The sequence below is a fragment of the Cupriavidus necator N-1 genome (assembly GCF_000219215.1).
Lineage (GTDB): Bacteria > Pseudomonadota > Gammaproteobacteria > Burkholderiales > Burkholderiaceae > Cupriavidus > Cupriavidus necator.
On the sequence record NC_015723.1, the window covers coordinates 509,420 to 565,871 of the forward strand.

54 protein-coding genes (2 of these 54 cut by a window edge) are annotated in these 56,452 nt (G+C 67.3%); 38 read left to right on the plus strand and 16 right to left on the minus strand.

Annotated features, from left to right (window positions below):
- A protein-coding gene (locus CNE_RS20425; RefSeq protein WP_013952176.1) for a GntR family transcriptional regulator crosses the window boundary here: on the plus strand, positions 1-138 show its 3' portion. The gene continues 549 nt to the left of window position 1, outside the view; the window shows 138 of its 687 coding nt (coding positions 550-687); the start codon falls outside the window, past its left edge; it ends in the stop codon at positions 136-138.
- A gap of 14 nt (positions 139-152) precedes the next feature.
- Here CNE_RS20425 and CNE_RS20430 read toward each other — a convergent pair whose 3' ends face one another.
- On the minus strand, positions 153-1,130 hold the full coding sequence (locus tag CNE_RS20430) for a Bug family tripartite tricarboxylate transporter substrate binding protein (RefSeq protein WP_013952177.1): 978 nt from the start codon (positions 1,128-1,130) through the stop codon (positions 153-155).
- Positions 1,131-1,184: 54 nt separating this feature from the next.
- Complete coding sequence (locus tag CNE_RS20435; protein ID WP_013952178.1) at positions 1,185-2,420, minus strand: CaiB/BaiF CoA transferase family protein; 1,236 nt, start codon at positions 2,418-2,420, stop codon at positions 1,185-1,187.
- Positions 2,421-2,665: 245 nt separating this feature from the next.
- Here CNE_RS20435 and CNE_RS20440 point away from each other — a divergent pair, with 245 nt between their 5' ends.
- Complete coding sequence (locus CNE_RS20440; protein ID WP_013952179.1) at positions 2,666-3,646, plus strand: quinone oxidoreductase family protein; 981 nt, start codon at positions 2,666-2,668, stop codon at positions 3,644-3,646.
- Between the two features lie 76 nt (positions 3,647-3,722).
- A complete protein-coding gene (locus CNE_RS20445; protein WP_013952180.1) occupies positions 3,723-4,481 on the plus strand; it encodes an enoyl-CoA hydratase/isomerase family protein in 759 nt (252 codons plus the stop codon).
- A 6-nt stretch (positions 4,482-4,487) separates the two neighbouring features.
- Here CNE_RS20445 and CNE_RS20450 read toward each other — a convergent pair whose 3' ends face one another.
- Positions 4,488-5,378, minus strand: a complete 891-nt coding sequence (locus tag CNE_RS20450) for a LysR family transcriptional regulator (protein ID WP_013952181.1) — start codon at positions 5,376-5,378, stop codon at positions 4,488-4,490.
- A 112-nt stretch (positions 5,379-5,490) separates the two neighbouring features.
- Between CNE_RS20450 and CNE_RS20455 the strand changes: the two genes are divergently transcribed.
- The 17 genes from CNE_RS20455 (at position 5,491) to dmpG (ending at position 21,508) form a co-directional block, all read left to right on the plus strand.
- On the plus strand, positions 5,491-6,609 hold the full coding sequence (locus CNE_RS20455; protein WP_013952182.1) for a muconate/chloromuconate family cycloisomerase: 1,119 nt from the start codon (positions 5,491-5,493) through the stop codon (positions 6,607-6,609).
- Between the two features lie 65 nt (positions 6,610-6,674).
- A complete protein-coding gene (locus tag CNE_RS20460) occupies positions 6,675-7,670 on the plus strand; it encodes a tripartite tricarboxylate transporter substrate binding protein (protein ID WP_013952183.1) in 996 nt (331 codons plus the stop codon).
- A gap of 157 nt (positions 7,671-7,827) precedes the next feature.
- A complete protein-coding gene (poxR, locus tag CNE_RS20465) occupies positions 7,828-9,555 on the plus strand; it encodes a phenol degradation transcriptional regulator PoxR (RefSeq protein ID WP_013952184.1) in 1,728 nt (575 codons plus the stop codon).
- A gap of 523 nt (positions 9,556-10,078) precedes the next feature.
- Positions 10,079-10,303 (plus strand): phenol hydroxylase subunit, encoded by a 225-nt coding sequence (locus CNE_RS20470; RefSeq protein WP_013952185.1) that lies wholly within the window; start codon positions 10,079-10,081, stop codon positions 10,301-10,303.
- Between the two features lie 50 nt (positions 10,304-10,353).
- On the plus strand, positions 10,354-11,349 hold the full coding sequence (locus CNE_RS20475) for an aromatic/alkene monooxygenase hydroxylase subunit beta (protein WP_013952186.1): 996 nt from the start codon (positions 10,354-10,356) through the stop codon (positions 11,347-11,349).
- A gap of 32 nt (positions 11,350-11,381) precedes the next feature.
- Positions 11,382-11,663 (plus strand): MmoB/DmpM family protein, encoded by a 282-nt coding sequence (locus tag CNE_RS20480; RefSeq protein WP_013952187.1) that lies wholly within the window; start codon positions 11,382-11,384, stop codon positions 11,661-11,663.
- A 35-nt stretch (positions 11,664-11,698) separates the two neighbouring features.
- Positions 11,699-13,219, plus strand: a complete 1,521-nt coding sequence (locus CNE_RS20485) for an aromatic/alkene/methane monooxygenase hydroxylase/oxygenase subunit alpha (RefSeq protein WP_013952188.1) — start codon at positions 11,699-11,701, stop codon at positions 13,217-13,219.
- A gap of 31 nt (positions 13,220-13,250) precedes the next feature.
- Entirely contained in the window at positions 13,251-13,610 is a 360-nt protein-coding gene (locus CNE_RS20490) for a phenol hydroxylase subunit P4 (protein ID WP_013952189.1), read from the plus strand.
- Between the two features lie 37 nt (positions 13,611-13,647).
- Positions 13,648-14,715, plus strand: coding sequence for an NADH:ubiquinone reductase (Na(+)-transporting) subunit F (locus CNE_RS20495; protein WP_013952190.1), 1,068 nt, complete (start codon positions 13,648-13,650; stop codon positions 14,713-14,715).
- A gap of 11 nt (positions 14,716-14,726) precedes the next feature.
- Positions 14,727-15,050: a 2Fe-2S iron-sulfur cluster binding domain-containing protein gene (locus CNE_RS20500; protein WP_013952191.1), complete on the plus strand. Its 324-nt coding sequence runs from the start codon at positions 14,727-14,729 to the stop codon at positions 15,048-15,050.
- A gap of 71 nt (positions 15,051-15,121) precedes the next feature.
- Positions 15,122-16,057 carry a catechol 2,3-dioxygenase gene (locus CNE_RS20505; RefSeq protein ID WP_013952192.1) on the plus strand — a complete coding sequence of 312 codons (936 nt, stop codon included), beginning with the start codon at positions 15,122-15,124 and terminating at the stop codon, positions 16,055-16,057.
- Between the two features lie 115 nt (positions 16,058-16,172).
- A complete protein-coding gene (locus CNE_RS20510; RefSeq protein WP_013952193.1) occupies positions 16,173-17,627 on the plus strand; it encodes a 2-hydroxymuconic semialdehyde dehydrogenase in 1,455 nt (484 codons plus the stop codon).
- Between the two features lie 9 nt (positions 17,628-17,636).
- Positions 17,637-18,416: a 2-oxopent-4-enoate hydratase gene (dmpE, locus tag CNE_RS20515; protein WP_013952194.1), complete on the plus strand. Its 780-nt coding sequence runs from the start codon at positions 17,637-17,639 to the stop codon at positions 18,414-18,416.
- Between the two features lie 36 nt (positions 18,417-18,452).
- Positions 18,453-19,241: a 2-oxo-3-hexenedioate decarboxylase gene (gene dmpH / locus CNE_RS20520; RefSeq protein WP_013952195.1), complete on the plus strand. Its 789-nt coding sequence runs from the start codon at positions 18,453-18,455 to the stop codon at positions 19,239-19,241.
- 23 nt (positions 19,242-19,264) lie between these two features.
- Positions 19,265-19,456 (plus strand): 2-hydroxymuconate tautomerase, encoded by a 192-nt coding sequence (locus CNE_RS20525; RefSeq protein WP_013952196.1) that lies wholly within the window; start codon positions 19,265-19,267, stop codon positions 19,454-19,456.
- A gap of 25 nt (positions 19,457-19,481) precedes the next feature.
- Complete coding sequence (locus tag CNE_RS20530; RefSeq protein ID WP_013952197.1) at positions 19,482-20,426, plus strand: acetaldehyde dehydrogenase (acetylating); 945 nt, start codon at positions 19,482-19,484, stop codon at positions 20,424-20,426.
- Positions 20,427-20,443: 17 nt separating this feature from the next.
- Positions 20,444-21,508 (plus strand): 4-hydroxy-2-oxovalerate aldolase, encoded by a 1,065-nt coding sequence (dmpG, locus tag CNE_RS20535; RefSeq protein WP_013952198.1) that lies wholly within the window; start codon positions 20,444-20,446, stop codon positions 21,506-21,508.
- 28 nt (positions 21,509-21,536) lie between these two features.
- On the opposite strand, the gene CNE_RS20540 is transcribed toward dmpG, so the two are convergent.
- Entirely contained in the window at positions 21,537-22,091 is a 555-nt protein-coding gene (locus tag CNE_RS20540) for a cysteine hydrolase family protein (RefSeq protein ID WP_013952199.1), read from the minus strand.
- Positions 22,092-22,132: 41 nt separating this feature from the next.
- Entirely contained in the window at positions 22,133-23,839 is a 1,707-nt protein-coding gene (locus CNE_RS20545; RefSeq protein WP_041228547.1) for a serine hydrolase, read from the minus strand.
- A gap of 397 nt (positions 23,840-24,236) precedes the next feature.
- Here CNE_RS20545 and CNE_RS20550 point away from each other — a divergent pair, with 397 nt between their 5' ends.
- The 3 genes from CNE_RS20550 (at position 24,237) to CNE_RS20560 (ending at position 28,220) form a co-directional block, all read left to right on the plus strand.
- Positions 24,237-25,871 carry a methyl-accepting chemotaxis protein gene (locus CNE_RS20550; RefSeq protein ID WP_013952201.1) on the plus strand — a complete coding sequence of 545 codons (1,635 nt, stop codon included), beginning with the start codon at positions 24,237-24,239 and terminating at the stop codon, positions 25,869-25,871.
- A gap of 78 nt (positions 25,872-25,949) precedes the next feature.
- Positions 25,950-26,915, plus strand: a complete 966-nt coding sequence (locus CNE_RS20555; RefSeq protein WP_013952202.1) for a threo-3-hydroxy-L-aspartate ammonia-lyase — start codon at positions 25,950-25,952, stop codon at positions 26,913-26,915.
- Between the two features lie 75 nt (positions 26,916-26,990).
- Positions 26,991-28,220: an RtcB family protein gene (locus CNE_RS20560; RefSeq protein ID WP_013952203.1), complete on the plus strand. Its 1,230-nt coding sequence runs from the start codon at positions 26,991-26,993 to the stop codon at positions 28,218-28,220.
- A gap of 23 nt (positions 28,221-28,243) precedes the next feature.
- Here CNE_RS20560 and CNE_RS20565 read toward each other — a convergent pair whose 3' ends face one another.
- Positions 28,244-29,236, minus strand: coding sequence for a tripartite tricarboxylate transporter substrate binding protein (locus CNE_RS20565; protein WP_013952204.1), 993 nt, complete (start codon positions 29,234-29,236; stop codon positions 28,244-28,246).
- Positions 29,237-29,279: 43 nt separating this feature from the next.
- Positions 29,280-31,085: a phosphonate metabolism protein/1,5-bisphosphokinase (PRPP-forming) PhnN gene (gene phnN / locus CNE_RS20570; protein WP_013952205.1), complete on the minus strand. Its 1,806-nt coding sequence runs from the start codon at positions 31,083-31,085 to the stop codon at positions 29,280-29,282.
- Between the two features lie 396 nt (positions 31,086-31,481).
- Here phnN and CNE_RS20575 point away from each other — a divergent pair, with 396 nt between their 5' ends.
- Positions 31,482-32,027: a MarR family winged helix-turn-helix transcriptional regulator gene (locus tag CNE_RS20575; protein ID WP_041228799.1), complete on the plus strand. Its 546-nt coding sequence runs from the start codon at positions 31,482-31,484 to the stop codon at positions 32,025-32,027.
- 108 nt (positions 32,028-32,135) lie between these two features.
- Here CNE_RS20575 and nadC read toward each other — a convergent pair whose 3' ends face one another.
- The 8 genes from nadC to fliL form a co-directional block, all read right to left on the minus strand.
- Positions 32,136-32,969: a carboxylating nicotinate-nucleotide diphosphorylase gene (gene nadC, locus CNE_RS20580; protein WP_013952207.1), complete on the minus strand. Its 834-nt coding sequence runs from the start codon at positions 32,967-32,969 to the stop codon at positions 32,136-32,138.
- Positions 32,970-33,092: 123 nt separating this feature from the next.
- Positions 33,093-33,878 (minus strand): flagellar biosynthetic protein FliR, encoded by a 786-nt coding sequence (fliR, locus tag CNE_RS20585; RefSeq protein ID WP_013952208.1) that lies wholly within the window; start codon positions 33,876-33,878, stop codon positions 33,093-33,095.
- A 58-nt stretch (positions 33,879-33,936) separates the two neighbouring features.
- Positions 33,937-34,206, minus strand: a complete 270-nt coding sequence (fliQ, locus tag CNE_RS20590) for a flagellar biosynthesis protein FliQ (RefSeq protein WP_010810398.1) — start codon at positions 34,204-34,206, stop codon at positions 33,937-33,939.
- A gap of 40 nt (positions 34,207-34,246) precedes the next feature.
- Entirely contained in the window at positions 34,247-35,032 is a 786-nt protein-coding gene (gene fliP / locus CNE_RS20595) for a flagellar type III secretion system pore protein FliP (RefSeq protein WP_013952209.1), read from the minus strand.
- On the minus strand, positions 35,029-35,484 hold the full coding sequence (gene fliO / locus CNE_RS20600) for a flagellar biosynthetic protein FliO (RefSeq protein ID WP_013952210.1): 456 nt from the start codon (positions 35,482-35,484) through the stop codon (positions 35,029-35,031). The genes fliP and fliO overlap by 4 nt, the downstream gene beginning before the upstream one ends.
- Positions 35,481-35,930: a flagellar motor switch protein FliN gene (gene fliN / locus CNE_RS20605; protein WP_013952211.1), complete on the minus strand. Its 450-nt coding sequence runs from the start codon at positions 35,928-35,930 to the stop codon at positions 35,481-35,483. The genes fliO and fliN overlap by 4 nt, the downstream gene beginning before the upstream one ends.
- A complete protein-coding gene (fliM, locus tag CNE_RS20610; protein ID WP_013952212.1) occupies positions 35,923-36,942 on the minus strand; it encodes a flagellar motor switch protein FliM in 1,020 nt (339 codons plus the stop codon). Before fliM ends, fliN begins: the two co-directional genes overlap by 8 nt.
- Before the next feature lie 59 nt (positions 36,943-37,001).
- Positions 37,002-37,493, minus strand: coding sequence for a flagellar basal body-associated protein FliL (gene fliL, locus CNE_RS20615; RefSeq protein ID WP_011616679.1), 492 nt, complete (start codon positions 37,491-37,493; stop codon positions 37,002-37,004).
- Positions 37,494-37,935: 442 nt separating this feature from the next.
- Here fliL and acnB point away from each other — a divergent pair, with 442 nt between their 5' ends.
- From acnB to CNE_RS20655, 7 genes are all read left to right on the plus strand, one after another.
- A complete protein-coding gene (gene acnB / locus CNE_RS20620) occupies positions 37,936-40,527 on the plus strand; it encodes a bifunctional aconitate hydratase 2/2-methylisocitrate dehydratase (RefSeq protein ID WP_013952213.1) in 2,592 nt (863 codons plus the stop codon).
- Positions 40,528-40,858: 331 nt separating this feature from the next.
- Positions 40,859-41,563 carry a glutathione S-transferase N-terminal domain-containing protein gene (locus CNE_RS20630; RefSeq protein ID WP_041228549.1) on the plus strand — a complete coding sequence of 235 codons (705 nt, stop codon included), beginning with the start codon at positions 40,859-40,861 and terminating at the stop codon, positions 41,561-41,563.
- Positions 41,564-41,692: 129 nt separating this feature from the next.
- A complete protein-coding gene (locus tag CNE_RS20635; protein ID WP_013952215.1) occupies positions 41,693-43,024 on the plus strand; it encodes a PQQ-dependent sugar dehydrogenase in 1,332 nt (443 codons plus the stop codon).
- Between the two features lie 71 nt (positions 43,025-43,095).
- Positions 43,096-43,944 (plus strand): EamA family transporter, encoded by an 849-nt coding sequence (locus CNE_RS20640; protein ID WP_013952216.1) that lies wholly within the window; start codon positions 43,096-43,098, stop codon positions 43,942-43,944.
- 141 nt (positions 43,945-44,085) lie between these two features.
- Entirely contained in the window at positions 44,086-44,910 is an 825-nt protein-coding gene (locus CNE_RS20645) for a class I SAM-dependent methyltransferase (RefSeq protein WP_013952217.1), read from the plus strand.
- A 232-nt stretch (positions 44,911-45,142) separates the two neighbouring features.
- Positions 45,143-45,505, plus strand: a complete 363-nt coding sequence (locus CNE_RS20650; RefSeq protein WP_013952218.1) for a hypothetical protein — start codon at positions 45,143-45,145, stop codon at positions 45,503-45,505.
- A 124-nt stretch (positions 45,506-45,629) separates the two neighbouring features.
- Positions 45,630-46,490: a LysR family transcriptional regulator gene (locus CNE_RS20655; RefSeq protein ID WP_013952219.1), complete on the plus strand. Its 861-nt coding sequence runs from the start codon at positions 45,630-45,632 to the stop codon at positions 46,488-46,490.
- Positions 46,491-46,500: 10 nt separating this feature from the next.
- Here CNE_RS20655 and CNE_RS20660 read toward each other — a convergent pair whose 3' ends face one another.
- Entirely contained in the window at positions 46,501-46,749 is a 249-nt protein-coding gene (locus CNE_RS20660) for a hypothetical protein (RefSeq protein ID WP_013952220.1), read from the minus strand.
- Between the two features lie 233 nt (positions 46,750-46,982).
- Between CNE_RS20660 and CNE_RS20665 the strand changes: the two genes are divergently transcribed.
- The 7 genes from CNE_RS20665 to CNE_RS20695 all read left to right on the plus strand — a co-directional run.
- Entirely contained in the window at positions 46,983-48,140 is a 1,158-nt protein-coding gene (locus tag CNE_RS20665) for an acyl-CoA dehydrogenase family protein (RefSeq protein WP_013952221.1), read from the plus strand.
- 355 nt (positions 48,141-48,495) lie between these two features.
- The gene (locus CNE_RS20670; protein WP_013952222.1) at positions 48,496-49,881 is read left to right on the plus strand and encodes a TolC family protein; all 1,386 of its coding nucleotides are present in this window, start codon (positions 48,496-48,498) and stop codon (positions 49,879-49,881) included.
- A gap of 54 nt (positions 49,882-49,935) precedes the next feature.
- Positions 49,936-51,126: an efflux RND transporter periplasmic adaptor subunit gene (locus CNE_RS20675; protein ID WP_041228800.1), complete on the plus strand. Its 1,191-nt coding sequence runs from the start codon at positions 49,936-49,938 to the stop codon at positions 51,124-51,126.
- A gap of 13 nt (positions 51,127-51,139) precedes the next feature.
- The gene (locus CNE_RS20680) at positions 51,140-54,262 is read left to right on the plus strand and encodes an efflux RND transporter permease subunit (protein ID WP_013952224.1); all 3,123 of its coding nucleotides are present in this window, start codon (positions 51,140-51,142) and stop codon (positions 54,260-54,262) included.
- Positions 54,263-54,565: 303 nt separating this feature from the next.
- Positions 54,566-55,174, plus strand: coding sequence for a hypothetical protein (locus tag CNE_RS20685; protein WP_013952225.1), 609 nt, complete (start codon positions 54,566-54,568; stop codon positions 55,172-55,174).
- Between the two features lie 102 nt (positions 55,175-55,276).
- Complete coding sequence (locus CNE_RS20690) at positions 55,277-55,480, plus strand: CsbD family protein (RefSeq protein WP_041228550.1); 204 nt, start codon at positions 55,277-55,279, stop codon at positions 55,478-55,480.
- Positions 55,481-55,720: 240 nt separating this feature from the next.
- A protein-coding gene (locus CNE_RS20695) for a sensor histidine kinase (RefSeq protein ID WP_013952227.1) crosses the window boundary here: on the plus strand, positions 55,721-56,452 show its 5' portion. The gene runs 687 nt beyond the window's last position; only the first 732 of its 1,419 coding nucleotides appear in the window; it begins with the start codon at positions 55,721-55,723; its stop codon lies beyond the right edge, outside the window.

Below are 56,452 nucleotides of genomic sequence, written 5' to 3' on the forward strand. Positions count from 1 at the left end.
GGCGCGATCGTGCGCGGCAACGAGGACGACGCCGCAGCGGCGATGGTCCGACATATCGCCACAGGGGGCGACGTCTACGCGGACATGATTGCTTCCATGCCCGGCGACGAGGCCGGCGGCAAGCGCGGCCGGCGTTAGCCCATGGCGCTGGCTCAGTCCAGCTTGACGCCGGCCTGCTCGATCCGCGTCACGGCCGACTTGCCGTCTGCCGCGGCCCATTTGCCGAACTCCGCGGGCGACGCCGAGGTGGAGACCTCGCTGCCATTGGAGGCGAGCTTCGCGCGCAGCTGCGGATCGGCCATCACCTTGGCAGTGGCGGCAAAGAGCTTGTCGCGGATGCCGTCGGGCAGCCCGGCCGGCCCGTACAGCCCGAACCAGAAGGTGAAATCAAAACCCGGCAGCCCCATCTCCGCCAGCGCCGGCAGGCCCGGCGCCACCGCCGACGGCTTGGGCGTGGTCACGCCGATCATCTTCACCACACCCTGCGTGCCCATCGGCAACACCGACGCCGCCGTGCCAAACGACAACTCCACCTCGCCCGCGGCCACGGCCTGCAGCGCCGGTGCGCCGCCCTTGTAGGGCACGTGTGTCATCTTGACTCCGGTGGCTTTCTCGAACTGCAGCCCGGCGAGATGCGGCGAGCCGCCGATGCCGGAGGACGAGTAGTTGAACTTGCCTTGCTGCGCGCGCGCCTTGGCCACCAGGGTCTTGATGTCGCTGACGTTCAGGTTCTTGTTGACGGCCAGGATCAGTGGCGACACGGTCAGCCGCGTCACCGGGGTGAAGTCGGTCGCCTTGTAGCGGGCCTTGTAGAGCTGCTGGTCGATGCCATACAGCGTGGACGTGGCCAGGCCCAGGGTGTAGCCGTCAGGGACCGCCTGCGCCAGTGCCGCGGAGGCCAGCGTGCTGCCGGCGCCGGGCTTGTTGTCCACCAGCACGGTCTGGCCAAGCTCCTTTGACAGAGCCTCGCCGAACACGCGCGAGACATAGTCGGCCGCGCCCGCCGGCGTGTAGCCCACCAGCAGCCGGATCGGCCGGGTCGGGTAGTCCTGCGCAGCGGCCATGCCGGGCAACGCAGCCAGGGTGGCAAGAGCGGCGCCGATCGCGGCGCGCCCGAGAGTGTGTTTCATCGCTGTCTCCTTTGTGTTCTCGTTATCGCTATTGCGTGTCCTGGCCGCTGGCGCTCAGGACGCCACCTTGGCTTTGCGCAGGGCCGCGACGCCGGCTTCGTCATAGCCAAGCCCGCGCAGGATCTCGTCGGTGTGCTCGCCGGGATCGGGTGCGGCGCGGGCAAAGCGCTCGGGGTGCGGCGCCGCCGACAGGTTGATCGGCGAGCGCAGCAGTTCCAGTGGCCCCAGCGCCGGGTGCTCGGCGGGCCGGGTCATGCGCAGGTGGCGCACCTGCGCGTCCTCAAAGGCCTGGCCGATATCGAACACCGGCCCGCACGGCACGCCGGCGGCATTCAGGCGCGAAGTCAGTTCGGCCGCGCTGAAGGCGGCGGTGCACCGGTTGATGGCCTCGTCCAGCCGGTGGCGCTCGGCGGCACGGCCCGTGGCGGTCTGGAACGCGGGATCGTCCAGCAGCCAGCCGGCCTCGACGGTGCGGCAGAAGTTGGTCCACATGCGGTCGGTGCTGGCGGCGATATTGACCACGCCGTCGCGGCAGCGGTAGGTGCCCATCGGCACCAGCGTCGGGTGCGCATTGCCCTGCTGCGTCGGCACTTCGCCGTCAACGGTGTAGCGCGTGGCCTGGAAGTCCAGCTTGTTGAGCATGCCCTCGATCAGCGAGGTATGGACCCATTGCCCGCGGCCGGTGCGCGCGCGGTGCAGCAGCGCCAGCAGGATGCCCTGGCCCAGGAACATGCCCGCGGTGGTGTCGGAGATGGCAATGCCCACGCGCAGCGGGCCTTTGCCGGGCTCGCCGGTGACCGAACTCAGCCCCGACATGCCCTGCACGATCTGGTCCAGTCCCGGGCGCTCGCAATAGGGCCCGTCCTGGCCGAAGCCCGAGATGCTGGCCAGGATCACGCGCGGATTGATCGCGCTCAGGCGCTCGTAGGTCAGCCCCAGCCGCTCCTTGACCACCGAGCGGAAGTTTTCCACCACCACATCCGACCGGCGCACCAGGCGCGCCAGCACCTCGGCGCCCTGCGGCGTCTTCAGGTCCAGGCACAGGCTGCGCTTGTTGCGATGCAGGTTCTGCTCGTCCGAGCCGCGCCGCCGCCCGGTGACGGAACCGCGGTCCTGCGGCGGGGGCGGTTCCACGCGGATCACGTCGGCGCCCCAGTCCGACAGCAGGCGCACCGCCGCCGGGCCGGCGCGGGCGATGGACAGGTCCAGCACGGTGATGCCGGACAGCGGCAGGTCCGCGGGCGGGGCGTGGGGTCCGGCGGCTTCGGTGCCGGGAGGCAAAGACGTCATGGCAGTTCCTTGGCGATGGAATGGCCTTGAGTATACAAATAACTGTAATATGAATACGTATACGGAGTTTCCACGATGCGAAGTGCGACGGGATGGCGTAGGCTGCGAGGGCATTCATACGGATTTGCGTCACATTTCTCCTATGAAAATGCTATTTGAGTCATATGGAATAGGCGGGTCGGCGTCGAGGCTGCCAGTTCCAACCGTGTTCGCGCCTGACCGGCGCCCATGTTTTGAGGGTTTGTATGCTGACTGATTCTGTCTGTATTAACAGGGTGGGCGGACCTGAGGTGCTGGAGTCCTGCCAGGTCACGGTGCCGCCGCCCGGTCCCGGCGAACTGCAGCTGTGCCAGTCGGCCATCGGCCTGAATTTCGCGGACATCTACCAGCGCAAGGGCGCGCATGGACCCTACACCGCGGCGCCGTTCCCGGTCACGCTGGGCTCGGTTGGCGCCGGCAAGGTGACCGCGGTTGGTCCCGGCGTAGAAGGGTTCGAGGTTGGCCAGCGCGTCGCCTGTATGCATCCCGGCGCCTATCAGGTGACGCGCAACGTGCCAGCCGGCCGGGTCGTGCCTTTGCCTGACGCGATCCCGGAAGAGGTGGCCGGCGCCACGCTGCTGCGCGGACTGACGGCCGAGTACCTGCTGCGCCGGCTCTATGCAGTGCAGTCGGGCGACGCCGTGCTGGTGCACGCCGCGGCCGGGGGCATGGGCGTGCTGCTGTCGCAGTGGGCGCGCGCGCTCGGCGCGACCGTGATCGGCACCGTGGGCAGCGAGGCCAAGCGCGCGGTGGCGCTGGAACATGGCTGCCACCATGTCATCAACTACCGCGAGGCGGACTTCGTGGCCGAAGTGCAGGCGCTGACCGGCGGCGAGGGCGTGGCGGTGGTCTACGACGCCGTGGGCAAGGACGTGTTCGTGCCGTCGCTGCAATGCCTGCGGCCGTGCGGCATGGCGATCAACTACGGCACCGCGTCGGGCGACGTGGAGGCCTTCGACCTGCAACTGCTGCACGCGCGCTCGCTGATCGTGTCGCGGCCGACGCTGCGCACCTATATCGCCAGCCCGCAGGCGCTGGCCAATGCCGCGGCCACGCTGTTCGCCGCGGTCGCGGGCGGGCAGCTGCGGCTGGAGGTCAACCACCGCTACCCGCTGGCCGCCGTGCGCGACGCGCACCGTGACCTGGAGGGCCGGGCCACCACGGGCTCGGCTGTGCTGATTCCCTGAACCCGGCGAGCGCAAGATGAAACGCCGTCGCGCCCCGCAGGCCGGTGCCCAATGATCCCTACCTGGAGTAATCCCGATGCAGACTGATGGTTCCCTTCCTTCGCTCGACATTGCCGGTCATGTCGCCACGATCACGCTGCGCCGCCCGGAGGTGGCCAACCGCCTCGGGCCGGATGACCTGGCCGAGCTACAACGGCATGTCGATGCCGTGAACGACAGCGACCTGCGCGTGCTGCGCCTGCGCGGCACCGGCAAGTACTTCTGCAGCGGCTTCGATATCGGCAGGCTCGCGGCCGGGCAGCGCGGTGCCGGCTTCGAGACCCTGGTCAACGCGGTGGAAGATTGCCGCGCGGTGACCATTGCCGAGATCCACGGCGGCGTCTATGGCGGCGGCACGGACCTGGCGCTGGCGTGCGATTTCCGGCTTGGCACCGCCGCGGTGGACATGTTCATGCCCGCGGCGCGGCTGGGGCTGCATTTCTACCAGCGCGGCATGGAGCGCTATATCAGCCGGCTGGGCCTGAACCACGCCAAGCACCTGTTCCTGACTGCGGAGCGCATCGACGCCGACGAGATGCTCCGCCGCGGCTTCCTGACCGAGCTGCTGCCGGCCGAGCGCCTGCGCGAGCGCGCCGACCAGCTCAGCGACACGGTGGCCGGGCTGGCACCGCTGGCGGTGCAAGGCATGAAACGGCACCTGAACGCGATCGGGCGCGGCACGCTGGATACCGAGGCGCTGGCTGGCGACATCAGCCGGGCTACCCAGTCGCAGGACATCCGCGAAGGCGCGCTGGCCTGGAAGGAAAAGCGCAGGCCGCAGTTCACCGGCACCTGATGCAGCTTACTGTCTCTGCCGCATCACCCATTCCACCACCCGCGCCAGGAACGGTGACGTGTCGCCTTCGCGATAGCTCATGATGACCGGCGACACGAAGCCCGGCGCGTCGATCGGGCAGTAGCGCACGTCGTCGCGATGCAGCCGCTGGATCGACGCTGGCACCAGCGTGATGCCTATGCCGGCCGCCACCAGCCCCAGCGCGGTCTGCAGTTCGTTGGCCTCCTGCGCCACACGCAATTGCAGGCCCTGCGCGCGGAACAGCGACAGCAGGTGGTCGGCATAGCTGGGCCGCGGCCGGGCCGGGTAAAGAATGAACGGCTGCGCCGCCAGCGCCTGTGGCGTCAGCGCCTTGCGGCGGGGCGCGGGCAGGCGTGCGGGCAGCGCTGCCACCAGTGGCTCGGCCATCACCACCTGCTGGCGGATGGCGGGATCATTCAGCGCGATGCGGCCGAAGCCCAGGTCGATGCGGCCGGCCTTGAGCGCCTCGATCTGCTCGACGGTGATCATCTCTGCCAGTCCTACCTCTACCTGCTGGTCGTGCCGGTCTGATTCACGCAGTTCGCGGATCAGTTCCGGCAGCACGCCATACAGCACCGACGGCACGAAGCCGATGCCGAACCAGCGCTTGTCCTGCCGCCCGATGCGGCGCGTGCCTTCGATGGTTTCTTCCAGCCGCTGCGTCAGCTGGGTGGACTGCTCCAGCAGGAAGCGGCCCGCCTCGGTCAGCCGCAGCCCGCGGCCGACGCGGTCGAACAGTGCCACGCCCACTTCCTCTTCCAACTGGCGGATCTGGCGCGACAGCGGCGGCTGCGCCATATGCAGCCGCTCGGCGGCGCGGGTGACGTTGAGTTCCTGGGCCACGACCTGGAAATAACGCAGGTGCCGGAGTTCCATTGGTGTCCTGCTCCCATACCTGTAGGGTATCGATTGAGACATCATCGGTCTTGGACGCCGGCAAAGTCAAGCCGCATACTTGACTTCAATTATCAATTTGCATCGACAAGGTATGACCACGACTATCACTTCAGTGGAAGCCATCCTGGTGGACCTGCCCACCATCCGGGCACACCAGCTGGCCATGGCCACCATGCAGCAGCAGACGCTGGTGATCGTGCGGCTGCGCTGCAGCGACGGCGTGGAGGGCATCGGCGAGGCCACCACCATCGGCGGCCTGTCCTATGGCGACGAAAGCCCGGAAGGCATCAAGCTGACCATCGACACCTACCTGGCGCCTGCGCTGGCTGGCCAGGATGCCACCAACGTGCATGGCGCGATGGCGCGGCTGGGCAAGGTCGCGCGCGGCAACCGCTTCGCCAAGTCCGCGCTGGAGACCGCGTTGCTGGATGCGCAGGGCAAGCGCCTGGGCGTGCCGCTGGCCACGCTGCTGGGGGGCGCGGTGCGGTCGACACTGCCGGTGCTGTGGACGCTTGCCAGCGGCGACACCGCCCGCGACATTGCCGAGGCCGAGCAACTGCTGGCCGAGCGCCGCCACCATACCTTCAAGCTGAAGATCGGCCGGCGCAGCGTGCGCGACGACGTGGCCCACGTGGCCGCGATCAAGCGCGCGCTGGGCGACCGGGCGCGCGTCACCGTCGACGTCAACCAGGCCTGGAACGAGGCCGACGCCGCCACCGGCATCGCCATGCTGGAAGCCGCGGGCATCGACCTGATCGAGCAGCCGACTCCGCGCGAGCAGCGCATGGCGCTGGCCCGGCTGGCCGCGCGCTTCGTGGTGCCGATCATGGCCGATGAAGCGGTGTGCGGCCCGGAAGACGCGATGGAACTGGCGCGCATCGGCGGCGCCGACGTGTTCGCGCTGAAGATCGCCAAGGCCGGCGGCATCTTCGGCATGCTGCGCACTGCCGCGGTGGGCGACGCCGCCGGCATCGCGCTGTACGGCGGCACCATGCTGGAGGGCAGCGTCGGCACCATTGCCGCGGCGCATGGCTTCTGCACGCTGCCGCAGCTGGCCTGGGGCACCGAGCTGTTCGGACCGCTGCTGCTCAAGGACGATATCGTGCAGCAGCGCCCCGAGTACCGCGACTTCAGCCTGCACCTGCCCGAAGGCCCCGGCCTGGGGCTGGCGCTGGACGAAGACAAGCTGGCGCACTACAGGCGCGGCTGAACTGGCAGGCAACTTCCCCGCATGACATGCCATATGCGCGGGGCGCATCAAGCAGTGAGGAGACTATGAAAACGTTATTCCAGCGGCTGGCAAGCACCGGCCGCGCAGGGGCGCTGGCACTGGCTGCCGGCCTGTCGTTCGCCGCGCCGACCGCGCACGCGGCCTATCCCGACCATCCGATCCGCTGGATCGTGCCGTTCCCCGCGGGCGGTGCCATGGACAACATCGCGCGCACGCTGGGCGAAGACATGTCGCGCACGCTGGGCCAGGCCATCGTGGTCGAGAACCGGCCGGGCGCCGGCGGCAATATCGGCGCCGAACTGGTGGCGCGCGCGCCCGCCGACGGCTACACGCTGATCATCGTCGCCAACGGCATGGCCGTGAACCCGGCGCTGTACGGCCGGCTGAGCTACGACCCGGTCAAGGACTTCGCGCCGGTGTCGCTGCTGGCGGTGGTGCCCAACGTGCTGGTGGCCAGCAAGGCGCGGCGCCAGGAAAGCACCGTCAAGGATGTGGTGGCGCACGCCAAGGCGGCGCCGGGCAAGTACACCTATGCCTCCGCGGGCAACGGCACCTCGATCCACCTGGCGGGCGAGCTGTTCACCTCGATGGCTGGCGTCGACATGCTGCATATCCCCTACAAGGGCAGCGGCCCGGCGATGACGGACCTGCTGGGCGGCCAGGTCGACTACATGTTCGACAGCATCACCTCGGCCAGGCCGCATATCGAATCGGGCAAGCTGACGGCGATCGCGGTCACCACCAGCAAGCGCTCCAGTGCGCTGCCCAATGTGCCGACGGTGGCCGAAGCCGGCCTGCCGGGCTATGAACTGTCGCCGTGGTTCGCGGCCTTCGTGCCGGCGAAGACGCCGCAGCCGGTCATCGACACGCTCAACCGCGCCATGCTCGAGGCGCTGCGCAAGCCTGCGGTGCAGAAGCGGCTGGCGCAAATCGGCGCCGAGCCGATCGGCAGTTCGCCGGCGGTGCTGCGCGAGCACCTGGCGAAGGAAACCGAGAAGTGGGGTGTGCTGATCCGCCAGCGGGGTATCCGGGCGGATTGAGCGGCCTGGACCAGCGCGGTTCATAGGGGGAGTCCCCCCGAGATGCTCCGGGGGAATGTCATTACCCTGCCCCCCGTCTCCCTGGCACATAATGTGCGTAAGATGCCAGCCGAAAGGCACACTCGAGCGGATCACCCGCCGGCACTGAGGGGAGACAATGAGCAGTTCAACCGACAAGTTCTCGGCCACCATGCGCGATGGCCTGGCCGATCTTGCCCGCCGCCTGCGCTTTGCCATGGAGGAGGGCGCGATCTGGCTGGACGAGCAGCGCATGATCCTGATCCATACCGCCGCCCTGGGCGCGCTGCGCAAGGAACTGGTGGACACCCTGGGCATGGAGCGCGCGCGCGGCCTGTTCACCCGCATGGGCTTCCATTCGGGCATGCGCGATGCGGAGGTCGCGCGCAAGCTGCGCGCCGGCCACAGCGACTTCGGCCAGCTGGAGATCGGGCCCTGCCTGCATACCATCGAGGGGGTGGTGCGGGTCACGCCGGTCAAGGTCGACATCGATATCGCCGCCGGCATCTACGATGGCGAGTTCCTGTGGGAAGACTCCTTCGAGGGCGACGTCCACCGCCAGCTGTTCGGCATCGTCGACGAGCCTGCCTGCTGGATGCAGATCGGCTACGCCACCGGCTACACCTCGGCGCTGATGGGGCGCACCATCCTGTACCGCGAGGTCGAGTGCATCGCCTGCGGGCACCCGCACTGCCGCATCATCGGCAAGCCGGTGGAAGCCTGGGAAGACGGCGCGCAGGCACTGGCGCTGTACCAGCCCGATCCCGTGATCGAAACCATCATCGCCCTGCAGAGCGAGGTCGAGCACCTGCGCGCGCTGCAGGGCACCCCGGCCACGCCGGCCGACCTGGTCGGCACCTCGCCAGGCTTTCGCGCCGCCTGGAGCCTGCTGCAACGCGCCGCGGCCAGCAACGTGACGGTGCTGCTGCTGGGCGAGACCGGCGTGGGCAAGGAGCGGTTCGCGCAGGCATTGCACAGCGTGAGCGGGCGTGCCGACAAGCCCTTCATTGCCGTGAACTGCGCGGCGATTCCCGACGAGCTGATTGAGTCCGAGCTGTTCGGCGTGGAAAAGGGCGCCTTCACCGGCGCCAGCCAGTCGCGCCCCGGGCGCTTCGAGCGCGCGCACGGCGGCACCCTGTTCCTGGACGAGCTGGGCGAACTCTCCGCCTCGGCCCAGTCCAAGCTGCTGCGCGTGCTGCAGGAAGGCGAGGTCGAGCGCGTGGGCGGCACCGGCACGCGCAAGGTGGACGTGCGGCTGGTGGCCGCCACCAATGTCGACCTGGCCGAAGCCGTGAAGCAGGGCACTTTCCGCAAGGACCTGTACTACCGCCTCAATGTCTATCCGGTCACGATCCCGCCGCTGCGCGAGCGCCTGGACGATATCCGGCCGCTGGCCGAGCGCTTCGTGGCCCGCTACGGCGCGCGCCACGGCAAGCGCATCGTCGGCATCACCGACCGCGCGCTGGCCGAGCTGCGCCACTATGACTGGCCCGGCAACGTGCGCGAACTGGAGAACGTGATCGAGCGCGGCGTGATCCTGGCCAGCCAGGGCGGCCAGATCACCGCCGACCACCTGTTCCTGCCAGGCACCGTGGCACCGGTGGTGGATACCGCGCCGCGGCTGGGGGCGGGCGGCACCTTGCCAGACCTGCGCGAAGCCGCGGTCCATGCGCTGCTGGACCAGATGTCCGAGCAGCAGCTGGCGCTGGGCGAAGTCGAGACCGTGCTGATGGAGGCGGCCATGCAGCGCGCCGACGGCAATATGAGCCAGGCGGCGCGGTTGCTGGGTATTACGCGGCCGCAGCTGGCGTATCGGTGGAAGATGCGCGGCACGCGCGGGGGTAACGGCCACGGCAACGGTAACTGAGGCCGCTTCCAGGCTTCAAATGCCGAGGGTGTGCTCCCCTCTCGCGCAAGCGGGAGAGGGGAGCACACTCGCGTAGATCAAGCGCGTTCACACGATCCCCTGCGCCACCCATCTCCTCCGCTTCTCCCGGCCCCTCGCATTTCTCCACTTGATCATTTGATGCAGCCCCTCCGGGCCGCGCATCGGCCCGAAGTTGCCCGATGCTGCACCGCGCCAACGATTTTTCCCTGTCAGATCAAGTCTTCTCAACTAGGTTGCCCACGCACGCTGCTGCGCCGCAGGGCAATCCCATCCGCATCTGCTCGCTGCCCGCAAACGCCCGCCCGGCGCGGCTTTTGATCATTTGATCAAGGCCTGCGCGCAGCTTCATCAATTCATCGATGCGTTTCGCGCGGACCTTTCCGGGTTAACGCGCACGCTCGCCACCGCCAATTCCCCGCAACCCTTGTCCCACAACGCTTCGCGCTCGCTGGCACGGTCTTCGCAATAAGGCCTGCGTCCAGCCAACGCAATGGAGCGCGCCATGAACACCCCGTCGGTTCCCCTGTTCGAAGCCACGCCGCGCTATGTGCGGGTCGAGGGCCGCACCCCAGAAGGGTTTGTGCAGTTCGCCTTCAGCGTGGCCGACCCCGAGCTCAACGTCGAACTGATCATGCCGGAGCCGATGTTCGAAGCCTTCTGCTGCGTCAACCGCGTGCGCTTCCTGCCCCCGCTGGAAGCAGCGCCGCAGCCGCAAGCCGACGACTGACGCCGCAGCCACCGCATCACAAAGAGAGAAGGGATACAGGAGACCAAACGATGCAAGTCGATATCAAGACCCAGCAGATCCAGCCGCTGCGCCAGACCTACGGCCATGTCGCGCGCCGCTTCGGCGACAAGCCGGCGTCGCGCTACCAGGAGGCGACCTACGACGTGCAGTCGGAGGTGAACTTCCACTACCGCCCCACCTGGGACCCCGGCTTCGAGCTGTATGACAAGCGCCGCACGGCGATCGTGATGCAGGACTGGTACGCGCTGAAGGACCCGCGCCAGTTCTACTACGGCGCCTACGTTACCGCGCGCGGGCGCCAGCAGGATGCAACGGAGAAGAGCTTTGCCTTTGTCGAGAAGCGCGGGCTGCTGCAGGCGCTGCCGGCCGAATGGCAGGAACGCCTGGCCACAGGCCTGCTGCCGCTGCGCCATGTGGAGTGGGGCGCCAACATGAACAACTTCTACTGCGCCGACTATGGCTGGGGCACGGCCATCACGCAGGCCTGCACCTATTGCGCGATGGACCGCCTGGGTATCGCCCAATACCTGTCGCGCATCGGCATGCTGCTGGACGGCAATACCGGCGTGGCGCTGGAGCGGGCCAGGGTGGCGTGGCTGGAGAGCGCCGCATGGCAGCCGCTGCGCCGCTTTGTCGAGCATACCTTTGTCACCGAGGACTGGTTCGAGACCTTCGTCGCCCAGAACCTGGTGCTCGACGGGCTGCTCTACCCGCTGGTCTACCAGCATGCCGACGCGGTGATCGCGCGCGCCTGCGGCACCGGGCTGGCGGTGCTGACCGAATTCATGAACGACTGGCGCGACGAGCACGCACGCTGGGTCGATGCCGTGATCCAGGCCGCCGCGGCCGAGTCCGAGGCCAACCGCGTGCTGCTGTCTGGCTGGGCGCGCGCCGCCTGCGCCGAGGTGGCGCAGGCGCTGGTGCCGGTGGCCGATGCGCTCACCGGCGAGGACGGCGCGCAGATGGTGGCGCTGTGCCGCGAGCAGTTCGAAGTCCGCCTGGGCAAGCTCGGCCTGGCTGCCTGATCCGCCCACAACGAACCCCACGGAGACACGCCATGTCAGCCACCCCTGCCAACGTCTACATCGCGCTGCAGAACAACGACGACACCCGACCCATCATCGACGCCATCACCGAGGCCAACCCGCATGCGGTGGTGTCGCAGTTTCCCGCCATGGTCAAGATTGACGCCCCCGGCCACCTGACCATCGTGCGCGAACTGGTGGCCGGCAAGCTCGGCCGCGACTGGGACCTGCAGGAGATCCACCTGAACCTCATCTCGCTGTGCGGAAACATCGACGAAGACGAAGACGCCTTCACGCTGCGCTGGAATGCCTGACACCGCAGCGGCACACAGAACATCACGGAGACATCATGGACGCACGCAAGAAGCTCAACCTGCGCGAGAAGTACGCCTCGATGACGCGGGACCTGGCCTGGGAAACGACCTACGAGCCGATGGACAAGGTCTTCCCGTTCGACAAGTACGAGGGCATCCGCATCCACGACTGGGACAAATGGGAAGACCCGTTCCGCATGACCATGGATGCCTACTGGAAATACCAGTCGGAGAAGGAGCGCAAGCTGTACGCGATCATCGACTCGTTCGTGCAGAACAACGGCCACCTGAACGTATCCGATCCGCGCTACCTGAACGCGCTGCGGCTGTTCCTGACCGGCGTGACGCCGCTGGAATACGCTGCCCACCGCGGCTACGCGCACCTGGGCCGGCATTTCCGCGGCGCCGGCGCGCGCGTGGCGGCGCAGATGCAGTCGGTCGACGAACTGCGCCACGCCCAGACCCAGCTGCACACGCTGTCGGTCTACAACAAGTACTTCCACGGCTTTGGCGAATGGCGCCATATGCACGACCGGGTCTGGTACCTGTCGGTGCCCAAGTCCTACTTCGAGGACGCGATGAGCGCGGGGCCGTTCGAGTTCATCACCGCGATCTCGTTCTCGTTCGAGTATGTGCTGACCAACCTGCTGTTCATGCCGTTCATGTCGGGCGCCGCCTACAACGGCGACATGGCCACGGTGACCTTCGGCTTCTCCGCACAGTCCGACGAGTCGCGCCACATGACGCTGGGCCTGGAAGTGGTCAAGTTCCTGTGCGAGCAGGACCCCGGCAATATCCCGATCCTGCAGAAGTGGCTGGACAAGTGGTTCTGGCGCGGCTTCCGCCTGCTCACGCTGGTCGGCATGATGATGGACTACATGCTGCCCAAGCGCGTGATGTCGTGGGCCGAGGCCTGGGAGATGTACTTCGAGCAGGCGGGCGGGGCGCTGTTCAAGGACCTGGAGCGCTACGGCCTGCGCATGCCCAAGTACCACGAAGTGGCCACCAAGACCAAGGACCGCATCACGCACGAGGCCTGGGCCACCTTCTACAACTACGCGGGCGCGGCCGGCTTCCACACCTGGGTGCCCAAGGCGGACGAGATGGCGTGGCTGGCCGAGAAGTACCCGCAGACCTTCGAGCGCTACTACAAGCCGCGCCTGGACCACTGGCAGGAGCGCCAGCAGGCCGGCGACCGTTTCTACAACGCCACGCTGCCGATGCTGTGCCAGACCTGCCAGATCCCGATGGTGTTCTCGGAGCCGGACGATCCCACCCAGACCTGCTACCGCGAAAGCAGCTACCACGGCATGAAGTTCCATTTCTGCTCGGACGGCTGCAAGGACATCTTCGACGACGAGCCCGCCAAGTACGCGCAGGCCTGGCTGCCGGTGCACCAGATCTACCAGGGCAACTGCGGCGGCGCCACGCTGGAGGACGTGCTCAAGTGGTACCGGCTGAACCCGGGCGCTGACAACCTGGACTTCGAGGGCTCGCAGGACCAGCGCAACTGGAACGCGTGGAAGGGCATCGGTCCTGCCGCCGACGCCGCCTGAAGCGGCCCCATCAAAAGACAAGGAGACAACCATGCCCGTCGTATCCATCGGCGACTACGCCTTCGAGGCGGCCGACCGCGAGGCCGTGTTCCACGGCAACCGCCTGCTCTATATCGGCTGGGACGGCCACCTGCTGTTCTGCGCCCCGCATTGCTTACCGTTCCCGCCGTCGATGCCGCTGCGCGAGGTGGTGGACAAGGTGCTGCCCGGCGTCTACGGCTACCACCCCGACTTTGCCCGCATCGACTGGGGCCAGGTGCAGTGGCTGCGCGGCCGCCAGCCCTGGCAGCCCGACCTGGACCGCTCGCTGGAAGAGAACGGCCTGGGCCACAAGGACGTGATCCGCTTCCGCACGCCGGGGCTGGACGGAATCGGCGGCAGCCGCAGTTGAGGCGCACGGGCGAACGCACCACCGGAAGGAGACCAAGATGTATTCGCTGACCATTGAACCGATCGGGCAGACCATCCCCATCGCTCCCGGGCAGACCGTGCTGGACGCCTGCCTGCGCAACGGCGTGTGGCTGCCCCATGCCTGTTGCCACGGCCTGTGCGCCACCTGCAAGGTGCAGGTGGTGGACGGCGAGGTCGAGCAGGGCGAGGCCTCCAGCTTCGCGCTGATGGACTTCGAGCGCGACAACGGCCAGTGCCTGGCCTGCTGCGCGACTGCGCAGTCGGACCTGGTGATCGAGGCCGACATTGAGGAAGATGCCGATGCGCTGGGCCTGCCGCTGGCCGACTATCGCGCCGAAGTTGTCGAGACGCGCGCCCTGACGCCCACCATCCTGGGCATCTGGCTGCGTGTGAAGGATGGCGGACGCACGGCATTCCAGGCCGGTCAGTACGTCAACCTGACCGTGCCGGGCTGCGACCAGCCGCGCGCGTTCTCGCTGGCCAACGCGCCGGGCGACGACCTGGTCGAGCTGCACGTGCGGCGTGTGCCGGACGGGCAGGCCACTGGCTACCTGCACGACCAGCTGGCGGTCGGCGATGAACTGTCGTTCTCAGCGCCCTATGGCCGCTTCTTCGTGCGCAAGTCGGCGCAGGTGCCGATGCTGTTCCTGGCGGGCGGCTCCGGCCTGTCCAGCCCGCGCGCGATGATCCTGGACCTGCTGGCCGCCGGCGAGACCCTGCCGATCACGCTGGTGCAGGGCGCACGCAACCGCGGCGAGCTGTACTACGGCGCCGAGTTCCAGGCGCTGGCGCAGGCCCACCCCAACTTCCGCTACGTGCCCGCGCTGTCGGACGAACCCGCCGACAGCGGCTGGAGCGGCGCGCGCGGCTACGTGCATGACGTGCTGCAGCAGCTCTACGCGCAGGACGGCAATGCCGACTTCCGCGGCCACAAGGCCTACCTGTGCGGGCCGCCGCCGATGATCGAGGCCTGCATCCGCACGCTGATGCAGGGCCGGCTGTTCGAGGCGGATATCCACACCGAGAAGTTCCTGTCCGCGGCCGATGCGCAGAACAGCGCGCGCAGTCCGCTGTTCAAGATCTGAGGAGGCCGGCCATGCATACCGTCGAGATCGCCGGCAGCGGGCTGCGCTACCCCTGCGCGCCGGAGCAGAACCTGCTGCGGGCCATGGAAGTGCTGGGCCAGCGCGGCATACCCGCCGGCTGCCGCGGCGGCGGCTGCGGCGTGTGCAAGGTCCGCATCGAGGCCGGCGACTACCACGCCGGCAAGATGAGCCGCGCCTGCCTGTCCGAAGCGCAGCAGCGCGACGGACTGGTGCTGGCCTGCAAGACCTACCCGGACAGCGATATCCGCCTGCGGCCGGTGGCCCTGCTGCAGCGCTGCCTGGAAAAGCAGCGGCAGCGCGAACAGGGCCGGTAGCAAGCGAACGAAGCACAAGCAAGGAAGGTGGCACCCACACAACGCCACCCCACCACACCAGGAGACCCACCATGGCATTGACAGGCGTATTGCGACCGGGGCACGTAGCCCTGCGCGTGCTGGAGCTGGAACCGGCGCTGAAACACTACACCGAGGTACTCGGCTTGATCGAAACCGCGCGCGATGCGCAGGGCCGGGTGTTCCTGAAGGCATGGGACGAGCACGACCACCACAGCGTGGTGCTGCGCGAGGCCGATAGTCCGGGCATGGACTACATGGGCTTCCGCGTCGACAGCGGCCACACGCTGGAGCGGCTGGCGCAGGAGGTGGAGCGATCCGGCCTGGCCATCGACTGCCAGTGGATCGCCGCCGGCGAGCACCCGCATACCGGCGCGCGCTTTCGCTTCACCATCCCCACCGGCCATGCGATCGAGCTCTTTGCCGACAAGGACAAGCCCGGCTGCAGGACCGGCGACCTCAACCCCGACCCCTGGCCGGACGACCTGCGCGGCATGGCGCCCAGCCGCTTCGACCACTGCCTGCTGTATGGCGATGATGTCGACGGCACCGTCAGGCTGTTCCGCGACGTGCTGGGCTTTTCCCTGGCCGAGCAGGTCGTGGCCGGCCCCGATGGCGAGATGCTGATCGGCGCCTTCCTGACCTGCTCGAACAAGGCGCACGACATCGCCTTTATCCGGCACCCGGAGAAGAACCGCTTCCACCATGCCTCGTTCCTGCTCGACAACTGGGGCGAGGTGCTGAAGGCGGCCGACATCATCTCCAAGAAGGATGTCTCGCTCGACATCGGCCCGACCCGCCACGGCATCACGCGCGGCGCGACGATCTACTTCTTCGATCCCTCGGGCAATCGCAACGAGGTCTTCTCCGGCGGCTATATCCACTACCCGGACAAGCCCACCATTACCTGGACCGACAACGAGCTGGGGCGCGCGATCTTCTATCACGACAGGAAGCTGAACGAAGCGTTTTTGAATGTGCTGACCTGAGCGCGAACACTCGCCTCCCGCTGATTTGCCCCCTCTCCCGCAAGCGGGAGAAGGGGCACCCAAACGATGAGCGGAGGATCGCAGTGCGCGATTGCTTCAACACCAGAGAACCAATATGAAAGACTTCAAGAACTTCATCAACGGCGAGTGGGTCGGCACCGCGCGGACCTTCGAGAACCGCAACCCGACCGACAACAGCCTGATCGGCCACGTGCACGAGGCCGGGCGGGCCGAGGTCGACGCCGCGGTGCAGGCCGCGCGCAGCGCGCTGCAGGGGCCGTGGGGCCGCATGACGGTGGCGCAGCGGGTCGAGCTGCTGCACGCGGTGGCTGACGGCATCAACCGCCACTTCGACGAATTCGTGCAGGCGGAGATCGCCGATACCGGCAAGCCCTTCGGGCTGGCCAGCCATATCGACATCCCGCGCGGCGCGGCCAACTTCAAGGTCTTTGCGGACCTGATCCGCAACGTGCCGACCGAAAGCTTTGCCATGGACACGCCCGATGGCGGCAAGGCCATCAACTACGCGGTGCGCAGCCCGCGCGGCGTGATCGGCGTGGTGAGCCCGTGGAACCTGCCACTGCTGCTGATGACGTGGAAGGTCGGGCCGGCGCTGGCCTGCGGCAATACGGTGGTGGTCAAGCCCTCGGAGGAGACCCCCGCCACCGCGACGCTGCTGGGCGAGGTGATGAACGAGGCCGGCGTGCCGCCCGGCGTCTACAACGTGGTGCATGGCTTTGGCCCGGATTCGGCCGGCGCCTTCCTGACCGCGCACCCGCAGGTCAACGGCATCACCTTCACCGGCGAGACCCGCACCGGCGAGGCCATCATGAAGGCCGCGGCCAATGGCGTGCGGCCGGTGTCGTTCGAGCTGGGCGGCAAGAACGCGGGCATTGTGTTCGCCGATGCGGACTTCGACAAGGCCGTGGCCGGCATCACGCGCTCGGCGTTCGAGAACAGCGGGCAGGTGTGCCTGGGCACCGAGCGTGTCTATGTGCAGCGGCCGATCTTCGAGCGCTTTGTCGCCGCGCTGAAGGCGAAGGCCGAGGGCCTGAAGCTGGGGCGGCCCACCGAGCTCGGCGTGAACATGGGCCCACTGGTGTCGCACGAGCATCGCGACAAGGTGCTGTCCTACTACCGCAAGGCCGCCGAGGCCGGCGCCACCGTGGTCACCGGGGGCGGCGTGCCGCAGATGCCGGGGGCGCTGGCCGAAGGCGCCTGGGTGCAGCCCACCATCTGGACCGGCCTGCCGGAAAGCGCCGCCGTGATCCGCGAGGAGATCTTCGGGCCCTGCTGCCATATCGCCCCGTTCGACACCGAAGAGGAAGTCATCGCGCTGGCCAATGACACCCCGTACGGCCTGGCCGCCACGGTCTGGACCGGCGACCTCGGCACCGCGCACCGCATGGGCAGCGCGCTGGACGTTGGCATCTGCTGGATCAATGCCTGGTTCCTGCGCGACCTGCGCACCGCCTTTGGCGGCGCCAGGCAGTCCGGCATCGGCCGCGAGGGCGGTGTCCATTCGCTCGAGTTCTACACCGAGCTGCGCAACGTCTGCGTCCGCCTGTGAGGTCCCATCATGCATAGCGAACTCCTTGAGATCGGCGCCGGCCTGCACCATGCGCTGGCCTCCCGCCGCCCGGTGGCGCCGCTGACCGAATCGTGGCCGGAGTTGAGCATCGACGATGCCTACCGCATCCAGCTGGCGATGGTGCAGCACCGGCTCGATGCCGGCGAGCGCGTGGTCGGCAAGAAGATCGGCGTGACCAGCCGCGTGGTGATGGACATGCTCGACGTGCGCCAGCCCGACTTTGGCCACCTGCTGTCCGGCATGGTCTACCCCGACGGCGCGGCGATTCCCGCCGACACCCTGATCGCGCCCAAGGCCGAGGGTGAAATCGCCTTCGTGCTGAAGGAAGACCTGGAAGGGCCGGGCGTGACCAATGCCGACGTGCTGCGCGCCACCGCCTACGTGCTGCCTTGCTTCGAGATCGTCGACTCGCGCATCCGCGACTGGAAGATCCGCATCCAGGACACGGTGGCTGACAACGCATCGTCAGGCGTATTCGTGCTGGGCGACGCCGCGGTGGACCCGCGCAGCGTGGACCTGGGCACGGTCGGCATGACGCTGGAGAAAAACGGCGAGATCGTCGCCACCGGCGCCGGCGCGGCCGCGCTCGGGCATCCCGTCAACGCGGTGGCATGGCTGGCCAATACGCTTGGCCGGCTGGGCATTGGCCTGAAGCGGGGCGAGGTGATCCTGTCCGGCTCTCTTGCCGCGATGGTGCCCGTAACCGCTGGCGACCAGTTGCGCATCAGCCTGGGCGGTATCGGCTCGGCCGGCGTGCGCTTTGTCTGAGCCCGACCCCTTTTCCAATTCAGCGCAGGACAAGCCATGAACCTGACACAAGACACCATTGCCCGGCTCGCCGAGCACCTGGAGAACGCCGAGCTGCAGCGCGAGGCGGTGCGCAAGATCACCGATGAATACCCGGACATGGACTGGGACGACGCCTACGCCATCCAGGACGCCATCCGCGCGCGCAAGGAGGCGCGCGGCACCCGTATTGCCGGGCTCAAGATGGGCCTGACTTCGTTCGCCAAGATGCGCCAGATGGGCGTGAGCGACCCGGTGTACGGCTTCCTCACCGACTATGGCGCCTGCATGGACGGGGCCGCCATCGATACCGGCACGCTGATCCACCCCAAGGTGGAGGCCGAGATTGCCTTCGTGCTGAAGGCCCCGCTCAAGGGGCCTGGCTGCCATATCGGCGACGTGCTGGCCGCGACGGACTTCGTGGTGCCGGCGGTGGAGGTGATCGACTCGCGCTACGAGTACTTCCGCTTCGACCTGAAGAGCGTGATTGCCGACAACACTTCGTCGGCGCGCTTCGTCGTGGGCGGCACGCACCGCGGCGCCGAGGGGCTGGACCTGAAGAACCTGGGTGTTGTGCTTGAGAAGAACGGCGAGGTGGTGGCCACGGCGGCCGGCGCGGCGGTGCTGGGGCATCCGGCCAACAGCGTCGCCATGCTGGCCAACATGCTGGGGGCGCGCGGGCGCGAGCTGCCGGCGGGCACGTTCATCATGACCGGCGGCGTGACCGAGGCCATCGCGGTGGCGGCCGGCGACAACATCACCGTTCGCTACCAGCACCTCGGCACGGTATCGATGCGCTTCACCTGAACGGCGCACCAAGGAGACACACCATGCCAATCATGCAGGTCTTCCTGATCGAAGGCCGTACCGACGAACAGAAGGCGCGCCTGATCCGCGCACTCACCGATGCCGCGGTCGAAGCGGTGGGCGCGCCGGTGGAAACCGTGCGCGTGATGATCACCGAGGTGCCGAAGGCGCAGTTCGGCATCGGCGGCAAGACCGCCAGGGAACTGGGCCGCTGACGCACACGCGAAAAAGGACAACGACATGGACATGAAAGCAAGCGGCCGCCACAAGGTGGCCATCATCGGCTCCGGCAATATCGGCACCGACCTGATGATCAAGGTGATGCGCCACGGCCGGAGCCTGGAGATGGGCGCCATGGTGGGCATCGATGCCGCGTCGGACGGGCTGGCCCGCGCCGCGCGCCTGGGCGTGCCGACCACGGCCGAGGGCATCGACGGGCTGGTCGGCATGCCGGGCTTCGGCGATATCCGCATCGCCTTCGATGCCACCTCGGCCGGCGCCCATGCGTACCACAACCGCGTCCTGCAGCAGCACGGCGTGCGCGTGATCGACCTGACGCCGGCGTCGATCGGCCCGTACGTGGTGCCCGTGGTCAACCTGGACCAGCACCTGGACGCCCCCAACATCAATATGGTCACCTGCGGCGGCCAGGCCACCATTCCCATGGTGGCGGCGGTGTCGCGCGTGGCCAACGTGCACTACGCCGAGATCGTGGCGTCGATATCGAGCAGGTCGGCCGGGCCCGGCACGCGCGCCAATATCGACGAGTTCACCGAGACCACCAGCCAGGCGCTGTGCTCGGTGGGCGGCGCCGCGCGCGGCAAGGCCATCATCGTGCTCAACCCGGCGGAACCGCCGCTGATGATGCGCGACACGGTCTTCACCTTGTCGGAGGACGGTGATGAAGCGGAAATCGCGGCGAGCGTCGAAGCGATGGCGCAGGCAGTGCAGGGTTACGTACCGGGTTACCGGCTCAAGCAGCGCGTACAGTTCGAGCGTATCGCTGCGTCGGCGCCATTGAATATCCCCGGCCTGGGACCGATGAGCGGGCTCAAGACCTCGATCTTCCTGGAAGTGGAGGGCGCCGCCCATTACCTGCCGGCCTATGCCGGCAACCTCGACATCATGACCAGCGCCGCACTGGCCTGCGCCGAGCGCCTGGCCGAGGCCCGGCTGTCCGCATGAGCCGCAGGGAGACAAAGATGACCGCACAACCTACCAGGAAGCTCTACATCTCCGACGTGACGCTGCGCGACGGCAGCCACGCCATCCGCCACCAGTACAGCCTGGACCACGTACGCCGCATCGCGGCCGCGCTCGACGCCGCGCGCGTGGATTCGATCGAGGTCGCGCACGGCGACGGGCTGTCGGGCTCCAGCTTCAACTATGGCTTTGGCGCCCATACCGACCTGGAATGGATCGCCGCCGTGGCCGAGACCGTGCGCCATGCCCGCGTGGCCACGCTGCTGCTGCCGGGCGTGGGCACCGTGCACGACCTGCGCGCCGCCTATGATGCCGGCGCGCGCGTGGTGCGCGTGGCCACGCACTGCACCGAAGCCGATGTCTCGCGCCAGCACATCGAATATGCGCGCGAACTCGGCATGGACACCGTTGGCTTCCTGATGATGAGCCACATGACCACGCCCGCGGCGCTGGCGCAGCAGGCGAAGCTGATGGAAAGCTACGGCGCCCAGTGCGTCTATGTGGTCGATTCCGGCGGCGCGCTGGGCATGCAGGACGTGCGCGAGCGCTTCCGCGCCTTCAAGGACGTGCTCAAGCCAGAAACCCAGACCGGCATGCACGCCCATCACAACCTGAGCCTGGGCGTGGCCAATTCCATCGTCGCGGCGGAAGAGGGCTGTGACCGCGTCGACGCCAGCCTGGCCGGCATGGGTGCCGGTGCCGGCAACGCCCCGCTGGAAGTCTTTATCGCCGCCGCCGAACGCCTGGGCTGGCAGCACGGCTGCGACCTCTACACGCTGATGGATGCCGCCGACGACATCGTGCGCCCGCTGCAGGACCGCCCGGTGCGCGTTGACCGCGAGACCCTGGCGCTGGGCTACGCGGGGGTCTATTCCAGCTTCCTGCGCCATGCCGAGGCCGCCGCGGCGCGCTACGGCCTGGGCACGGTCGACATCCTGGTCGAGCTGGGCCGGCGGCGCATGGTGGGCGGGCAGGAAGACATGATCGTGGATGTGGCGCTGGACTTGCTGGCGCGGCGCAGTGCGCAGGCGGAGCAGGGTGTGTCGTCGGCGGCGGTGGCCTGACCGTCGGCAGGCGCGGTCGGGGCGAGGCTCAGCACCTCGGCCGCGCCAGCGAGCGAAAATCGATCGCATCCGTGCTCACCGCGGCAATCTTCGGCCCGAAGCTCCTGATATTCGACAATGTCGCATTGTGATGCTCGCGAATGCGGGCCGCGTCGGCGTGCGGCTTGTCGTGCGTCGTGTGCGCGTCCGCGGCGATGGTCACCCCGTAGCCATTGGCTGCCGCGCGGCGCACTGTGGTGTCAACGCAGAACTCGGTGGCATAGCCGCACACGACCACATGCTTCACATCATGTTCAGCAAGGACCGTCTGGAGTTCAGTGCGCAGAAAGCTGTCGGGGGTGCGCTTGCCGATCCGGTAGTCACCCGGTTCGACCTGAAGTCCGGCGGACAGTTGCCACGCCGTTGAACCGTGCCGCAGGGCGTCCTCATTCTCGTGCTGGATGAAGATGACCGGCACGGCCGCCTGACGGGCTCGTGTACTCAGGGTGTTGATATTGGTGGCAACCGCGGCGGCATCGCCTGGCAACGGTGCGGAATCGACCAGGCCGGCCTGGAAATCGATGATGAGCAGTGCGCAATTCATGTTGTGCTCCCGTGAAGGTGGTCGACTGTAGCTTGCCGGCGCTACGGCTGGACCCGCAATGCCAGGAACGTCCCGTTCGGCTGGAACAGCTTCAGTGCGTCCACGGCCTCTTGCGCCGGCGCGCGAAACTCCACGCGCCAGCCGGGCAGCTCCGCGATCTCGAAGGTCTGGCCCTCGGACGGCAGCAGGTGGTAGCGGGGTTGCCCCGTGATGGTCATGAGCAGGTGCCCGGCCGCATCCAGCGCGACTTCGATGCGCTGCACGCTGTGCCGGTACTCGCCGGCGCAGCGCGCGCGGAAGGCGGCCGTGGTCGCGTCGCCGCTTGCCATGCGGTGGAAGACAATATCGTCGACCAGCGGCTCCAGCGGTGCCGCAATGCTGTCGATGGTGCCTTCCCGGTTGTAGAGGAAGGTGAGGGCCAGGTTGTCGGGATGGATTTCGGCGGGCTTTTCGGCCGTGCTGAACACATCGTAGTGACGATGGGCGAGCTGGCCGGACATGCCGCGCCAGCGCCAGGAGAGTGCATCGCCATCCGCACCGATGGTGACTTGCCCGTAGGCGGGGTGCGAGTAGTCGCCTGCGTAATCGTGCAGCGGATGGCTGGGGCTGGGGCTGGTGCCGGTATGCTGCCGCGCTTGCCGTGCCGCCTGGTTGATCTGCAGTTGTGCGAGCATTTCGTGGCGCCGGGCCTGCATGCAGGTGAACCAGTCGATGGGCGGATGCCCGCACAACTGGTCCAGAGCCGCATAGGTCAGCAGCGCGGTCACCGCGCTGGGTGCCCGGTTGGTCAGCACCGCAATGCCGATACGCCTGGATGGCATCAGCGTCATCAGCGCCGCCCAGCCCAGCCAGCTGCCGGAGTGCGAGACCGTGCGCTCGCCGCGGTATTGCTCGACCGTGAGGCCAAGGCCGTAATGCTGATCGCCGACCTCCGGGAACTCCGACATGCCGATATGCACGCCCGGCGTCATCATGTCGCGCACGATCGCCGGCGATAGCAGCGCACGCCCGCCAACCTTGCCTTCATCCAGCAGGCAGCGCATCCATTTCGCCAGGTCCTCTACCGAGGTGGCGAGGCCACCGGCCGGCTTCACAATGGACGACAGGCTGGCTCGCAGGCGTTCGTCGCCAACCATCGTATGCGGGTGCGCGTGGTCGGGAGCGGCGGCCAGGGCATCGGCGGAGAAACCGAAGCGTGAGAAGCCCAGCGGCCGCAGCAGGCGCTCCCCGGTGAAGTCCTCCCAGCGCTGGCCGCTGAGGCGCTCGGCCACATGGCCGGCGATTACGTAGCCAAGGTTCTGGTACTGCCAGCGTTCGCGCAGGTCACGGCTGGGCGCCAGGTGGCGCAGCCGTGCCAGCAGCTCGCTGGTATCAAGGTCGCCCGGTGTATGGAGCCAGTCGTGGCGCGGCATGCCGCTGTGGTGGCAGAGCAGGTCGCGCACCGTGATGCGCTCGGTGGTGACGGCATCGTGCAGCCGGAATCCCGGGATGAGGTCGCGCACGGGCGTGGTCCAGTTAAGCTTGCGCTCGTCCACCAGCAGGCCCAGGCCGGCGGCGGTGAAGGACTTGGTGATCGAGCACAGCATGAACTGCGTGGCGGTTGTCACCGGTGCTGATCCGACGCTGTCACGGACCCCGTAGCCCCGCATCAGGACGGGCTCGCCGTCGCGGATCACGGCCAGCGCAAGCCCGGGGATCTTCCAATCGGCCATCGACTCTTCGACCAGTGCATCGAATCCGTTCAGCACGAGGCGTTCCTGGGGGCATGGGCTCCGTATGCTGCCATGTCCTGGCGACGCAGTCGCCGCTTGCTCGAAGTGACTGTGCCTGGTTCGCGACATCTCCAGCGTTGTCACTGGCATATTTGTGATTATTGGTGCACTCCAGGCAGCCATTCCTCCTGCTGGCCAGGCCATGCCCCTCTCTCGTAGGGATCAGTTCGGCCCGTCGCAACCGTTAGCCAGCGCAATAAAGAGCACGGATACGCCAGAAAATCGCCAGGGCAAAGTACCCCGGCCGGATCGCGGACGCCGAGCCGACCAGCAGGAACGGGCGCGCAGTGTTGCATGCAGCAGTCGGGCATGCAGGGTTGGATTCAAAACAAACGAAGCGCATACGTCTTATTGGACGGTGAGGGGAGTGATCATGAATTTCAGGAGTCTGTCTATCCGCACGCGGCTGCTAGCCGGGTTCGGCACGCTGGCGGGCATGGTGCTGGTGGTGTCCGCGTATTCGCTGCATGCGCTCGGCGATGCGACCGCAGGTTTCAATGATTACCTGAACGGGCTGAATGCCCGCGCGGACATGGCCGCGCAAGTGCGCAGCGCGGTGGACCGGCGGGCCATCGCGGCGCGCAACCTGGTGCTGGTGACCGATGCGGCGGAACTGGAGCGCGAGAAGGCCGATGCCTTGCGCGCGCACCAGGACGTGCAGACCCGCCTGGCGCGGCTCAATGAGATGGTGCGCCAGCCCGGCATCAGCGATGAGGCGCGCAAGCTGGTGGAGGAGGTGGCGAAGGTCGAGGCGCAGTATGGCCCGGTCGCCACCGGCATCGTCGGCCTGGCGGTGGAGCGCAAGATCGAGGAAGCCGTCTCCCGTATCGACAAGCACTGCCGCCCGCTGCTGGCGGCGCTGATCAAGGCGACCGACGCCTATGCGGAGTTCACCAAGACGCGCCAGAAGGAGATGGAGCGCAGGCTGGAGGCGGATTATGAGCGCCAGCGCAACCTGCTGATCCTGATTTCCCTGGTATCGGCAGCGATCGCTGTCGTTGGCGGGTTGCTGGTCACGCGTGCCATCACTCGGCCGATCCAGCGCGCCGTGGACGTGGCCGGCACCGTGGCCAGCGGCGACCTGGGCGCACGTATCGAGGTGGATCGCGATGACGAGACCGGTCGCCTGCTTGCCGCGCTGCGCGACATGAACGAGCGCCTCACCGCCACCGTCACCCAGGTGCGTGCAGGCAGCGGCAATATTGCCGTGAGCACCAGCGAGATCGCGCGCGGCAACGCTGACCTGAGCAGCCGCACCGAGGAACAGGCGGCGTCGCTGGAAGAAACCGCGGCGAGCATGGAAGAGCTGACCGAGACCGTGCGCCTGAATACCGACAACGCCCGCCAGGCCAGCGAGCTGGCGCGCAGCGCGGCCGACGTGGCGCAGCGCGGCAGCGCCACGGTGCAGCGCGTGGTCGGCACGATGCAGGACATCAGTGCCAGTTCGTCCAAGATCGCCGAGATTACCGGCATCATCGAAGGCATTGCCTTCCAGACCAACATCCTGGCGCTGAACGCGGCGGTGGAGGCGGCGCGTGCCGGTGAGCAGGGCCGCGGCTTTGCCGTGGTGGCCAGCGAGGTGCGCGGCCTGGCGCAGCGCTCATCGAGCGCGGCCAAGGAGATCAAGGACCTGATCGAGGCGTCGGGACGCCAGGTGCACGACGGTGCGTCGCTGGCATCAGAGGCGGGCCAGACCATGGCCGAGGTGACCCAGGCGGTGGCGCGCGTGACCGGCATCGTGGAAGAGATTGCCACGGCGTCCGCCGAACAGACCCGCGGCATCGAGCAGGTCAACCAGGCCATCGCGCAGATCGACCAGGTGACGCAGCAGAACGCGTCGCTGGTGAACGAAGCTGCCAACGCGTCGCGCGCGCTGGAAGAGCAGGGCCGCGAACTCACTGAGGTGGTGGCGTTCTTCCGCCTGCCGGGCGAAGGCGGCGCCTCGCACCTGGGTGCCGATACGCTGGCCACGCAGCGGCGCGCGGCGCACAGGCTGGCCGCGGCATAGCGCCACGCCGGGGCGGCGTGGCTGCAAGATGGCCCCGGGGCGGGTAAACTGGCCGGTCCCAGCCTCCTTGCCATCGCCATGACCGCCCTGCCTATCTCCTTCGACGACGTCGCCGCCGCCCACGAACGCATCCGCGCGGCGGCCCACCGCACCCCGGTGCTGACCTCCGCCACCGCGGACGCGGCCACCGGCGCGCAGCTGTTCTTCAAAGCCGAGAACTTCCAGCGCATCGGCGCCTTCAAGTTCCGCGGCGCCTACAACGCCATCGCCCAGTTCACGCCGCAGCAGAAGGCGGGCGGCGTGCTGGCGTTCTCTTCCGGCAACCATGCCCAGGCGATCGCGCTGTCGGCCCGGTTGCTGGGCGTGCAGGCGGTGATCGTGATGCCGCAGGACGCCCCCGCGATCAAGATCGAAGCCACGCGCGGCTATGGCGCCGAAGTGGTGCTGTATGACCGCTACCAGGACGATCGCGAGGCGCTGGGCCGGCGCATCGCCGCCGAGCGCGGCATGACGCTGATTCCGCCGTATGACCATCCGCATGTGATGGCGGGGCAGGGCACGGCCGCCAAGGAGCTGTTCGAGGAAACCGGCCCGCTGGACATGCTGGTGGTGTGCCTGGGCGGCGGCGGGCTGCTTTCTGGCTGCGCGGTGGCGGCCCAGGCGATGTCGCCCGGCTGCGCCGTGTACGGCGTCGAACCTGAGGCCGGCAACGATGGCCAGCGCAGCCTGCGCAGCGGCGAAATCGTCCGCATCGACACCCCGCGCACCATCGCCGACGGCGCGCAGACGCCGTTTCTGGGCAACCACACCTTTGCCGTGATCCGCGAGCTGGTGATGGACATCGCCACGGTGTCGGATGCCGAACTGGTCGACACCATGAAGTTCTTCGCCGGGCGCATGAAGATCGTGGTCGAGCCCACCGGCTGCCTGGCTGCCGCCGCGGTGCTGCACGGCAAGCTGGATGTGAAGGGCAAGCGCGTGGGGGTCATCATCTCGGGCGGCAATGTCGACCTGGGCGCCTTTGGCAGCTTCCTGCTGGGTTGAGTCGGGCGGCAGGGAATCCTGGACTGGCCCCGGCCGTCTAACCTGCAATCCGCGATGACAATGCCAGGAGTGGCCATGACGGACAAGCGCCACTATGACGTGCTGGACACCGGCGCCGGCAAGCCGGTCAAGCTGTGGACGCGCGGCGTCCCGGTGGAAAGCGCTGCCCGCGAGCAACTGCTGAACACGGCGCGGATGCCGTTTATCTTCCGCCATCTCGCGGTGATGCCGGATGTACATCTGGGCAAGGGCTCGACCATCGGCTCGGTGATCCCGACCGTGGGCGCGGTGATTCCCGCCGCAGTGGGCGTGGACATCGGCTGCGGCATGATGGCCGTGAAGACTTCGCTCACCGCCGCTGACCTGCCCGACAACCTCGGGCCGCTGCGCAGCGCGATCGAGCACGCCGTTCCGCACGGCCGCACCGCGCAAGGCGGACGGCGCGACCAGGGTGCCTGGGGCTCGGCCCCGGCGCCCGTTGACGCGGCATGGGCCGAAATGGCGCCGGGCTTTCGTCGCATCACCGACAAGTATCCGCACCTGGCGCGTACCAACCATCGCAATCACCTGGGCACGCTCGGCACCGGCAATCACTTTATCGAGGTGTGCTTGGACGAGGCCCAGTCAGTCTGGTTCATGCTGCACAGCGGCTCGCGCGGCGTCGGCAATGCCATCGGCACGACCTTCATTTCGCTGGCGCAGCAGGACATGCGCAAGCACCTCGCCAACCTGCCGGACCGCGACCTGGCCTACCTGGTCGAAGGCTCCGAGCATTATGAGGACTACATCTTCGCCGTGTCGTGGGCTCAGGCCTACGCGCGCCGCAACCGCGAGCTGATGATGGAGGCGGTGCTGGCAGCGGCGCAGCGCGTGCTGCGCAGGCCGTTCCAGGCGCGGCTGGAGGCGGTCAACTGCCATCACAACTACGTGCAGAAGGAACACCACTTCGGCGCCGAGGTGCTGGTCACGCGCAAGGGCGCGGTCAGCGCGCGCGTGGGCGAGCTGGGCATCATCCCGGGATCGATGGGCGCGCGCTCGTTCATCGTGCGCGGCAAGGGCAACCCGGAATCGTTCTGCTCATGCAGCCACGGCGCGGGCCGCACCATGAGCCGCAGCGAGGCCAAGCGCCGCTTCACCGTGGCCGATCAGGTGCATGCGACCGAGGGGGTCGAATGCCGCAAGGACGCCGCCGTGATCGACGAGATCCCGATGGCGTACAAGGACATCGACGCGGTGATGGCGGCGCAGGCTGACCTGGTGGAGATCGTGCACACGTTGCGGCAGGTGGTGTGCGTGAAGGGGTGAGTGGGCCGGTGCCCCAGGGTGGGTCAGTCGACGAGCAGATTGATTTTCGTCGCGAATTTCTGCCAGCGATCGATGTCGGAACTCACCAGCTTCTGGAATTCAGCGGGCGTGCTTGTCGTCGTGGCAAAGCCGAGCTGCGTCAGCGATGCCTTGATCTCAGGCCTGGCGATGGCCCTGGCGATTTCCGTGTTCAGCCTTTGCACGATCTCGGGCGGCGTATTTGCCGGGGCGAGGATGCCGAACCACTGGTCGACGTCATAGCCGGCCACGCCAAGCTCGTTGACAGTTGGTACGTCGGGCAGGAACGGCGAGCGCGCCTTCGAGGTGACGGCCAGCGCGCGCAGCTTGTTGCTTTTCAGGTAGGGGATGGTGTTGGTCAGCGTGTTGACGCTGACATCGGCCTGGTTGCCGAGCACGTCGGCGATGGCGGGGGCGCAACCCTTGTACGGCACGTGCAGCATATCCATCTTTGCCGAGACCTTCAGCAATTCGCCGGCCAGATGCTGCGGGGTGCCGTTACCGCACGACGCGTAGCTGGGGGGTGAGCCGCTCCTGCCGGCCGCCAGCAGGTCGCTGAAGGTGCGGAGCTTCGAGTGCGATGGCACGGCGATCACCGATGGCACCGACGCGAAGGTGATGACGGCGCTGAAATCGGACTTGGGATTGAACTGCAGCTTCTTGAAGACGCTCGGGTTGATGGCAAAGCTGCTGTTGACGATGAGCAGTGTATAGCCGTCGGCAGGGCTCTTGGCGACGAACTCGGCGCCAATATTGCCGCTGGCGCCGGGCCGGTTGTCGACGACCACGGGCTGCCCCAGCGACTTGCTGAGGTCATTCCCAATCAGGCGCGCAAGGGAATCGGTCCCCCCTCCGGCCGGGAACGTTACCACCACGCGGATCGGCTTTTGCGGGAAGGTACTGGCGATATTGGCTTCGGCGCGCCCGGGCAGGGTGCCCAGGCTGCCTGCGACAAACAGGAGCGATGCCAGACTTCTGACGACGGATAGGGGTCTCATTGATATGCCTCGTCGGTTAGGGTGAAGGAAGCGGAAAAGCCGGTCAATCGGGGTCTATACGCACCGCCTGGCAGTACTCGCCGCCAGCGCGCGCCAGTGCCGCAGCCGCCTCAAGCGCTTCCGCGGAGCCGGCGTGGATACGGTAGAGGGGTTGCCCTGGCGCTACCTTTGCACCGATCGTGCACAGCATGTCGACGCCTGCACCGCCATCGCGCGGCGCCCCGGCGGCGCGCGCCACGCCGGAAATCTGCAGGCCATCGATGCCCGTGACCCGGCCCTGCGTGGCGGCGGGAACGACCTGCGTATGCGTACCCGGCGCCACTGGATCGGCGCGAGCGCCCTGCGCAGCGGCGATGCGATCGAACGCGGCTCTGGCCTTGCCTTCATGCAGCAGCGCGGTCGCAATTTGCATGCCGTGTTCGGGGGAGTCCACGCGGGGATCGAATGCGATGATTTCGCCGGCAAAGCGCAGGGCCTTTTCACGCAGGTCGGCGGGTGCATCGGGCGCGTTGTCGAGCACGAGGCGGACGTCGCGCACTTCCAGTGCGGGGCCGATGCCGCGCCCGATCGGGCGGCTGCCGTCAGTGACCAGTGCGCGTACGTGCAGGCCCAGTCCCTTGCCGACGTGTTCGAACAGCGCGCCCAGCGCCTCGGCGTCGGCGCGCGTTGCCAGCTTGGTTTGCGGCCCATAGGGCAGGTCGACGATGACGTGGGTGGCGCCGGCGGTGTACTTCTTCGACAGGATCGACGCCACTGACCAGCGCCGCGAATCCAGGCGCAGCGGCCGCGTGATGGCGTTCATCACATCGTCGACCACGGAATGGTTCAGCCGTCCGTTCCAGGCAATGCATGCGCGCGCTTGGGCCACGCATCGGCGCACGTCTTCATGCGCCAGGTCGACCCGTGCGATGGTCTCCATGGCATCGGCGGTGCCGGCGGCAGAGGTGATCGCGCGCGACGATGTCTTGGGCATCGCCAGCCCGTAGGCGGCGACGATCGGCACCACGATCAGCGTGATGCGGCTGCCGGGAACGCCCCCCATCGAATGCTTGTCGACGACTACCGGTTCGTCCCAGTCGATGCGGGGTGTGAAGGCGGTACGCGCGCGTGCCAGTGCCACCACTTCCTCGTCTGTGAGCGTGCGGGTGGCGGCAACGAGGAACTCGGTCAACTCTGCCTCGGTGTACCGCCCGGCGATGGCGTCCTGCAGCACGGCGACGTAGGCAGCTTCGTCGAGCGGATCGCCGCGCAGCTTGGCCATCAGGTTGGTTCGGCTGGCCGGCCGTTCGGCGGCGGATGCCCCGGTGCCGTTGCGCAAGGCTTCGACAAAGCGTGCCGTGCCCGCTTCCAGCGTGCTGTCGTTCGACACCGTGATACACGGGACGTGTGGCGGCACCGGAGCCCCTGCGCGTGCCACGCGGCTGGCAACCTGGTCGCCAGATTCCCGCCCGCGCGCGGCAATGCGCTGCGCAAGCACGTCATGCGGTGCCGTCACCACGATCACAACGAAGCGGGGCAGGCGGGCCGCAAGTTCGGCGATGACGCCTCGCGAGCCATTGGCCACGACGTTGCGGCCGCGTTCGAGTTCGAGCATCAGGGAGCGGGGCAATCCGTAGCACAGGTCGTGCGCGTCCCAGGTCACCAGGAACTCTCCGCTTCGCTGGCGCCGCGCGAACTCGGCCTCCGTGACACCTTCGTGCGCTTCGCCAGCAGAGCCGTCAGGGCGGGTAATGACGCGCCGCGCAAAAACGTAATCGTCATCGAGCGCGGCACGTGCACCGTCGATCAGGGAGTCCTTGCCAGCGCCACTGGGCCCCACAACAAAGAAGAATGTGCCGGTCGCCTTCATGAGAATTACCTTAGATGTCGAAGTTATGTGGTTATGCTAGCACCGGCCAAGGGGGTGTCAAGATAAGTTCGATGTCTAAGTTAATGCAAGCAACGAGCCAGCGCCCGCAAATCCAGTGTGTACGCGGGATTCGCGGGCTTATAGGGGAAAACACGGGGAGCAGGGTGCGCGGTGACGGTGCCCCGTGCATGGGTTGCGGGCATGGTGCACTGATGGAGTGAACGCTACATGGAGAGGCGTTGCCGATGAAGCGGTGGTGTCGGCGTGCCAGCGCCGGAGGCGCTATCATGTGCGCTGTCGCTGTCGCTGTCGCTGTCGCTGTCGCTGTCGCTGTCGCTGTCGCTGGCGCCGGGCCGACCGGTGCCGCATGCATACGCTCTACTTTCCCTCACGACTATGGCCACAAAGAAGCCGGATGCTCCGGTCCCGATCACGCCTGCGGATGAAGCCGATGAAGAACGGCTTGCCCACCTGGTGAAGGATGCCGCCCGGGCCTATATCCGGGCGCTGCAGTTGCGCCTGGCGGAGCATTCGGTTTCGTATGGGCACTGGACCATCCTGCGCATCCTGTGGCGCCATGACGGCGTGTCGCAGCGAGAGTTGAGTGAACGGGCCGGCGTGACCGAGCCGACGACGTTTGCGGCAGTCAAGGCGCTGGAGGCGCTGGGCTACGTGGAACGCACGCATCTTCCCGGCAACAAGAAGAAGGTGCATGTGTTCCTGAGCAAGACCGGACGCGCGCTGCGCCGCAAGCTTGAACCGCTGGCGACCGAGGTGAACGAACTCAGCGTGGAAGGTGTGAGCGAAGAAGACGTGCTGACCACGCGTCGCGTGCTGATCACGATTGCGAAGCGGCTGGTCGCCGACGAAGTCGCGTCGGCAGAACATGGGCGGCGGGTCCCGTCCACACAGGAGGTAGGGCGCCTGCTCTCGGATCTGTAGACGACCCGCAACGGAAAAGACCCTCGCCGGGCGAGACCGGCAAGGGTGAATGCCTTGGGTAGAAGGCGTGAATCGGTCAGAGCGATTGGGGGGCTGTTCCCCCCGGTGTCAGGCTTCGTCGAGCCCGATGTCGACGGCAGGGGCGGACTGGGTGATCTTGCTCGTGGAGATGTAGTCCACGCCCGTTTCCGCCACGGCCCGGATCGTTTCCAGGCGGATGCCGCCTGAGGCCTCGACCTTGGTCCGGCCATTGACGATCTGCACGGCTTCCTTCATGTCGGGCACCGACATGTTGTCCAGCATGATCACGTCGACACCGGCTGCCAGGGCTTCGTGCACCTGTTCCAGCCGGTCGCATTCCACTTCCAGCTTGGTCAGCACGGGCAGCTTGCGGCGCACGCGTGCCACGGCGGCAGCGATACTGCCGCACACGGCGATGTGGTTGTCCTTGATCATCACGCCGTTGTCCAGGCTCAGCCGGTGGTTCAGGCCGCCGCCGCAGGTCACCGCGTGCTTTTCCAGCGCTCGCAGGCCCGGCGTGGTCTTGCGGCTGTCGATCAGGCGCGCCCTGGTATGGGCGATGGCCTGGGCATAGGTTGCCGTATGGTTGGCGATGCCGCACAGCCGCTGCATGATGTTCAGCGCGGTGCGCTCGGCCGTCAGGACGCTGCGTGCATTGCCGCTCACGTTAAGCAGCACCGCGCCTTTTTCAACCTTGTCGCCGTCGGCGACGCGCACATCGACCGACAGCGTCGGATCGTAGCGCGCGAAGATGCGTGCCGCCACGTCGATGCCGGCGATGAGCATCGGCTCGCGGGCGTTCATGCAGAAGGTGCCGGTCTCTCCCGGTTCAATCATGGTCTGGACGGTCAAGTCGCAGATGCCGATGTCTTCGGTCAGCCAGAGGTCGATCAGCTTGTCGGTGGCGAAAATGTCGTACATGAAGGGCTCCTGAACGGTGGTTGCGGTACCTCATAAATCTTAGAGATCGAAGTACATGGCGCAATACTAGCCCTTCCGTGCGCCATGTCAAGTAATATTCGAGATCTAAGATAAAGCGCAAACCTACCGCGCAAACTGCCCCAGCACCGTCCCGACCGCCTCCAGCCCCGCCTCGATCATGTGCTGCATGTAGGTGCCCATCTGCGGCATCACCAGCATCAGCACCAGCAGCCCGCCCGACAGCGTGACCGGGAAGCCGACCGCAAAGATCGACAGTTGCGGCGAGGCGCGGTTCAGGATGCCCATCGCCAGGTTCAGCGTCAGCAGCGCCGCGATCATCGGCAGCGCCAGCAGCAGGCCGGACGAGAACACCATGCCGCCGGCGCGGGCCACGGCCATGGCGCCGCCGGCGGACAGCGGCGTGCCGCCGATGGGCAGGCCGTTGAAGCTGTCGACCAGCGTGCCCAGCATCAGCAGGTGGCCGTCCAGCGCCAGGAACAGCAGCATCGCGATCAGATTCAGGAAGCGCGACAGCACCATGGTCTGGCCGCCTGCGGCGCGGTCGAAGAACGAGGCAAAGGACAGGCCCATCTGCAGGCCGATGATTTCGCCGGCCTGCTGCACGGTGGCAAAGACCAGCCGCATGGCGAAGCCGGTGGCCAGGCCGATGCCGATCTCGTTGAGAATAATCATCAGACCGCCGAAGGAGTACACCGGCACCACCGGCAGCTGCGCGATGGTGGGCGACACCACCATCGCAATCATCGCCGACAGTGCGATCTTGGCGCGCCGCGGGATGGTGGACTCACCGAACAGCGGCGCGGTGCCGATCAGGGCCAGGAGCCGGAAAAAGGGCCACAGGAACGCCACGAGCCAGCTGTAGAGCTGGGCTGAGGTGAATTCGACCACGGCGGGGAGTCAGCGGGCAGGGAGGGCGAGGGGGTGACGACAGCGAGCGCGGCCGCAGTCAGTGCGCCAGCGCGGGAATGCTCTGGAACACTTCGCGCATGTAGTCGACCATGGAGTTAATCATCCACGGCCCGGCCAGCACCATGGTGGCGAACAGCGCGATCAGCTTGGGGATGAAGCTCAGCGTCATCTCGTTGATCTGCGTCGCGGCCTGGAACAGGCTGACCACCAGGCCGGCGGCCAGCGCCACCAGCAGCAGCGGGGCGGCCAGCAGCAGGGTCATCTTCATCGCCTGGGTGGCGATGGTCATTACGGTCTCGGGTGTCATGGCTCGGAGTCTGCGGTGTGTGGCGGGAGCTGGGGCTGCCTCAGTTCATGAAGCTCTGTGCCAGCGAACCCAGCAGCAGCTGCCAGCCGTCGACCAGCACGAACAGCATCAGCTTGAACGGCAGCGAGATGGTGGCCGGCGGCACCATCATCATCCCCATCGCCATCAGCACGCTGGCAACGACCAGGTCGATGATCAGGAACGGGATGAAGATGGTGAAGCCGATCTGGAACGCGGTCTTCAGCTCGCTGGTGACGAAGGCCGGCACCAGGATGCTGAGCGGGACTTCCTCGGGGCCCTGCATCTCCGGCGCCTTGGCCATCTGCGCGAACATGGCCAGGTCTTTCTCGCGGGTCTGGCGCAGCATGAAGGCCTTGAGCGGCTCCGCGGCCTTGGCCGCGGCGGCCTCCAGGCTGATCTTGTTTTCCGACAGCGGCTTGTAGGCGTCGTTGTAGACGCGGTCGAACACCGGTGCCATCACGAAGAAGGTCAGGAACAGCGACAGGCCCACCAGCACCTGGTTGGGCGGCGAGCTGGCGGTGCCCAGTGCGCTGCGCAGCAGGCCCAGCACGATGATGACGCGGGTGAAGCCGGTCATCATCAGCATCGCCGCCGGCAGGAACGACAGCGAGGTCAGTAGCAGCAGCGTCTGCACCGGCAGCGACCAGATCTGGCCGCCGCCCGGGGCGGGCTTGCTGACGACGCCGGGCAGTGTCTGGGCCCAGGCCTGTGCGGGCACCAGCGCGGCAACGGCCAGCATCAGCGCGAGCAGGGACAGCAGCGGGCCCGGCAGCGGGCGCCGCAGCGCGGCACGCGGGAAATTCATGACTTGAGGTGATCCTGCATCGAGCGCAGCAGCTTTTCGGCAAAGGTGCCGCCACCCGGCTGTTGCGAAGGGCCTGCACCGCCGGTGGCGGCGAGGGGATTGGCTGCGGTGGTGCCCGCAGGCAGGGTATGCAGCGGCCGGATTTCGCCGGGGCTCACGCCCAGCACCAGCCAGGTATCGCCCACCTCGACCAGCACCAGGCGCTGGCGTGCGCCCAGCATGGTGCTGCCGACCACCTTCATCGCGCCGCCGGTGGCGTGACGCACCAGGCCGGCGCGCCGGGCCACCCAGGCCATGCCCAGGATCAGCGCGACGATGGCGAACAGCCCCAGCCCGGCCTGCGCCAGGCTGGCCGCGCCGCTGATGGCCGGCACATGCGTGCCGTCGGCGGCCATGGCGGCCCCCGGCAGCGCCGCAAGCACGGCCAGGCTGGCGCGCGTCTGTATGGTCATTTGTTCAGCTTCCGGATGCGTTCGGACGGCGTGATGATGTCCGTCAGGCGGATGCCGAACTTGTCGTTCACCACCACCACCTCGCCCTGCGCGATCAGGTAGCCGTTGACCAGCACGTCCATCGGCTCGCCGGCCAGGCCGTCCAGCTCCACCACCGAGCCCTGCGCCAGCTGCAGCAGGTTCTTGATGGGCACCTTGGTGCGGCCCAGTTCCACGGTCAGCTGCACCGGGATATCGAGAATCATCTCGATATCGTTGCGGAAGCCGCTCGGCGCTTCCTTCGCCAGCGGCTGGAACACGGTGGCGGCGGCCGGGGTGGCCGCGGGTTGGGCCGCCGGTGCGGCAGCTGCGGGGGTTGCGGCGGATGTGGCGCTGGTCTGCTCGGCCAGCGCGCTGGCCCAGTCGTCCATCGGATCGACGGGCTTGTCCTCGATGCCGTCACTCATAATCGCTGTCCTCGGTGTCCAGGTGGGAATCGCCGTCCTGGTGATTGATCATTCGTTCTACCCGCAGCGCGTACTGGCCGTTCATCGTGCCGAAGCCGCATTGCATGACGGGCACGCCGTCCACCTTGCCAAATACCTTCTCCGGCAGCTCGATCGGCAGCACGTCGCCGGCGCGCATCGCCAGCACTTCGGCCACGGTGCTTTGCAGGTGCGCGAACTCGGCCACCAGCTCCACCTCGGCCGCGCGCAGCTGCGTGGACAGTTGCGTGACCCAGCCCTTGTCGACTTCCTTCTCATCCTGCAGCGGATTCATCAGCAGGTCTTTGAGCGGCTCGATCATCGAGTACGGCAGGCAGACATGAAGCTGCCCGCCGACGGCGCCCAGTTCGATATGGAAGGCGGTGGTCACCACGGCCTCGTTGTGGGTGGCGACGTTGGCAAACTTGGGGTGCATCTCCGAGCGGATGTACTCAGTCTCGATCGGGTGCACGGTGCGCCAGGCGTTGCCGTAGCTGGCCAGCGTCAGCTCCAGCATGCGCTGGATGATGCGCTGCTCGGTCTGGGTGAAGTCGCGGCCTTCCACGCGGGTGTGGAAGCGGCCGTCGCCGCCGAACAGGTTGTCCACCACCAGAAACACCAGGTTCGGGTCGTAGACGAACAGCGCCGTGCCGCGCAGCGGCTTCAGGTGGACCAGGTTCAGGTTGGTCGGCATCGGCAGGTTGCGCGCGAAGTCGCCGAATTTCTCGATCCTGATGCTGCCTACGGTGATGTCAGCGCCGCGGCGAATGAAATTGAACAGCGCCGTGCGCATCGAGCGCGCAAAACGCTCGTTGATGATCTCCAGCGTGTGCAGGCGGCCGCGGATGATGCGTTCCTGCGTGGCCAGGTTGTAGGGGCGCACACCGCCCTCGTCGAGCGCAGGCTCGCTGGCCTTGGGCGTATCGGCTTCGCCGGATACGCCCTTGAGCAGCTCGTCGACCTCGTCTTGCGAGAGGAACTTGTCGTAGGCCATCTAGTGTCCTGCCCCTTGTGCGGCGTTATGGATGAATCCGGTGCGGCCCTGGCTTGCGCTTACTGCACCACGAAAGAGGTGAAGAGCACGTCCAGCACCCGCTGCGCCGGCAGGCCGCTGGCAAACGGCTTGCTGATGGTGTCGCGGATGTCGTCGGCCAGCTTGCGCTTGCCTTCGACGGTGGCCAGGTCGGCCGGCTGCCTGGCCGACAGCAGCAGCAGGATGCGGCTGCGTGCCTCGGGCAGGTACTGCGCCAAGCGTGCCTGGGTTTCGGCATCGGCCACCTTCAGCGACAGGCCGGTGTGCAGGAAGCGGTCGCCGTCGTCGCTGCGCAGGTTGACGGTGAACGCGTCCAGCGGCACGAAGATCGGCGGCGGTACGACCGGGGCGGCGGGCGCAGCGGGCGCCGCCGGCTGGCGGTTGCTCAGCACGCTGCCCAGCACGAAGCCTCCGGCGCCCAGTGCCACCACCAGCACGCCGGCGCCGATCAGCAGCAGCCGGCCGCGCTTGCCTGTGTTGCCAGTCCGGGGAGGGGAAGCCGTGTTCGCCATGAGAAGCCTGTATCGGAATGCCTGCCATTCTTCCGGAATCGCAGGCCAGCAAAGGGCCGAAAAAAAGGGGGAAACCCTTTCAGCTTGGCCATTTGAGCGGAAAGGGAGCAGGCACGGCTACGCGAGCGGGCGCCCTGTGATGCGCGCCTGCAGGCTGGTTAACGCTTGATGTCGTGTGAACTTGAGTGCCGGTGCAAGCTGCCGCGATTCCTGGCCGGGCCGCGGGGCCGGTCGCGGGGGCGCCGTCATGCATTCCCTACTACGCTAGTCGGGTAGTGATTCATGTGGATTCGTAGGCCATTAAGTTTCCAATGCGTTGATTCGCATGGTATTTTTTGTTTTCACTCTTATATAAGATATAAGACATTTGACCAAGGAGCGGCTTCGGACTACAATCGCGACGTTACGAGATTTTCTAAACCTAATTACTCAGCAGGTTCCCATGCTTGAAAACTATCGCGCACATGTGGCCGAGCGCGCCGCGCTTGGCATCCCCCCTCTGCCCCTGACCGCCAAGCAGACGGCCGAGCTGGTCGAACTGCTGAAGAACCCGCCCGCCGGTGAAGAGCAGAACCTGGTGGAGCTGATCACCTACCGCGTGCCGGCCGGCGTGGATGACGCCGCCAAGGTCAAGGCCTCGTACCTGGCCGCCGTGGCGCTGGGTAAAGAGAAGTGCGCGCTGATCTCGCGCGCCAAGGCGACCGAGCTGCTGGGCACAATGCTGGGCGGCTACAACATCTCGCCGCTGATCGAGCTGCTGGACGATGCCGAGGTCGGCACCGTCGCCGCCGAGGCGCTGAAGAAGACCCTGCTGATGTTCGACGCCTTCCACGACGTGAAGGAAAAGGCGGACAAGGGTAATGCCAATGCCAAGGCCGTGCTGCAAAGCTGGGCCGACGCCGAGTGGTTCACCAGCCGCCCGGAAGTGCCGCAAAGCCTGACCATCACCGTGTTCAAGGTGCCGGGCGAAACCAACACCGACGACCTCTCGCCGGCCCCGGACGCCACCACCCGCCCGGACATCCCGATGCACGCGCTCGCCATGCTGAAGAACAAGCGCGAAGGCGCGGCGTTCCAGCCGGAAGAAGACGGCAAGCGCGGCCCGGTCAAGTTCATCGAATCGCTGAAGGAAAAGGGCCACCTGGTCGCCTACGTGGGCGACGTGGTCGGTACCGGCTCGAGCCGCAAGTCCGCCACCAACTCGGTGCTGTGGTTCACCGGCGAAGACATCCCGTTCATCCCGAACAAGCGCTTCGGCGGCGTGTGCCTGGGCAACAAGATCGCCCCGATCTTCTACAACACCATGGAAGACGCCGGCGCGCTGCCGATCGAGCTGGACGTGTCGAAGATGGAAATGGGCGACGTGGTCGAACTGCGCCCGTACGAAGGCAAGGCCCTGAAGGACGGCGCAGTGATCGCCGAGTTCAAGGTCAAGTCCGACGTGCTGTTTGACGAAGTCCGCGCCGGCGGCCGTATTCCGCTGATCGTCGGCCGTGGCCTGACCGCCAAGGCGCGCGAGGCGCTGGGCCTGGCCCCGTCGACGCTGTTCCGCCTGCCGCAGAACCCGGCCGATACCGGCAAGGGCTTCACGCTGGCGCAGAAGATGGTTGGCCGCGCCTGCGGCCTGGCCGAAGGCAAGGGCATCCGCCCGGGCACGTACTGCGAACCGAAGATGACCTCGGTGGGCTCGCAGGACACCACCGGCCCGATGACCCGCGACGAGCTGAAGGACCTGGCCTGCCTGGGCTTCTCGGCCGACCTGGTGATGCAGTCGTTCTGCCACACCGCCGCGTATCCGAAGCCGGTCGACGTCAAGACCCACCACACCCTGCCTGAGTTCATCAGCACCCGCGGCGGCATCTCGCTGCGCCCGGGCGACGGCGTGATCCACTCGTGGCTGAACCGCATGCTGCTGCCCGACACCGTCGGCACCGGCGGCGACTCGCACACCCGCTTCCCGATCGGCATCAGCTTCCCGGCAGGTTCGGGCCTGGTGGCCTTTGCCGCCGCCACTGGCGTGATGCCGCTGGACATGCCGGAATCGGTGCTGGTCCGCTTCAAGGGCAAGATGCAGCCGGGTGTGACCCTGCGCGACCTGGTCAACGCGATTCCGCTGTACGCGATCAAGCAAGGCCTGCTGACCGTGGCCAAGCAAGGCAAGCAGAACATCTTCTCGGGCCGCGTCCTGGAAATCGAAGGCTTGCCCGACCTGAAGGTCGAGCAAGCGTTTGAACTGTCGGACGCCTCGGCGGAACGTTCGGCCGCCGGTTGCACGGTGCGCCTGAACAAGGACCCGATCATCGAATACATCAACAGCAACATCACGCTGCTGAAGTGGATGATCGCCCAGGGCTACCAGGACCCGCGCAGCCTGCAGCGCCGCATCAAGGCCATGGAAGCGTGGCTGGCCGATCCCAAGCTGCTGGAGCCGGACGCCGACGCCGAGTACGCCGCCGTGATCGAGATCGACCTGGCCGACGTGCATGAGCCGATCGTGGCTTGCCCGAACGACCCGGACGACGTCAAGACCCTGTCGGAAGTTGCCGGCGCCAAGATCGACGAAGTGTTCATCGGTTCGTGCATGACCAACATCGGCCACTTCCGCGCAGCTTCCAAGCTGCTGGAAGGCAAGCGCGACATCCCGGTCAAGCTGTGGGTGGCTCCGCCGACCAAGATGGACCAGAAGCAGCTGACCGAGGAAGGCCACTACGGCGTGTTCGGCACCGCCGGTGCCCGCACCGAAATGCCGGGCTGCTCGCTGTGCATGGGCAACCAGGCACAGGTGCGCGAAGGTGCCACGGTGATGTCGACCAGCACGCGTAACTTCCCGAACCGCCTGGGCAAGAACACCAACGTGTACCTGGGTTCCGCCGAACTGGCGGCGATCTGCTCGCGCCTGGGCCGCATCCCGACCAAGGAAGAGTACATGGCCGACATGGGCGTGCTCAATGCCAACGGCGACAAGATCTACAAGTACATGAACTTCGACCAGATCGAGGACTTCAAGGAAGTGGCCGACGGCGTGACGGTGTAAGCCGCGCAGTCAGGCTGGCATGAAGAAGGGGCCCCCGCTTGCGGGGCCCCTTTTTTGCTTTCAGCGACACGCCGCGGCGCAGGCGGATGGTTCAGTCCAGCGGAACGCCGTGGCGCGCGGCGTACGCCACCACTTCGGCCGTGTTGTGCAGGTCGAGCTTGCGCATCAGGTTCTCGCGGTGCTTGCGCGCGGCCCTGCATCGCGCGGTGCAGCCGGCCGAGACCGCCTGAGGCCCTGCGCCGCATGCATGGCACGGGCGGTTTATGATCGGGTTTTTCCAATGTCCGGCGCCTTCTTGCGCAGTGCGCAAGCGCCTGAACCAGGAGCCAGTGTGCCCGATCTGTCCGCTTTCCCCATCACCCGCAAATGGCCGGCGCAGCATCCCGACCGCATCCAGCTGTATTCCCTGCCCACGCCCAACGGGGTCAAGGTGTCGATCATGCTGGAGGAGACCGGCCTGCCGTATGAACCGCACCTGGTACGCTTCGACGCCCACGACCAGATGTCGCCGGAGTTCCTGTCGCTGAGCCCGAACAACAAGATTCCCGCCATCCTCGATCCCAACGGCCCGCGCGGCAAGCCGCTGGCGCTGTTCGAGTCGGGCGCGATCCTGCTCTACCTGGCCGACAAGTCGGGCAAGCGGATCCCGGCCGACCCCGCGCGCCGCTACGAAACCATCCAGTGGGTGATGTTCCAGATGGGCGGCATCGGGCCGATGTTCGGGCAGGTGGGCTTTTTCCACAAGTTCGCCGGCAAGGAGTACGAGGACAAGCGCCCGCGCGACCGCTACGTGGCCGAAAGCCGGCGCCTGCTGAATGTGCTGAACCAGCGGCTGGAAGGGCGCGACTGGATCATGGGTGACGAATACACCATCGCCGACATCGCCACCTTTCCGTGGGTGCGCAACCTGGTTGGCTTCTATGAGGCGGGCGAACTGGTCGGCATCCAGGACGTCCCGCATGTCAGGCGCGTGCTGGAGGCGTTCGTCAAGCGCCCGGCCGTGGTGAAGGGGCTCGATACGCCGCACCGCGGCTGAGGCAGCCGCGGCGTGCGTGGCCATCGTCCTGCACGGTGGCTTCCCCGGCGTCTACAGAGGGGCGGGTGGCCCGCATCCTATAGTCCAGGGACAGGCGCGCCGCCCCGCGTTGCCTGAGGAGCCCGGATCATGCCGATGCCCACCGCCATCTCCCTGTTGCGTGTCGTCCTGCTGGCGGGCGCCACCGCTGCGCTCGCCGCCTGCGGCGAATCGGCCAAGCTGCCTTCCGAAGCGGGCTTTGGCCCCGTGCCGCAGCTGCCGCCACCCAACCAGACCGCGATCCCCACCGTCAAGATCGCGCCGGCCATCGGCTGGGCAGCGGGCCAGCGCCCGGTGCCGGCCGCAGGCATGGCGGTTACGGCCTTCGCCGACAAGCTGGACCATCCGCGCTGGGTCTACGTGCTGCCCAACGGCGACGTGCTGGTGGCCGAGAGCAATGCCCCGCCCAAGCCCGACGATGGCAAGGGCATCCGCGGCTGGATCATGAAGAAGCTGATGAAGCGCGCCGGCGCCGGCACCCCCAGCGCCAACCGCATCACGCTGCTGCGCGACACCAACGGCGACGGCGTGGCCGACCAGCGCTCGGTGTTCCTGAAGGACCTGAACTCGCCGTTCGGCATGGCCCTGGTCGGCAACGACTTCTACGTGGCCGCCACCGACGCGGTGCTGCGCTTCCCGTACCAGCCCGGACAGACCCAGATCACTGCCGCGCCGCAGAAGGTGGTGGACCTGCCCGGCGGGCCGCTCAACCATCACTGGACCAAGAGCCTGATCGCCAGCCGCGACGGCAGCAAGCTGTACGTGACGGTGGGTTCCAACAGCAACGTGGGCGAGCACGGCATGGACAGGGAGGTCGGCCGCGCCGCCATCTGGGAGGTCGACCCCAAGACCGGCACGCACCGGATCTTTGCCAGCGGCCTGCGCAATCCCAACGGCATGGCGTGGGAGCCGGTCACCGGCATGCTCTGGACTGCTGTCAACGAGCGCGACGAGATCGGCAGTGACCTGGTGCCGGACTACATCACCTCGGTGCGCGACGGCGGCTTCTATGGCTGGCCCTACAGTTACTACGGCCAGCATGTCGACGCACGCGTGAAGCCGCCGGCGCCGGACCTGGTGGCCAGGGCCATCGTGCCGGACTATGCCGTGGGGGCACACACCGCATCGCTCGGGCTGGCCGCCGCCGGCGGCAACAGCTTGCCGGCGCGCTTCAGCGAAGGCATGTTCGTCGGCCAGCACGGGTCGTGGAACCGCAGGCCGCTGGCGGGCTACAAGGTGATCTTCGTGCCGTTCAGCAAGGGCCGGCCCAACGGCGCTCCGTTCGACGTGCTGACCGGCTTTCTCGATGAGGACGGCAACGCGCGCGGGCGGCCGGTGGGCGTGGCGATCGACCCGCGCGGCGGACTGCTGGTGGCCGATGACGTCGGCAATACGGTGTGGCGGGTCAGCGGCGCGAAGTAGGCGGACCATGGCGCGGCAGCGGCGGCACTGCGCCGCTAGAATGACGGCGCCCCCCGAGTCCGCTGCCGCCCATGTCTCTCACTGTCTTCGCAGTCGTCCTGCTCGCCGCGTTCCTGCATGCCGCCTGGAACGCGGTGGTCAAGGGTGGCGGCGACAAGATGCTGTCGACGGTGATGGTGGCGGTGAGCGCCGGCCTGATGGGCGCCGTGGCGCTGCCGGCGTTGCCGCAGCCGGCGCCGGCGAGCTGGCCGTTCATCGCCGCGTCTGTGGGCGTGCACGTGGTGTATTTCGCGCTGGTGGCACGCATCTACCACACCGCGGACATGAGCCAGACCTACCCCCTGATGCGCGGCACCGCGCCGCTGCTGGTGGCGGTGGCCAGCGTGGGCTGGCTGGGCGAGCACCTTTCGGGGCTGGCGTGGGGCGGCATCGCCGTGGTCAGCCTGGGCATCCTGGCCATGGCGGGCGGCGGTCACGGTGCCCGCGCTGCCGCTGGCAGCCGTGAAGGCATGTGGCTGGCCCTGCTGAACGCGCTGGTGATCGCCGCTTATACGCTGATCGACGGCACCGGCGTGCGCCGCTCCGGCGCGCCGGTAGCGTATGCGTTCTGGATCTTCGTGCTGACCGCGGTGCCGCTGGCGGCGTGGGCGCTGGTGGCGCGCCGGCCGGCACTGGCCGGCTACGTGCGGCGCAACCTGGTGTTCGCATTGGTTGGGGGCGGCGGCACGCTGGCGTCCTACGGGCTGTCGCTGTGGGCGATGACACGCGCGCCGGTGGCTCCGGTGGCGGCCCTGCGCGAGTCCTCGATCCTGTTCGGCGCGCTGATCTCCGGACTGCTGCTCAAGGAGCGGGTGGGCGCCGCCCGCCTGGGCGCGGCGTGCCTGATCGCCGCCGGCGCGGCCACGCTGCGCTTTGCCTGAGGGCAATCCGGGTGCCGGCCAGGGCGCCCGGCCGCTGCGCGCCGCCGGCGCTGTCTATACTTGGCTTTACCGGGGTCAGACGGCGGAGGGGCACTGCGTCCGCGCAAACCGGCAGCCTGGCATCGACGCCGAGGAGAGGGCATGGACCACACCGCAGATTCGTTTCGGGCCTTTGAGCTGGCCGGCTGGGAAGATCCCGAGGTCGTCAGCCAGTACCAGGAGCATCTGTCGCACGTGACCCGGCAATCGGTCGAGTCCCTGCTGGATGACGCCCATGTGGCCAGCGGGCTGCGCGTGCTGGACGTGGCCACCGGCTCCGGCCATGTCGCGGCTGGGGCGGTGCGGCGCGGCGCCGAGTCCGTCGGCATCGATTTCTCGCTGGCGCAGGTGCAGCTGGCGCGCAAGCTCCATCCGGATGTCCACTACGAGCAGGCCGATGCGCAGGCGCTGCCGTTCGGCGATGCCAGCTTCGATGCCGTGGTCAATGGCTTCGGCATGTGCCACCTGTCCGACCCGGAGGCCGCGCTGGCCGAAGCGTTCCGCGTGCTGCGCCCGGGCGGGCGCATCGCCTTCACCGTGTGGGACACGCCCGAGCGCGCGGTCGGCTTCGGCGCGGTCTATGCCGCGATCCGCGCCTGCGGCTCGATGGAGGTCGATCTCCCCGTGGGGCCGAACTTCTTCCTGTTCAGCGATCCGGGCCATTGCCGCACCGCGTTGCAGCAGGCCGGCTTTGTCTCGCCCACATGCCGCAGCGTGCCGCAGGTATGGCGCTTCTCCACGCCCGACCAGCTGTTCGATGCGCTGGCCCAGGGCACCGTGCGAGCCGCCGCCACGCTGCGCGCGCAGACCCCCAGGGCCCGCGATGAGATCCGCGCCGTGCTGCGCGGCACCGTCGCCGCCTATATGCGCGGCAGCGGCTTCGAGGTGCCGATGCCGGCGGTGCTGGCGGCGGCGGTCAAGCCCTGAGGGCGGCACCCACGCGCCCGTCGCGGCGCGGATGCCGCCGGGAGTGTTGGAGATCGACCGACATCCCCGTTGCCAGCGTTGGCCTGGCCCCACCATTCCGTCCCCGGAAAGTGCCGTAATCCACGCCGCAACCAGCCTTGCGGCGGTGGCACGGTCATTGCGCAATGGACAGCGAGCGCGGCGCCGCGGCTCGTTGTGCCACCTGCCAGCAATGGCTTCCCGGAGAACCCCGATGAACACCCGATCCCAATGCCAGACAGGGCAGGCCGCGCCGCGCCCGCCCGCAATCCTGCACCGCTCGCGCCAGGCCATGGCGCTGCTGCGCGTGCTGGGCTTATGCATCAACAGCGTCGCCTGCGCCCAGTCCGAGGCGCCGCAGGCTGCAGCGCCGGCCGTGCAGGCCGTGACGCCGGAACAGAAGTTTGCCCCCGGATACCTGGAGGCCGTTGCCACTGGCTATGACAATGGGTTGGCCTTGCGGGAGCCGGAAGGCCTCGTGCCGCTGAGGCCGCCGCGCGAGGCGCGCAGCGCGCCTGCGGCAGGCGCCGTGCCGGTTGCGATGCCAGCGGCGGTGCGGCCGCAGCCGGCGCGCTGACCCGGCGGGGCCCATCCGAACAAGACAGCATAGTTGCAGTACCGTCGGCGGGGCATGTGACGGCAATTGCGGAATATTCGCCCTCAATTGCCTACAATTCGTCACACCGTTAATCCCCCGCCCCATGGACATCGAACTCGCCCGCACCTTCCTGCAAGTCGTTCGCACCGGCAGCCTGCTGGCCGCGGCCGACAAGCTGCATGTCACGCAGACCGCCGTGACCGCGCGCATCAAGAGCCTGGAATCGCAACTGAACTGCCGCCTGTTCGATCGCAACAAGGCGGGCGCACGGCTGACGCCCGATGGCCAGCGCTTTCTCGGCTACGCCAGCCAGCTGGTGCAGACCTGGGAGGCGGCCTGCCGCGAACTGCCGTTGCCGGCCGGGCTGGCCAGCCTGTTTCGTTTCGGCACGGAAATCAGCCTGGGCAATCCGCTGGTGCTGCTGTGGACCACGCGCCTGCGCCAGCTGATGCCGGCGCAGGCGGTGCGGGCGGAAGTAGGGGAAGGGGCGGAACTGCAGCGCAAGCTGCAGTCAGGCACGCTGGACGCGGCGCTGGTCTACCAGCCGGAGTATGCGCCCGGCATGCATGTCGAGGCGCTGATGGAAGAGAAGCTGATCCTGATCCGCTCGACGCAGCGCGATGGCGGCTATGTCTATGTCGACTGGGGGCCGGAATTCCGCCGCCAGCATGACAGCGCGCTGCCGGAGCATGCGCGCGCCTCGCTGTACTTCAACCTGGGGCCGCTGGCGCTGCAGTACATCCTGCAGTTCGGCGGCAGCGGCTATTTCCGGACACGCGTGGTGCAGAGCTACCTGGACAGCGGGGTGTTGGCGCGCGTGGAAGGCGCCTCAGAGTTCTCTTATCCGGTGTTCCTCGTCTGCGCCAGGACCCCAACAGGCGCGGCGCAGGACGCGGTGCGCATCCTGCGTGACATCGTGCGCGAAGAATCCGACTGGTCGCAGCGCTGGGATTTCCCGCAGTAGCGCAAAGCGGTCAGATCCTGACCGGCACCAGTTGGCCCATCGGGCCGGGCACGGCCACCAGGCGCCATTGCCGCACGCGCCGCACCCGGCGCCCGCGTCCGCCGCCGCGCGGCGGGCGGGGTTCCAGCCCGGCAAAGCGGCCATGCAGTTGCGCGCGTTCGAACACCGGCTCGGGCACCCGCGTCCCGATCAGCCAGGTGACGCTGCCTCCCAGTGCCACCAGTGCCAGTACCAGGGCAATCCAGAGGACGGCTTCCATGTTCCCGCTCCATCGAATAGGTATCTGTGATTCCAGTATTGGCGCAAACCGTTGCGGCGGGTAAATGAAAGTTATTTCCACTTCATATCAATAAAATTGCATTCAAGCTGGCTTCTCCTTCAAACCTGTCCGTTCGGCTGCGGTAGGAAAAATCATCCTTTCGGACGAATCTCATAGCCGCTGCACGGCAGACACTCAGGCGGTCACTCTCAAAAACACCAGGAGACCCCGCCATGCAACGCCTGATCTTCGAAGCCGAACACGACGCCTTCCGCGAATCCGCCCGCCGCTTCTACCAGCGCGAGGTGGGGCCGCACGGCGAGCGCTGGCGCGAACAGGGCTGCGTGGACCGCGAGGTGTTCCGCAAGGCCGGCGAGCAGGGCTACCTGCTGATGTGGGCCGATGAGAAATACGGCGGCGCCGGCGTGGAGGATTTCCGCTATGAGCAGATCCTGATCGAGGAAAACGCGCGCCACGGCGACTCGGGATTTTTCGGCACGCTGCACTCGCGGCTGGTGGCTCCGTATATCGGCCGTATCGGCAATGAGGAGCAACGCCAGCGCCTGCTGCCGGCGGCCGCGCGCGGCGAGTCGATCTTTGCCATCGCCATGACCGAGCCGCAGGCCGGCTCCGACCTGGCCGGCATGCGCACGCGTGCCGAGGACCACGGCGACCACTGGGTGCTGAACGGCGCCAAGACCTATATCTCGAACGGCCAGCTGGCCGACTTTGTGGTGGTGGTCGCGCGCACCGATCCGGAGCGCAGCCACGGCCTTGGCCTCTTTATCGTCGAGCGCGGCATGCCGGGCTTCGAGCGCGGGCGCAAGCTGCGCAAGATGGGCCTGCACTCGCAGGACACCTCCGAACTGTTCTTCGACAACGTCAAGGTGCCCAAGGCCAACGTGCTGGGCGAGCCCGGCCAGGGCTTCCGCTACCTGACGCGCCACCTGGCTGAAGAGCGGCTGATTGGCGCCTGCGGCTACATGGCGTCGGCGCAGGTGGCGTTCGACCTCACGCTGGACTACGTCAAGGAGCGCAAGGCCTTCGGCCGGGCGATCGGCACGTTCCAGAACTCGCGCTTCAGGCTGGCCGAGCTGCGTGCGCAGCTGGATGCGCTGCAGACCTTCGTCGACCAGTGCGTGCTGCAGCACAACGCCGGCACGCTGACCGTGGAGACGGCGGCGTCAGCCAAGCTGCTCACGTCGGAACTGCAGGGGCGCATGGTCGATGAGGGCGTGCAGCTGCACGGCGGCGCCGGCTATATGGAGGAATACCGCATCTGCCGCATGTACACCGACGCGCGCATCTCGCGCATCTACGCCGGCAGCAGCGAGATCATGAAGGAGATCATCGGCCGCAGCCTGGGGCTGGATGACCGTGTGAAGGGGTAAGGAGAAATGAGGGCGGACGAAGGGATCAGGTCCGCCCCAATTTCCGACGGCATGGCCGGCAACGGCCCGCAGCGGTGGTTGTTTTTTCCGGTTGGCTAGGGTTTTCGCGTAGTTAAAGGCTTTTGTCAGCCCAATGAAAGCTGTTTGTAATGCGATTCGGTTTGAATGCGTGCGGGAGATCGTGTCCGGGTGGCGTTTGATGCATCAGGACTGCAGGCGAGGGCGCACCAAGACAGCCACGCTTCGCGACCGCACTGGCGGGATCGGGGTCGGATGAATATTTGCCGCCCCGGTGCACCGTTCGGCGGGCACGGTCGTTTACCGCAGACCGTTGTCGAACTGAGCCTGACTGACCGTGCCTTTTGTCTTTTCCCGTATTGCCGTGGGTGCCCTGCTGGTACTGGGGGTTCTGGCCCGGCCCGCGGCAATCCTTGCCGCCGAACGCCCCGCCGATCCGCTTCCTTCCGCTGATTCCGCAGATGCTGCCGGTCCTTGCGTGCCGCCGCCGGCCGGCGCGACGCTGACCCTGGCGCAGGTGCGCCTGGACGCACTTCGCTGCAATCGCGACATCATCGCCGCCCGCCGCGGCGTCGAAGCCAGCCAGGCGGACATACAGATCGCTTCGCAGCGGCCCAACCCGGTGCTGAGCCTGGGCGTGACCAACATCAACCCGCATGCCGGCATCGGCTCGGGCAACCTGCGCAGCAAGACCGTGGACTCCACCCTGCGCGTGGACCAGCTGATCGAGACCGCCAACAAGGGCGGCCTGCGCGTGGACGCCGCGCGCAAGGCCAGCGCGGCCGCCGGCGAAGTGGTGCAGGCGGTGGTGGTGCAGCAGACCGCCGGGGCGGAGCAGGCCTTCTATGAGGCGGTGATCAGCCAGGAGCGCGTGGGCGTGCTCAGGGAGATGCTGGGCCTGTACGACCGCACCCGCCAGGCCAGCGAGACCCGCCTCAAGGCCGGCGACGTCTCGCGCGCCGAAGTGACCAAGCTGCAGCTCGACGCGCTGCGCGCGCAGAACGACATGCGCCAGGCCATGGCCGACCACAGCCGCGACAAGGCCCAGCTGGCGCAGGCCATGGGCGTGCCCGGCACGCTCGCCGACAACCGGCTGGTGCCGGACTGGCCGCCGCTGGATACCCCCGTGCCGCAGGTCGACCCCGACACGCTGCAGCGCCGCCCCGACGTGACCGCGGCCGAGGCCCGCCTGGCGGCGGCCGCCGCCGCCCGCGACCTGGCACGCGCCGGCCGCGTGCCTGACGTGACCGTGGGCGCGCAGGCTGAGCACTATCCGGTCTCCGCCACCAATACCAATGGCAGCGGCAACAGCTACGGCGTGTTCCTGACGATCCCGCTGTACGTGCGCCACCGCAACGGCGGCGAGGCCCGCCGCGCCGAGGTGGACTACTACGCCGCGCTGGACGAGCGCAACCGCGTGCTGCTTGAAGCCGGCAATGAGATGGAACGGCTGCGCAGCCAGCTCGAAGCCTCGCGCCAGTCACTGCGGCAGATGCGCGACGACGTGTTGCCCGCTGCCGAAAGCGTGGCCGGCAGCGCCGAGTTTGCCTACGGCAAGGGCGCCACCGGCGTGCTCGACCTGCTCGATGCCCGCCGCGCGCTGCGCCAGACCCGGCTCGACGCCGTCAGCGCCCAGGGCGATTACGCCAAGGCCCTGTCGGCCTACCGCGCCGCGCTGCAGACCTCCACGACCGGCACTGCGACGACCACCTCGCGTCCCTGAACCGCAGTTCCAGCGAATCCAATGCACTCTCTCCTGTCACGCATGTCCCGCCGCATGTCTTCCGTCCATTTCCCCGCCGGCCTGCCCGCACGGGTTGCTGCCCTGTCTCTGTGCGCGCTGGCGCTGGCCTCCTGCGGCAAGTCTGAAGCGCCCAAGGCCGATGACGAGCCCAAGGTCAGCGGCAATACCATCCAGTTCCCGGCCAGCGTGAAGACGCTGCCGGGCATCGCCGGCGAAGCCGCCAAGACCGGCGGCGAGCGCATGCTGAGCCTGCCCGGCCGGCTGGTGTGGAACGAGGACAAGACCGTGCGCGTGTCGACGCCGTTTGCCGGCCGCGTCACCGAGATCCTGGTGCAGCCCGGCACCACCGTGAAAGCGGGCCAGCCGCTGGCCAGCCTGACCTCGCCTGATTTCGGCGTAGCCCAGGCCGATGCGCGCAAGGCCGCCGCCGACAGCGCGGTCGCGGCCAAGGCGCTGGCACGGCAGCGCGAGCTGTACGGCGCCGGCATCATCGCGCAGAAGGAATTGGAACAGGCGCAGGCCGACGCCGCGCGTTCCGCGGCGGACCTGCAGCGCACCCAGGCGGCGCTGGGCCAGTACGGCGCGGCCGCAGGCGGCGCGGGCGCCGTCAACCAGCGCTTTCCGCTGCGCAGCCCGATCGACGGCCTGGTGGTCGAGCGCAACATCAACCTTGGCATGGAACTGCGCCCCGACCAGCCGCCCGCCGCGCCGCTGTTCCTGGTGACCGATCCGACCACGCTGTGGGCGCAGGTCGACGCGGGCGAGGCTGACCTGAGCCTGTTCAAGCCGGGCGTGGACGTGCAGCTGACCACCGCTGCCTGGCCCGGAGAGACCTTCTCCGGCACCGTGATCAAGATCGCCGACTATGTCGATCCCACCGCGCGCAGCATCAAGGTGCGGCTGATGGTGCCCAACCCGGAGCGCCGCCTGAAGGCGGAGATGTTCGTCACCGCGAAGCTGCCGGCCGCATCGTTCAAGGGCATCGCCGTGCCGTCCAAGGCCGTGTTCCTGGCCGAGAACCGCAACTATGTGTTCGTGCGCACCGCCGCCAATACCTTTGAGCGCCGCCTGGTGCGCGTGGGCGTGACGCTGCCCGGCACCACCGAGCTGCTTGAAGGCGTGAAGGACGGCGAGACCGTGATCACCGACGGCAACCTCTACCTGCAGGACATCCTGCGCGATGCCACGGCCGTGAACGCGGCGCGTGCGTCCGAGAAGAAGTGAGGACGGCCGCCACATGATTTCGCGCATCGTCAGCTTTGCCCTGCACCAGAAGCTCTTTGTCTGGCTGGGCCTGCTTATCTTCGTCGGGGGCGGCCTGGCCGCGTTCAAGAACCTGCCGATCGAAGCCTTCCCGGATGTCTCCGACATCCAGGTCAACGTCATCACGCTGTACCCGGGCCGCGCCGCCGAAGAGGTGGAGCGCCAGGTCACCATCCCCATCGAAACCGCGCTGGCCGGCACGCCCAACGCGGTGCGGGTGTTCTCGCATACGCAGTTCGGCCTGTCGTTCATGATGGTGACCTTCAATGACAAGGCCACCGACGTGACCGCGCGCCAGCAGATCCTGGAGCGCCTGCGCAGCGTGGACCTGCCCGACGGCGTGCATCCGGACCTGGCGCCGCTGTCCACCGCGATCGGCGAGATCTACCGCTTCCGCCTGACCGGCAAGGGCTATACCGCGCAAGAGCTGCGCACGCTGCAGGACTGGGTGGTGGAGAAGAACCTGCGCCAGGTGCCGGGCGTGGCCGACCTGGTCACCATCGGCGGAACCATCAAGCAGTACGAGGTCAATCCCAACCTGGCGCGCATGCGCGATGCCAAGATCTCACTGTCGCAGCTGTTCACCGCGCTGCAGCGCGCCAATGCCAACGCCGGCGGCGGCGCCGTGGCGCACGGCCGGCAGCAGTTCCTGCTGCGCTCGCTGGGCAGCTTCCGTACCTCGGCCGATATCGCCAACGTGGTGGTGGCCGAGAACAACGGCACCCCCATCCTTGTCAAGGATATCGCCGACGTGAGGGTCGGCAGCGCGCCGCCGCAAGGCCTGATGGGCCAGGACAACGAGGACGACATCGTCTCGGGCATCGTGGTGATGCGCAAGGGCGAGAACCCGTCGCTGGTGCTGGAGGCGCTGAAGAAGAGGATCGACCTGCTGGACGACCAGATCCTGCCCAAGGGCGTGAAGATCGTGCCGTACTACGACCGCTCCACGCTGATCGACAAGACCCTGCACACCGTGTTCGGCAACCTGGTGGAAGGCGCGCTGCTGGTGATGGCGGTGCTGTACCTGTTCCTGGCCAACGTGCGTGCCGCGGCAATCGTGGCGCTGATCATCCCGCTGGCGTTGCTGTCGACCTTCATCGGCCTGACCTGGGTGGGCATTCCGGCCAACCTGCTGTCTCTTGGCGCGATGGACTTCGGTATCATCGTCGACGGCGCGGTGATCGTGGTCGAGAACATCTTCAAGCGGCTGGGCGAGCTGAAGGAGCAGCAGATCAAGGACAGCAAGGCGCGCCTCCTCGCCATCCTGCAGGCCACCACGGAAGTGGGCCGTCCGACCGTGTTCTCGATGGTCATCATCATTGCGGCGCACATCCCGATCTTCACGCTGCAGCGGCACGAGGGCAAGATCTTCGCGCCGATGGCCTACACGGTGACGGGCGCGCTGATCGGCTCCCTGATCCTCTCGCTGACGCTGGTGCCGCTGCTGTGCCACCTGCTGCTCACCAAGAACATCGCGCACGACGACAACTTCATCGTGCGCCACTGCAAGCGGCTCTATGAGCCGATGCTGGCCTGGGCGCTGGACCACAAGAAGCTGGTGGTGGGCGCGGCGGTGGGCCTGCTGGTGGTGACCGTGGGCGTGGGCAAGTTCCTTGGCAGCGAGTTCCTGCCCGAACTGGACGAAGGCTCGATGTGGGTCAGCTTCGACCTGCCCGCGTCGGTCTCGATCGATGAAGCGCGCGACCAGGCGCGGCTGCTGCGCGGCGTGATCCGCAAGACCCCGGAGGTCAACACCACCATCTCCAAGGTGGGCCGCCCCGATGACGGCACCGATCCCAAGCTGATCAACACCGTCGAGATCCTGGTCGACCTCAAGCCCGAGAAGCAGTGGCGCGACGGCTTCAACAAGCGCGGCATCATCGGCGAGATCGACAAGAACCTGCGCCAGCTCCCCGGCATCGAGCCCAATTTCTCGCAGCCGGTGCGTGACAACATCCTGGAGAGCATCTCGCAGATCAAGGGCCAGATCGTGATCAAGGTCCAGAGCGACAGCCTTGAGCACAACAAGCAGGTGGCCGACCAGATCCTGGCCAACGTGCAGTCGGTCAAGGGCGTGATGCGGGCCTTTATCGACCGCGACGGCGAGCTGCCGCAGTACGTGCTGGAGTTCGACCGCGCCCAGGCCGCGCGCTACGGCATCAACGTGGCCGACGTGCAGGACCTGATGGAAACCGCGCTGGCCGGCAAGGCCGCGACCGAGCTGTGGGAGGGCGAGAAGCACTTCAGCGTTGCCGTGCGCCTGAAGCCGTCGGAGCGCGCGCTGCCGAACCTGCCCAATATCTTCATGCAGACCGCGGACGGCGCGCAGGTGCCGCTGTCACAGCTGGTGACCTTCCGCGCGGCATCCGGCGCGATGAACATCAGCCGCGAGAACGGCCAGCGCACCACCTCGATCGGCATTTTTATCCACGACCGCGACATGGGCAGCGTGGTGAAGGACATGCAGGCGCTGGTGGCCAAGAATGTCAAGGCCGAGGACGTCAAGATCAGCTGGTCGGGCGAGTTCGAGAACCAGGAGCGCGCCATGGCGCGGCTCTCGATCGTGGTGCCGCTGTCGGTGCTGGTGATCTTCCTGCTGCTGTTCAATGCGTTCAAGTCGTTCAAGAGCGCCACGCTGATCATCTCGAACATCCCGTTCGCGCTGATCGGCGGCGTGTTCGCGCTGTTCCTGACCGGCATTCCACTGTCGGTGTCGGCGGCGATCGGCTTTATCGCGCTGTTCGGCCAGGCGGTGCTCAACGGCGTGGTGATGGTGACCTACTTCAACCAGCTGCGCGATGAAGGTATGCCGGTGCGCCAGGCCGTGCTGACCGGCTCGATGGACCGGCTGCGCACGGTGCTGATGACCGCGCTGCTGGCCATGCTGGGTTTGTTCCCGATGGCCATCTCGCGCGCCATCGGCTCGGAGACGCAGCGCCCGCTGGCCATCGTCATCATCGGCGGGCTGATTACCGCCACCATGCTGACGCTGATCGTGCTGCCCACCCTGTATGAATGGATGGTGGGCCGCAACTGGCCGGACGAGGAGGGCGACAAGCCCGACGAGAGCCGGTTGACGCCATCGATTGCGGGCTGATGACAGGGCCGCGGTCGCGGCCTGTGTGGCATTGCAGACAGGCCCCAGGCATGACGCCGCCCCCACACCGGGCGGCGTTTTTTCTTTTAAGGCGCATTCCACAAGTCCCTCCGCAATCCGGTGCATGCCCCGCCGTGTGCGTCGCCCGAATCGCAATGTCGGAATAGTCTGACGCTCCTTTCGGAGCCGGACGCCTGCTTCCCATATTTCCCCGAGCCTACTCTGTACTTACGGCATGGCCAGCAGCATAGCCGCCGGCCTCTCATGCGTACCCTGACGCATCCACCCGGAAAGGAGATCGACATGTTGAAGAAATGGCTGACCGCAGCAGTGTGTTCGATGATGGTTGCCGCACCGGCGGGATTTGCTTTGGCCCAGATGACCGCGCCAGCAACCACGACCGGAACGGCTGCAACCGGGACAAAGGCGGACTATGACGCCGCGGTGAAGCAGGCTGATGCGGACTACAAGGCTGCCTCCGCCAAGTGCGATGGCATGAAGGCCAACGCCAAGGACGTTTGCAAGGCCGAGGCCAAGCGCGACCGCGATGTGGCCAAGGCCCAGGCAGAAGCCCGCCGCGACGGCACGCAGAAGTCGATGGCCAAGGCCGAGAAGGTCAAGGCCGACCGCGACTATGACGTCGCCAAGGAAATGTGCGACGACAAGAAGGGCAATGACAAGGACGTTTGCAAGAAGGACGCCAAGGCCGCCCATGAAAAGGCACTGATGGCTGCCAAGGTCGACAAGGCCGCGGCGACCGGTTCGCGTGCCGACGTGGCGGAAGCCCGCGCCGACGCGAAGAAGGACGCCACTGACGCCGCCTACAAGGCCGACAAGGAACGCTGCGACGCGCTCTCGGGCGAGTCCAAGGACAAGTGCCAGGCCGATGTGAAGGCCAAGTACAGCAAGTAAGCCTTCGCGGTGTCCCGCCAGCAATGGCGGGACACGCACCGCACCACACGCAAGGGGACGCCTCTGATGGCGCCCCCTTGCCACCGGATGAAGGAGCACGACATGAACTGGGACCAGATCGAAGGCAAGTGGGAACAAGTGAAGGGCAAGGTCAAGGAGAAGTGGGGCAAGCTGACCGACGATGACATCGCGCAGATCAACGGCAAGCGTGATCAGCTTGCCGGCCGCATCCAGGAGCGCTATGGCTACACCAAGGAGCGCGCCGAGGAAGAAATGAAGGCGTGGGAACGGGACACGCGCTGGTAAGCAGGGCGTGGCAGCACGGCAAGGCGGGTCGCCAGCGGGCGCCCCGCCTTGTTTCTTGTGTGGCGCGTACTCGATTCCCCTCAGGCACCCCCGGAACGAGGGGTGTTTCGGCGTAAATCGCGCAGCATTAAGCGCGGATTAGCTCTGAATGCAACCAAATGATGCACGCGCCACCCGCGCAGGGCATACCATGTCGCGTCGCCGACCCCACCATCCATCCGGCCTGCTTTCGCGCTCCGCATGTACGCAGCCTTGCCCGCCTTCGTCTCGTCGATCTTCCTCGGTTACGGCCTCTATGTGCTGGTGACCAAGGGGGTGACGCGCGTCTCCACTTCGTTCTTCCTGCTGTGCGTGACCACCTTCGCCTGGCAGGGCACGTGGGTGTTCCTGTTCCAGGCCTCGCATCCCGATGTGGCGCTGGCGCTGGCCAGGCTCGGCTACCTCTTCATCCTGTTCCTGCCGACCACGTTCTACCACTTCATTGCCGAAGTCACCGAGTGCCGCCGCGAGCGGCCGTTGCTGCTGGCCTCCTACGGCCTGAGCCTGGTGCTGGCGGTGCTGCTGCTGACCACCAACCAGGTGGTCTCTGGCTACTACAGCTATTTCTTCGGCGACTATCCCAAGGCCGGCCCGCTGCATCCGCTGCACCTGTTGCAGACGGTGCTGGTGGCGCTGCGCAGCGCCTGGCTGCTGGTGGCGGCGCGGCACAATGCAACGGCTGAACGCCGCAAGCGCTACAAGCTGTGCCTGGTGGCGGTGGCGCTCTATTCGCTGGCGGCGGTGGACTACGCCGTCAACTACGGCGCGGCCTTCTATCCGCCGGGCGTGGTGTTCGTGGCGGCAAGCCTGGGCATCCTGGCGGTCAGCGTGGTGCGCTACGACCTGATGCATCCGTATTCGCTGGCCGCCACCGTGGCGCACGAGGTGCGCACGCCGCTGGCGACCATCCGCATGCAGGCGCAGGAGCTGGCG

Excerpts from the sequence above, each read along its gene's own strand:
- CNE_RS20470 (WP_013952185.1), top strand. The coding sequence starts at position 10,079 with ATGAACACCCCGTCGGTTCCCCTGTTCGAAGCCACGCCGCGCTATGTG.
- phnN (WP_013952205.1), bottom strand. The coding sequence starts at position 31,085 with ATGAAGGCGACCGGCACATTCTTCTTTGTTGTGGGGCCCAGTGGCGCT.
- CNE_RS20645 (WP_013952217.1), top strand. The coding sequence starts at position 44,086 with ATGGACCACACCGCAGATTCGTTTCGGGCCTTTGAGCTGGCCGGCTGG.
- fliN (WP_013952211.1), bottom strand. The coding sequence starts at position 35,930 with ATGAGTGACGGCATCGAGGACAAGCCCGTCGATCCGATGGACGACTGG.
- CNE_RS20660 (WP_013952220.1), bottom strand. The coding sequence starts at position 46,749 with ATGGAAGCCGTCCTCTGGATTGCCCTGGTACTGGCACTGGTGGCACTG.
- CNE_RS20685 (WP_013952225.1), top strand. The coding sequence starts at position 54,566 with ATGTTGAAGAAATGGCTGACCGCAGCAGTGTGTTCGATGATGGTTGCC.
- CNE_RS20655 (WP_013952219.1), top strand. The coding sequence starts at position 45,630 with ATGGACATCGAACTCGCCCGCACCTTCCTGCAAGTCGTTCGCACCGGC.
- poxR (WP_013952184.1), top strand. The coding sequence starts at position 7,828 with ATGAGCAGTTCAACCGACAAGTTCTCGGCCACCATGCGCGATGGCCTG.
- fliL (WP_011616679.1), bottom strand. The coding sequence starts at position 37,493 with ATGGCGAACACGGCTTCCCCTCCCCGGACTGGCAACACAGGCAAGCGC.
- CNE_RS20475 (WP_013952186.1), top strand. The coding sequence starts at position 10,354 with ATGCAAGTCGATATCAAGACCCAGCAGATCCAGCCGCTGCGCCAGACC.
- CNE_RS20430 (WP_013952177.1), bottom strand. The coding sequence starts at position 1,130 with ATGAAACACACTCTCGGGCGCGCCGCGATCGGCGCCGCTCTTGCCACC.
- CNE_RS20635 (WP_013952215.1), top strand. The coding sequence starts at position 41,693 with ATGCCGATGCCCACCGCCATCTCCCTGTTGCGTGTCGTCCTGCTGGCG.
- CNE_RS20455 (WP_013952182.1), top strand. The coding sequence starts at position 5,491 with ATGACCACGACTATCACTTCAGTGGAAGCCATCCTGGTGGACCTGCCC.
- dmpG (WP_013952198.1), top strand. The coding sequence starts at position 20,444 with ATGACCGCACAACCTACCAGGAAGCTCTACATCTCCGACGTGACGCTG.
- fliM (WP_013952212.1), bottom strand. The coding sequence starts at position 36,942 with ATGGCCTACGACAAGTTCCTCTCGCAAGACGAGGTCGACGAGCTGCTC.
- nadC (WP_013952207.1), bottom strand. The coding sequence starts at position 32,969 with ATGTACGACATTTTCGCCACCGACAAGCTGATCGACCTCTGGCTGACC.
- CNE_RS20435 (WP_013952178.1), bottom strand. The coding sequence starts at position 2,420 with ATGACGTCTTTGCCTCCCGGCACCGAAGCCGCCGGACCCCACGCCCCG.
- CNE_RS20675 (WP_041228800.1), top strand. The coding sequence starts at position 49,936 with ATGTCTTCCGTCCATTTCCCCGCCGGCCTGCCCGCACGGGTTGCTGCC.
- CNE_RS20480 (WP_013952187.1), top strand. The coding sequence starts at position 11,382 with ATGTCAGCCACCCCTGCCAACGTCTACATCGCGCTGCAGAACAACGAC.
- fliO (WP_013952210.1), bottom strand. The coding sequence starts at position 35,484 with ATGACCATACAGACGCGCGCCAGCCTGGCCGTGCTTGCGGCGCTGCCG.
- acnB (WP_013952213.1), top strand. The coding sequence starts at position 37,936 with ATGCTTGAAAACTATCGCGCACATGTGGCCGAGCGCGCCGCGCTTGGC.
- fliP (WP_013952209.1), bottom strand. The coding sequence starts at position 35,032 with ATGAATTTCCCGCGTGCCGCGCTGCGGCGCCCGCTGCCGGGCCCGCTG.
- CNE_RS20525 (WP_013952196.1), top strand. The coding sequence starts at position 19,265 with ATGCCAATCATGCAGGTCTTCCTGATCGAAGGCCGTACCGACGAACAG.
- CNE_RS20500 (WP_013952191.1), top strand. The coding sequence starts at position 14,727 with ATGCATACCGTCGAGATCGCCGGCAGCGGGCTGCGCTACCCCTGCGCG.
- CNE_RS20510 (WP_013952193.1), top strand. The coding sequence starts at position 16,173 with ATGAAAGACTTCAAGAACTTCATCAACGGCGAGTGGGTCGGCACCGCG.
- CNE_RS20440 (WP_013952179.1), top strand. The coding sequence starts at position 2,666 with ATGCTGACTGATTCTGTCTGTATTAACAGGGTGGGCGGACCTGAGGTG.
- dmpE (WP_013952194.1), top strand. The coding sequence starts at position 17,637 with ATGCATAGCGAACTCCTTGAGATCGGCGCCGGCCTGCACCATGCGCTG.
- CNE_RS20450 (WP_013952181.1), bottom strand. The coding sequence starts at position 5,378 with ATGGAACTCCGGCACCTGCGTTATTTCCAGGTCGTGGCCCAGGAACTC.
- CNE_RS20690 (WP_041228550.1), top strand. The coding sequence starts at position 55,277 with ATGAACTGGGACCAGATCGAAGGCAAGTGGGAACAAGTGAAGGGCAAG.
- CNE_RS20560 (WP_013952203.1), top strand. The coding sequence starts at position 26,991 with ATGACGGACAAGCGCCACTATGACGTGCTGGACACCGGCGCCGGCAAG.
- CNE_RS20505 (WP_013952192.1), top strand. The coding sequence starts at position 15,122 with ATGGCATTGACAGGCGTATTGCGACCGGGGCACGTAGCCCTGCGCGTG.
- CNE_RS20485 (WP_013952188.1), top strand. The coding sequence starts at position 11,699 with ATGGACGCACGCAAGAAGCTCAACCTGCGCGAGAAGTACGCCTCGATG.
- CNE_RS20575 (WP_041228799.1), top strand. The coding sequence starts at position 31,482 with ATGGCCACAAAGAAGCCGGATGCTCCGGTCCCGATCACGCCTGCGGAT.
- CNE_RS20640 (WP_013952216.1), top strand. The coding sequence starts at position 43,096 with ATGTCTCTCACTGTCTTCGCAGTCGTCCTGCTCGCCGCGTTCCTGCAT.
- dmpH (WP_013952195.1), top strand. The coding sequence starts at position 18,453 with ATGAACCTGACACAAGACACCATTGCCCGGCTCGCCGAGCACCTGGAG.
- CNE_RS20680 (WP_013952224.1), top strand. The coding sequence starts at position 51,140 with ATGATTTCGCGCATCGTCAGCTTTGCCCTGCACCAGAAGCTCTTTGTC.
- CNE_RS20565 (WP_013952204.1), bottom strand. The coding sequence starts at position 29,236 with ATGAGACCCCTATCCGTCGTCAGAAGTCTGGCATCGCTCCTGTTTGTC.
- CNE_RS20650 (WP_013952218.1), top strand. The coding sequence starts at position 45,143 with ATGAACACCCGATCCCAATGCCAGACAGGGCAGGCCGCGCCGCGCCCG.
- CNE_RS20540 (WP_013952199.1), bottom strand. The coding sequence starts at position 22,091 with ATGAATTGCGCACTGCTCATCATCGATTTCCAGGCCGGCCTGGTCGAT.
- CNE_RS20665 (WP_013952221.1), top strand. The coding sequence starts at position 46,983 with ATGCAACGCCTGATCTTCGAAGCCGAACACGACGCCTTCCGCGAATCC.
- CNE_RS20495 (WP_013952190.1), top strand. The coding sequence starts at position 13,648 with ATGTATTCGCTGACCATTGAACCGATCGGGCAGACCATCCCCATCGCT.
- CNE_RS20490 (WP_013952189.1), top strand. The coding sequence starts at position 13,251 with ATGCCCGTCGTATCCATCGGCGACTACGCCTTCGAGGCGGCCGACCGC.
- fliQ (WP_010810398.1), bottom strand. The coding sequence starts at position 34,206 with ATGACACCCGAGACCGTAATGACCATCGCCACCCAGGCGATGAAGATG.
- CNE_RS20530 (WP_013952197.1), top strand. The coding sequence starts at position 19,482 with ATGGACATGAAAGCAAGCGGCCGCCACAAGGTGGCCATCATCGGCTCC.
- CNE_RS20550 (WP_013952201.1), top strand. The coding sequence starts at position 24,237 with ATGAATTTCAGGAGTCTGTCTATCCGCACGCGGCTGCTAGCCGGGTTC.
- CNE_RS20445 (WP_013952180.1), top strand. The coding sequence starts at position 3,723 with ATGCAGACTGATGGTTCCCTTCCTTCGCTCGACATTGCCGGTCATGTC.
- CNE_RS20460 (WP_013952183.1), top strand. The coding sequence starts at position 6,675 with ATGAAAACGTTATTCCAGCGGCTGGCAAGCACCGGCCGCGCAGGGGCG.
- CNE_RS20555 (WP_013952202.1), top strand. The coding sequence starts at position 25,950 with ATGACCGCCCTGCCTATCTCCTTCGACGACGTCGCCGCCGCCCACGAA.